The organism is Pannonibacter indicus (assembly GCF_001418225.1).
Lineage (GTDB): Bacteria > Pseudomonadota > Alphaproteobacteria > Rhizobiales > Stappiaceae > Pannonibacter > Pannonibacter indicus.
The window spans coordinates 1-56,791 of sequence record NZ_LIPT01000009.1; the positions used below are offsets into that span (position 1 = coordinate 1).

At 63.5% G+C, this 56,791-nt stretch carries 51 protein-coding genes and 1 pseudogene (1 of these 52 cut by a window edge); 22 read left to right on the top strand and 30 right to left on the bottom strand.

All coding sequences use genetic code 11. The features are described 5' to 3' along the window. Positions 1-64: 64 nt before the first annotated feature. From ASC48_RS13295 to ASC48_RS13320, 6 genes are all read right to left on the bottom strand, one after another. The gene (locus tag ASC48_RS13295) at positions 65-907 is read right to left on the bottom strand and encodes a TRAP transporter large permease (RefSeq protein ID WP_244270057.1); all 843 of its coding nucleotides are present in this window, start codon (positions 905-907) and stop codon (positions 65-67) included. Continuing rightward, entirely contained in the window at positions 904-1,524 is a 621-nt protein-coding gene (locus ASC48_RS13300) for a TRAP transporter small permease subunit (RefSeq protein WP_055456238.1), read from the bottom strand. The genes ASC48_RS13295 and ASC48_RS13300 overlap by 4 nt, the downstream gene beginning before the upstream one ends. 74 nt (positions 1,525-1,598) lie before the next feature. Next, complete coding sequence (locus tag ASC48_RS13305; protein ID WP_055456239.1) at positions 1,599-2,645, bottom strand: TRAP transporter substrate-binding protein; 1,047 nt, start codon at positions 2,643-2,645, stop codon at positions 1,599-1,601. 224 nt (positions 2,646-2,869) lie between these two features. Beyond that, a complete protein-coding gene (locus ASC48_RS13310) occupies positions 2,870-3,802 on the bottom strand; it encodes a LysR family transcriptional regulator (protein WP_055456240.1) in 933 nt (310 codons plus the stop codon). A 56-nt stretch (positions 3,803-3,858) separates the two neighbouring features. Then, positions 3,859-4,626, bottom strand: a complete 768-nt coding sequence (locus ASC48_RS13315) for a response regulator transcription factor (RefSeq protein ID WP_055456241.1) — start codon at positions 4,624-4,626, stop codon at positions 3,859-3,861. Next, entirely contained in the window at positions 4,607-5,890 is a 1,284-nt protein-coding gene (locus tag ASC48_RS13320; RefSeq protein WP_055456342.1) for a GAF domain-containing sensor histidine kinase, read from the bottom strand. The genes ASC48_RS13315 and ASC48_RS13320 overlap by 20 nt, the downstream gene beginning before the upstream one ends. Before the next feature lie 254 nt (positions 5,891-6,144). On the opposite strand from ASC48_RS13320, the gene ASC48_RS13325 reads away from it, so the two are divergent. The 6 genes and pseudogenes from ASC48_RS13325 (at position 6,145) to ASC48_RS13350 (ending at position 13,012) form a co-directional block, all read left to right on the top strand. Beyond that, positions 6,145-7,161: an ABC transporter substrate-binding protein gene (locus tag ASC48_RS13325; protein WP_055456242.1), complete on the top strand. Its 1,017-nt coding sequence runs from the start codon at positions 6,145-6,147 to the stop codon at positions 7,159-7,161. A 147-nt stretch (positions 7,162-7,308) separates the two neighbouring features. Beyond that, the gene (locus ASC48_RS13330; RefSeq protein WP_055456243.1) at positions 7,309-8,757 is read left to right on the top strand and encodes an ATP-binding cassette domain-containing protein; all 1,449 of its coding nucleotides are present in this window, start codon (positions 7,309-7,311) and stop codon (positions 8,755-8,757) included. Continuing rightward, a pseudogene (locus tag ASC48_RS13335) lies at positions 8,754-9,697 on the top strand (ABC transporter permease); the annotation flags it as partial. The gene ASC48_RS13330 and the pseudogene ASC48_RS13335, both read left to right, overlap by 4 nt. Positions 9,698-9,706: 9 nt before the next feature. After that, positions 9,707-10,684, top strand: coding sequence for an ABC transporter permease (locus tag ASC48_RS13340; protein WP_055456245.1), 978 nt, complete (start codon positions 9,707-9,709; stop codon positions 10,682-10,684). 29 nt (positions 10,685-10,713) lie between these two features. Further along, complete coding sequence (locus ASC48_RS13345; RefSeq protein WP_055456246.1) at positions 10,714-11,658, top strand: SMP-30/gluconolactonase/LRE family protein; 945 nt, start codon at positions 10,714-10,716, stop codon at positions 11,656-11,658. 439 nt (positions 11,659-12,097) lie between these two features. Then, positions 12,098-13,012, top strand: coding sequence for a DMT family transporter (locus ASC48_RS13350; RefSeq protein WP_055456247.1), 915 nt, complete (start codon positions 12,098-12,100; stop codon positions 13,010-13,012). Between the two features lie 241 nt (positions 13,013-13,253). Here the strand turns inward: ASC48_RS13350 and ASC48_RS13355 are convergent, their stop codons facing one another. The 6 genes from ASC48_RS13355 to ASC48_RS13380 form a co-directional block, all read right to left on the bottom strand. Then, positions 13,254-14,258 (bottom strand): TRAP transporter substrate-binding protein, encoded by a 1,005-nt coding sequence (locus ASC48_RS13355; protein WP_055456248.1) that lies wholly within the window; start codon positions 14,256-14,258, stop codon positions 13,254-13,256. A 79-nt stretch (positions 14,259-14,337) separates the two neighbouring features. After that, positions 14,338-15,615, bottom strand: a complete 1,278-nt coding sequence (locus ASC48_RS13360; protein WP_055456249.1) for a TRAP transporter large permease — start codon at positions 15,613-15,615, stop codon at positions 14,338-14,340. Positions 15,616-15,618: 3 nt separating this feature from the next. Beyond that, positions 15,619-16,152 (bottom strand): TRAP transporter small permease, encoded by a 534-nt coding sequence (locus ASC48_RS13365; protein WP_055456250.1) that lies wholly within the window; start codon positions 16,150-16,152, stop codon positions 15,619-15,621. Positions 16,153-16,159: 7 nt separating this feature from the next. Further along, on the bottom strand, positions 16,160-17,326 hold the full coding sequence (locus tag ASC48_RS13370) for a fumarylacetoacetate hydrolase family protein (protein ID WP_082440127.1): 1,167 nt from the start codon (positions 17,324-17,326) through the stop codon (positions 16,160-16,162). Positions 17,327-17,858: 532 nt separating this feature from the next. Continuing rightward, complete coding sequence (locus ASC48_RS13375) at positions 17,859-18,572, bottom strand: FadR/GntR family transcriptional regulator (protein ID WP_055456251.1); 714 nt, start codon at positions 18,570-18,572, stop codon at positions 17,859-17,861. Between the two features lie 32 nt (positions 18,573-18,604). Then, positions 18,605-20,077: an FAD-binding oxidoreductase gene (locus tag ASC48_RS13380; protein ID WP_055456252.1), complete on the bottom strand. Its 1,473-nt coding sequence runs from the start codon at positions 20,075-20,077 to the stop codon at positions 18,605-18,607. 220 nt (positions 20,078-20,297) lie between these two features. On the opposite strand from ASC48_RS13380, the gene denD reads away from it, so the two are divergent. Then, a complete protein-coding gene (denD, locus tag ASC48_RS13385; RefSeq protein WP_055456253.1) occupies positions 20,298-21,284 on the top strand; it encodes a D-erythronate dehydrogenase in 987 nt (328 codons plus the stop codon). Further along, on the top strand, positions 21,281-23,065 hold the full coding sequence (locus tag ASC48_RS13390; RefSeq protein WP_055456254.1) for an IlvD/Edd family dehydratase: 1,785 nt from the start codon (positions 21,281-21,283) through the stop codon (positions 23,063-23,065). The genes denD and ASC48_RS13390 overlap by 4 nt, the downstream gene beginning before the upstream one ends. Positions 23,066-23,280: 215 nt before the next feature. Here the strand turns inward: ASC48_RS13390 and ASC48_RS13395 are convergent, their stop codons facing one another. The 5 genes from ASC48_RS13395 to ASC48_RS13415 form a co-directional block, all read right to left on the bottom strand. Next, positions 23,281-24,078, bottom strand: a complete 798-nt coding sequence (locus tag ASC48_RS13395) for a metallophosphoesterase (protein ID WP_055456255.1) — start codon at positions 24,076-24,078, stop codon at positions 23,281-23,283. Between the two features lie 19 nt (positions 24,079-24,097). After that, positions 24,098-24,925 carry an ABC transporter permease gene (locus ASC48_RS13400; protein WP_055456256.1) on the bottom strand — a complete coding sequence of 276 codons (828 nt, stop codon included), beginning with the start codon at positions 24,923-24,925 and terminating at the stop codon, positions 24,098-24,100. Beyond that, positions 24,922-25,743: an ABC transporter permease gene (locus tag ASC48_RS13405; protein WP_055456344.1), complete on the bottom strand. Its 822-nt coding sequence runs from the start codon at positions 25,741-25,743 to the stop codon at positions 24,922-24,924. The genes ASC48_RS13400 and ASC48_RS13405 overlap by 4 nt, the downstream gene beginning before the upstream one ends. Before the next feature lie 329 nt (positions 25,744-26,072). Continuing rightward, positions 26,073-27,218, bottom strand: coding sequence for an ABC transporter substrate-binding protein (locus tag ASC48_RS13410; protein ID WP_055456257.1), 1,146 nt, complete (start codon positions 27,216-27,218; stop codon positions 26,073-26,075). A gap of 33 nt (positions 27,219-27,251) precedes the next feature. Beyond that, positions 27,252-28,310: an ABC transporter ATP-binding protein gene (locus tag ASC48_RS13415; protein WP_055456258.1), complete on the bottom strand. Its 1,059-nt coding sequence runs from the start codon at positions 28,308-28,310 to the stop codon at positions 27,252-27,254. Positions 28,311-28,444: 134 nt separating this feature from the next. On the opposite strand from ASC48_RS13415, the gene ASC48_RS13420 reads away from it, so the two are divergent. The 6 genes from ASC48_RS13420 (at position 28,445) to ASC48_RS13445 (ending at position 34,933) form a co-directional block, all read left to right on the top strand. Further along, complete coding sequence (locus ASC48_RS13420) at positions 28,445-29,434, top strand: LacI family DNA-binding transcriptional regulator (RefSeq protein ID WP_055456259.1); 990 nt, start codon at positions 28,445-28,447, stop codon at positions 29,432-29,434. Between the two features lie 175 nt (positions 29,435-29,609). Beyond that, entirely contained in the window at positions 29,610-30,911 is a 1,302-nt protein-coding gene (locus ASC48_RS13425) for an NAD(P)/FAD-dependent oxidoreductase (RefSeq protein ID WP_055456260.1), read from the top strand. A gap of 13 nt (positions 30,912-30,924) precedes the next feature. After that, positions 30,925-31,815: a DUF1365 domain-containing protein gene (locus ASC48_RS13430; RefSeq protein ID WP_055456261.1), complete on the top strand. Its 891-nt coding sequence runs from the start codon at positions 30,925-30,927 to the stop codon at positions 31,813-31,815. A gap of 11 nt (positions 31,816-31,826) precedes the next feature. Continuing rightward, positions 31,827-33,098, top strand: coding sequence for an SAM-dependent methyltransferase (locus tag ASC48_RS13435; protein ID WP_055456345.1), 1,272 nt, complete (start codon positions 31,827-31,829; stop codon positions 33,096-33,098). Positions 33,099-33,227: 129 nt separating this feature from the next. After that, complete coding sequence (locus ASC48_RS13440; RefSeq protein ID WP_050471766.1) at positions 33,228-34,037, top strand: transporter substrate-binding domain-containing protein; 810 nt, start codon at positions 33,228-33,230, stop codon at positions 34,035-34,037. 119 nt (positions 34,038-34,156) lie between these two features. After that, on the top strand, positions 34,157-34,933 hold the full coding sequence (locus ASC48_RS13445) for an amino acid ABC transporter permease (RefSeq protein ID WP_055456262.1): 777 nt from the start codon (positions 34,157-34,159) through the stop codon (positions 34,931-34,933). A 183-nt stretch (positions 34,934-35,116) separates the two neighbouring features. Here the strand turns inward: ASC48_RS13445 and ASC48_RS13450 are convergent, their stop codons facing one another. Next, the gene (locus ASC48_RS13450; protein ID WP_055456263.1) at positions 35,117-35,926 is read right to left on the bottom strand and encodes an SDR family NAD(P)-dependent oxidoreductase; all 810 of its coding nucleotides are present in this window, start codon (positions 35,924-35,926) and stop codon (positions 35,117-35,119) included. A 320-nt stretch (positions 35,927-36,246) separates the two neighbouring features. Next, a complete protein-coding gene (locus ASC48_RS13455; RefSeq protein WP_055456264.1) occupies positions 36,247-36,894 on the bottom strand; it encodes a ChrR family anti-sigma-E factor in 648 nt (215 codons plus the stop codon). Between the two features lie 295 nt (positions 36,895-37,189). Between ASC48_RS13455 and ASC48_RS13460 the strand changes: the two genes are divergently transcribed. From ASC48_RS13460 to sseA, 4 genes are all read left to right on the top strand, one after another. Then, positions 37,190-38,224, top strand: coding sequence for a cysteine synthase A (locus ASC48_RS13460; protein WP_055456265.1), 1,035 nt, complete (start codon positions 37,190-37,192; stop codon positions 38,222-38,224). A gap of 16 nt (positions 38,225-38,240) precedes the next feature. Continuing rightward, a complete protein-coding gene (gene cls, locus ASC48_RS13465) occupies positions 38,241-39,725 on the top strand; it encodes a cardiolipin synthase (protein WP_055456266.1) in 1,485 nt (494 codons plus the stop codon). 93 nt (positions 39,726-39,818) lie between these two features. Continuing rightward, positions 39,819-40,532, top strand: a complete 714-nt coding sequence (locus tag ASC48_RS13470; protein ID WP_055456267.1) for an alanyl-tRNA editing protein — start codon at positions 39,819-39,821, stop codon at positions 40,530-40,532. 57 nt (positions 40,533-40,589) lie between these two features. Next, complete coding sequence (sseA, locus tag ASC48_RS13475) at positions 40,590-41,432, top strand: 3-mercaptopyruvate sulfurtransferase (protein WP_055456268.1); 843 nt, start codon at positions 40,590-40,592, stop codon at positions 41,430-41,432. Between the two features lie 82 nt (positions 41,433-41,514). On the opposite strand, the gene ASC48_RS13480 is transcribed toward sseA, so the two are convergent. The 5 genes from ASC48_RS13480 to ASC48_RS13500 all read right to left on the bottom strand — a co-directional run bounded on the left by ASC48_RS13480 (position 41,515) and on the right by ASC48_RS13500 (position 46,869). Continuing rightward, positions 41,515-41,958 carry an META domain-containing protein gene (locus ASC48_RS13480; RefSeq protein ID WP_055456269.1) on the bottom strand — a complete coding sequence of 148 codons (444 nt, stop codon included), beginning with the start codon at positions 41,956-41,958 and terminating at the stop codon, positions 41,515-41,517. A 435-nt stretch (positions 41,959-42,393) separates the two neighbouring features. Beyond that, a complete protein-coding gene (locus tag ASC48_RS13485; RefSeq protein ID WP_050471773.1) occupies positions 42,394-43,197 on the bottom strand; it encodes an amino acid ABC transporter ATP-binding protein in 804 nt (267 codons plus the stop codon). A 69-nt stretch (positions 43,198-43,266) separates the two neighbouring features. Further along, on the bottom strand, positions 43,267-44,436 hold the full coding sequence (locus ASC48_RS13490; RefSeq protein ID WP_141658958.1) for an amino acid ABC transporter permease: 1,170 nt from the start codon (positions 44,434-44,436) through the stop codon (positions 43,267-43,269). A gap of 2 nt (positions 44,437-44,438) precedes the next feature. After that, complete coding sequence (locus ASC48_RS13495) at positions 44,439-45,650, bottom strand: amino acid ABC transporter permease (protein WP_055456270.1); 1,212 nt, start codon at positions 45,648-45,650, stop codon at positions 44,439-44,441. Between the two features lie 220 nt (positions 45,651-45,870). After that, positions 45,871-46,869 (bottom strand): amino acid ABC transporter substrate-binding protein, encoded by a 999-nt coding sequence (locus tag ASC48_RS13500; protein ID WP_409844234.1) that lies wholly within the window; start codon positions 46,867-46,869, stop codon positions 45,871-45,873. Positions 46,870-47,179: 310 nt separating this feature from the next. On the opposite strand from ASC48_RS13500, the gene metC reads away from it, so the two are divergent. Next, positions 47,180-48,346, top strand: a complete 1,167-nt coding sequence (gene metC / locus ASC48_RS13505; protein WP_055456272.1) for a cystathionine beta-lyase — start codon at positions 47,180-47,182, stop codon at positions 48,344-48,346. An 86-nt stretch (positions 48,347-48,432) separates the two neighbouring features. Here metC and ASC48_RS13510 read toward each other — a convergent pair whose 3' ends face one another. The 5 genes from ASC48_RS13510 to ASC48_RS13530 are packed head-to-tail and all read right to left on the bottom strand — an operon-like array spanning position 48,433 to position 53,058. Continuing rightward, the gene (locus tag ASC48_RS13510) at positions 48,433-48,741 is read right to left on the bottom strand and encodes a DUF4387 family protein (protein WP_055456273.1); all 309 of its coding nucleotides are present in this window, start codon (positions 48,739-48,741) and stop codon (positions 48,433-48,435) included. Position 48,742: 1 nt separating this feature from the next. Continuing rightward, positions 48,743-50,095: an acyclic terpene utilization AtuA family protein gene (locus tag ASC48_RS13515; RefSeq protein ID WP_055456274.1), complete on the bottom strand. Its 1,353-nt coding sequence runs from the start codon at positions 50,093-50,095 to the stop codon at positions 48,743-48,745. Positions 50,096-50,098: 3 nt separating this feature from the next. Next, positions 50,099-51,640, bottom strand: a complete 1,542-nt coding sequence (locus ASC48_RS13520) for a tripartite tricarboxylate transporter permease (RefSeq protein ID WP_055456275.1) — start codon at positions 51,638-51,640, stop codon at positions 50,099-50,101. 12 nt (positions 51,641-51,652) lie between these two features. Next, positions 51,653-52,093 carry a tripartite tricarboxylate transporter TctB family protein gene (locus ASC48_RS13525; RefSeq protein WP_055456276.1) on the bottom strand — a complete coding sequence of 147 codons (441 nt, stop codon included), beginning with the start codon at positions 52,091-52,093 and terminating at the stop codon, positions 51,653-51,655. Next, positions 52,093-53,058: a Bug family tripartite tricarboxylate transporter substrate binding protein gene (locus tag ASC48_RS13530; RefSeq protein WP_055456277.1), complete on the bottom strand. Its 966-nt coding sequence runs from the start codon at positions 53,056-53,058 to the stop codon at positions 52,093-52,095. The genes ASC48_RS13525 and ASC48_RS13530 overlap by 1 nt, the downstream gene beginning before the upstream one ends. Before the next feature lie 126 nt (positions 53,059-53,184). On the opposite strand from ASC48_RS13530, the gene ASC48_RS13535 reads away from it, so the two are divergent. From ASC48_RS13535 to ASC48_RS13545, 3 genes are all read left to right on the top strand, one after another. Then, positions 53,185-53,850, top strand: a complete 666-nt coding sequence (locus ASC48_RS13535; RefSeq protein WP_055456278.1) for a response regulator transcription factor — start codon at positions 53,185-53,187, stop codon at positions 53,848-53,850. Further along, entirely contained in the window at positions 53,847-55,286 is a 1,440-nt protein-coding gene (locus ASC48_RS13540) for a sensor histidine kinase (RefSeq protein WP_072242613.1), read from the top strand. Before ASC48_RS13535 ends, ASC48_RS13540 begins: the two co-directional genes overlap by 4 nt. Before the next feature lie 116 nt (positions 55,287-55,402). Further along, the gene (locus tag ASC48_RS13545; protein ID WP_055456280.1) at positions 55,403-56,377 is read left to right on the top strand and encodes an ABC transporter substrate-binding protein; all 975 of its coding nucleotides are present in this window, start codon (positions 55,403-55,405) and stop codon (positions 56,375-56,377) included. A gap of 7 nt (positions 56,378-56,384) precedes the next feature. Here ASC48_RS13545 and ASC48_RS13550 read toward each other — a convergent pair whose 3' ends face one another. Further along, positions 56,385-56,791 carry the 3' portion of a hypothetical protein gene (locus tag ASC48_RS13550; RefSeq protein WP_055456281.1) on the bottom strand. 4 nt of this gene lie beyond the right edge of the window, so only the last 407 of its 411 coding nucleotides appear in the window; its start codon lies beyond the right edge, outside the window; it ends in the stop codon at positions 56,385-56,387.

A 56,791-nucleotide genomic window follows, 5' to 3' on the forward strand; every position in this document is an offset into this window, starting at 1 on the left:
GGCCCTGCAACCCCAACCAGCAATGCCGCCCGCGCTGGCGCCACGACCATCATTGCACTAACAATCAAATTGGACCCGTCCGTGGGGGCCGATCACCCTCGATGGCGGTGGCCAGCATCGAGAGGGTCAGCCGGCGGAAGCATGCGGCAAGGATCAGCGCTCCCAGCACGCCCAGCGCGGCGGCTTCCGTCGGGGTGGCGATGCCGGCATAGATGGAGCCGACCACCAGCACGAAGATGGCCAAGGGCGGTGCCAGATGCACGAGGCTGGCAAAGCGTGCGCCCCAGGCGCCCCTCACCCGCTCCCCGCCCCAGCGGGGAACGAGGACGCAACCGATGATGATCGTCAGCATGAACAGGCCGGTGAGGAGGAGGCCCGGCAGAATGCCCGCGAGATAGAGCTTGGGCACGGACGTATTCGTCAGCACGCCGTAGAGCACCATGTTGATCGACGGCGGAATGAGAATGCCCAGCGTGCCACCAGCCGCAATGCTGCCGAGGAACAGCGGCTCGTTGTAGCCATAGCGGCGAATCTGCGGGATGGCGACGGTGCCGACCGTAGCAGCGGTGGCGACGCTGGAGCCAGAGGTCGCGGCGAACAGGGCCGAAGCGCCGATGTTGGCATGCATCAGGCCACCCGGCAGCCATGAGAGCCACAGGCTCATGGCGCTGTACATGCGCTCGGCAAAACCGGCACGCAGCAGGATTTCCCCCAGCAGGATGAACAGCGGAATGGCGACGAGCAGGAACTCGTTGTTGGTGCTCCAGGCCATCTCGCCCATCGCCCGCGTCAGCGGCAGCATGGAATAGAGCGGGTCCAGAATGAGACCCAGCACGCCCAGCGCCGCAGCGACAGGAACGGACAGGCCGATGAGGACCAGAAGAATGATGAGCGTTGTGGCGATCACTTGCGCTCTCCCTGAATGAGGCGTTCGCCCTGAGCCGCTTCTTCTTCGGCCTCCTCCTTGGTGGAGCGCATGCCGGCCACCAGCTTCACCGTCTCGATATCACCGGTGACGAGTGCGACGGAGGAGCGGATCAGCATCAGCGCGAGGATGAGGCACATGAAAACAAGACCGCCGAACCACAGGCCCTGCGGCAGGGCAAGCGGCGTTCCAAGCGGGGTGTTGGCGCGCGAGCCGTAGATCCACGACTGGGCCACCACGTCATAGGCGTAGAAGGTGAGGTAACCGATGAAGATGCCCATGCAGACCAGTGACAGCCAGTCGAGCAGCGCCGAAACGCGCACCGGCAGATGCTGGTAGAGCACATCCACCCGCACATTCGCCCGCTGCAGAACGCCATAGGCGAGCGACCAGGAGGTGCTGATGGCAAAGGCATAGCTGGACAGTTCGTCCGAACCGCCGATGGTGATGCCGAACAGCTTGCGGACGATCACGTCATAGGAGATCAGCAGGACGCTGGCGATGGTCAGCGCACCGCTCGCCAGAACGGCACGGCGTGCCGCGGTGTTGGCGAAGCGGTAGGCACCCGCAAGAACGGGAAGAGATCCGGAAAGGCCCATGTCTCACGGCTCCAATCAAAAAGGGACAGGGCGGAACCCCGGCTGCAGTGAGGCCCCGCCCTGTCAGTCTGACATTACTTGGCTGCGGTCAGGTTCATTTCCTTGCCAATGGTGGCATTGAAATCAGCAACGCACTCGTCCGAGCAGCGGGCCGCCCACTGCGGCAGGATCTTGGTCTTCAGCGTCTCGGCCAGAAGCGCCTTGTCCTCATCGGACGGCACCACCAGCGTCATCTTGCCCTTCACCTCAAGGGTGCAGGCATCAGCGCCGGTGTTGCAGTCGAAGCCCTGCTGGGTCTGCTCATCGGCAGCGGCCCAGATGTCATCCATCAGGGTGTTCATGTTTTCCTGGATGAAGGCCTGCACCTTCGGGTCCAGCTTGTCCCAGGCGCCCTGGTTGACCGCATGGATCTGCTGGTTCCAGTTGATCGGCAGCGCCAGAAGGTGGGTGGAGACTTCATACCACTTGGCCGAATAGCCGGAGAGCGAACCGGTGATGGCGCAGTCCACGACCTTGTTCTGCAGGGCCGGAACCACTTCGCCGAAAGCCATGGTCACGCTGGCGCCGCCAAAGGCTTCCACGAACTCGGCCTGGGTGCGGCTGGAGGTGCGCACCTTCTTGCCAGCCAGATCCTTCAGGCTGTTGATCTCAGCGTTGCAGAACAGCACCTGCGCCGGATAGGTGGAGATGCCCAGCAGCTTCACGCGCGAGCCTTCGCCGTAGAATTTTTCATAGACCGGCTGGAAGGCGGCGGTCACCTTGCGGGCGGTTGCCACGTCAGGCGCCAGCCCCGGCAGGTCGATGGCTTCGTTGATCGGGTTGTCCGAGGCGAAATAGGACAGGGTCGCGGTGCCGAACTCAATGGCGCCCTGAGACATCAGGCGCATCAGTTCCGGGCCCTTCACGCCCATTTCGTTGAAGCCCTTGATGGTGGCCGTCACCTGGCCGCCGGACTTCTCCGGGATCGTCTTTTCCCAGAACGGCTGCTCGAACTGCTGATAGGCCGTCAGGTTGCTGAGGCCGCCGACGACATGCAGCTCCGTCTTCGGCAGGTCCTGCGCGAAAGCGGAGAGCGAGGTGGAAGCGGCAAGGAATGCGGTCGTGAGGGTGAGGAGTTTCATGCTGCGGTCCCTTCTGCTGGATTTCGTCACAGCGCCGCACACAAGAAACAGCTGGCTTCACCGGAGATATAAAAACAGGGCACGCCTGTTCCGCTTTACCGGGTGTTTTATACGTCCAGTCTGTTCCCTTGCATGCAGCTTATAGCGCTGTCTTGTCCGCTATAGAACGATGACGGAAACCCGGCTGTCCAATCGTATGTTTGGAAGAGTGATATAAATTTTATTTATTCCTCAGCTTCGATTCCAGGCACCTGCACAGTTTCTGTGCCTGCCTCCCCCGCAGCCACCTGCTGCGCCATGCGGGCAATCACCCGGGCGGCATAACTGTCCGGCCCGTCGATCCAGGTGGCGGTGAAATTCAGGTCCTGCAGCGGGTCCGCGACCACATCGAGGATTTCCAGCTCTCCCCGCTCCAGTTCGGCGCCAAGGAAGATGGGCGTGATCACCGCCGTGCCGATCCCGTCCTGAACCATGCGCACGATCATGGACAGAGACGCGCAGCCATACATGCGCGGCGAAGGCACTCCTTCCCGCCGCAGCATGTCCCGCACCTGCCTGTAGGGCGCGCTGTTGGAAGCATAGGTGATGACCGGCAGGCGGGTAACCTGCTCCAGCGTCAGAGGCCGGGGCCCGAGATCCAGCCCGGCTTTGGCCACCCAGGACAACGGATAGGTGCAGAGCGGCCGGTTCTCCATCCGCGCTTCCAGCACCGGCCCCATCATGAAGGCGAGGTTGAGGCGGCGGCTTGTCAGATGCGCCTTCAGCATCTCGCTGCTGTCCACCTCGATTTCCAGTGTCAGCGCCGGATAGGCGCTGTGCACCTCGGCAATGAGACGCGGCAGCCAGGTCTGGACGATGGTTTCGGCCACGCCGATGTGGAAGCTGCCGCTCATGGTGGTCTGGTCGCGGGCGGCCTGGATGATGTCGTTGCGCGCCTGCATCATCCGCTCGGCATGGGCGAGCAGCTCATGCCCCTTGGCGGTGAGGCGCACACCGCGTGCGGCGCGCTCGAACAGCCGCACCCCCAGCGCCCCTTCCAGCGAGGCGATGCGCTGCGAGACGGCAGGCTGGGTGGTGCCCAGCTTCTCGGACGCCGCCCGCAGGCTGCCGAGAGCCGCAGCCCAGAAGAAGGTTTCAATATTGCGCAGATCAATCACGGCACGGTCCAGGACGGAGAGGAGTACGGCATGATACTCCCTGCGCCCGTGCGATCCTACTGTGGATCGGGCAATTCCACCGTATGCGCCTGCCGCTCCAGCCGCTGCAGCCAGTGCGAGAGATCGGCCTCAGCCCGTTCCAGCGCCGTATGGTTGAGCAGCTTGCGCAGGAACGCCATGGTCACGGCACGTGCGCGCAGGTTGAAGGCGGCCTCCCCGCCTCCCGCACCATCCGGTGCGCTCTGGTAGACATCCAGCTTCTCGTAGATGCTCTGCAGCCGGTTCTGCACGCTGCGCAGGGACAGGCGCCTGCGCCGGGCGATCATCCTGTCCGTCAGGCCAAGGGCGATATCGACCAGCACCTCGTATTCAGATTCGCTCAGGCCCTGCGCTGCGCTGCTGCCACGCTGCTGCAGGCCCCAGACCTCCCGGTCGATGACGATCTGCGCCTCGATGAAGATCGACCGCAGCGCGAGGCGCAACCGCTCCTCGGAGGCTGATTTGAGCACATAGCCATAAACCGCGCCTTTGGGCACGATCCGCGCAATGCCGCGCACATTGGCCTCATCCGCATAATTGGACCAGAACAGGATGCTGGTGCCGGGCCGTTCCTGCCAGATGGCCCGCGCCGCCTCGATGCCGTTGCGCGGGCTCATCTGCAGATCCATGACGATCCGCTCCACCTTGTGCTCGCGGGCCAGCTGCTCGCCGGCCTGGCCATCACCCGCCTCGATCACCTGCCCGCATTCCGGCAGGGCCGAAAGCACGGCCTCATGCAGATAGGCCCGGTGCAGGGCGTCATCCTCAACGATCAGCAGCTTCATGATGCTCCCCTTCGTGATCGCCCATCTCTGCGGTCTCCCCGCTGCTGACTTGCGGCACCGGCGGCAAGGGCAGAATGACCCGCACATAACTGCCCCTGCTGCCCGACCCGCAACTGAAACTGGCTGCGATCAGGCTCGCTCGTGTCTGCATGTTGCCGATGCCTGTGCCCTTGTTCAGGCGCCCCGTCTTGAGGCCAATCCCGGTGTCGGACACTTCCAGATAAAGCTGTGCCTTCTCCTGCCAGATCCGGACCGTGATACGGCTTGCCTGCGAGTGGCGCACCGCATTGTTGATGGCCTCCTGCGCGATCCGGTAGAGCGCAAGGCTGACAGGCGGCGGCAGCGAGGCCAATGCGCCGCCCGTTGCATCCTCCATGGCCCAGCGGATCGACAGGCCGCTGTCACACACGGCCCGGCCGAGATGGGTTTCGATCGCTTCCGCCAGACCAAACAGCTGCAGCACCGAGGGCCGTGCCTGCTCGATGATCTGCCGCAGCTCCTGCATCGACTGCTGCAGGCTCAGGCACAGTGGCTCCAGCATCGCTCCGGACACCGGTCCCGACAGGCTGAGCCGCTCAAGCCGCCGGGCAATGCGGGTGAGATCGGCCAGCGTCTGATCATGCAGTTCCATGCCGATGCGCTGGCGCTCGGCGTCCAGCTCTTCGGTCAGCTGCCTTGCCCCCTGCCGCAGCGTCTCTTCCCGTACACGGGCCTCTGCCTCGATGATGGCAAGCTTGCGCGCCTCTTCGGAAGCCCGCAGGGCATAGAAATAGGGGGCGATCAGATCCGCGATCAGGCAGGCGCGGTCGAGATCCTCCTGCGTGTAGACATCCGCCTCCAGCCGCGAGCAGGACAGAACGCCGATGGTCTCGCCATGCACCTTCAGCGCCGCATGCAGACGCGCCCGCAGCCGGTGCTCAAGGATGGGCCCGGCAAACGCGCCCTCAAAATGAAAGCGCGGATCGGTGCAGGCATCGCCCGTCAGCATGGTGTCGCAGGCCCCCTCCAGCATGTCGCGCAAGGGGCTGAAGCGGATGCTCGCCGGGGGCCTGCGGCTCCAGTCGGTCGCAAGGCCGCTTTCATAGGCAATGTGGAATGTACTGCCCGGCGAAATGATGCAGACATCCATATGGTCGTGCGGGATGACGGCCTTGATTTCCTTGGCCACCGCATCTATCGCTGACTGGAAGTCCAGCCGTCCGGCCAGAAGCCGTGAAATGCGCACATACTGCGCCAGCTGGGCTGCCGATTGAAGATCCGGCATCTTGTCCTCCCGGCGGCCCTCCCCGGCCTGCCCGTCTCCCACCATAGCCATGCAGGCCCCCGGTTCGTCCTGCGGATTCCCGCAAATGATATGCGGTTTCCCGCAAGTCCGCTTCACCCATCCGCCTGTACAGCCATTTTCATTTCCGGCATCCTTCTTGCCGCTGGACAGGTTTTCCAGAAACAAAATTTCCGGCACGGGCTGTTGAGGAGCGGCCCCGGAAATTGCCTGATACGGCTCCAGGGAGTGAGACAATGACATTCAGGACATTCATCATGGCCTCTGTGGCCGTGACATGCGCGGCCATGCCCATGGCGTCACACGCGGACACCTCGGACAAGAAGATCGCCCTGTCGAACAACTACGCCGGCAACTCCTGGCGTCAGGCGATGCTGACGAGCTGGGAAAAGGTCACCTCAGAAGCCGTGAAGGCCGGTATTGTTGCCGCTGCCGATCCTTTCACCACCGCCGAGAACCAGGCAACCGAACAGGCCGCGCAGATCCAGAACATGATCCTGCAGGGCTATGATGCCATCGTCCTCAATGCTGCCTCCCCGACCGCCCTTAACGGTGCGGTGAAGGAAGCCTGCGATGCCGGCATCATCGTTGTTTCCTTCGATGGCATTGTCACCGAGCCCTGCGCCTGGCGCATCGCCGTCGACTTCAAGGAAATGGGCCGCGGTCAGGTGGAATATCTGTCCAAGCGCATGCCCGATGGCGGCAACCTGCTGGAGATCCGCGGCCTTGCCGGTGTCTTCGTCGATGACGAGATCTCGGCGGGCATTCATGAGGGCGTGAAGCAGTTCCCGCAGTTCAAGATTGCCGGCTCCGTGCATGGCGACTGGGCGCAGGACGTGGCGCAGCGCGCCGTTGCAGGCATTCTGCCGAGCCTGCCGGAAATCGCCGCCGTCGTCACTCAGGGCGGAGACGGCTATGGCGCAGCTCAGGCCTTCGAGGCCGCAGGCCGCCCGACGCCGGTGATCATCATGGGCAACCGCGAAGACGAGCTGCAGTGGTGGAAGAAGCAGAAGGACGCCTCCGGCTACGAGACCATGTCCGTCTCCATCGCCCCCGGCGTCTCCACCCTCGCCTTCTGGGTCGCCCAGCAGATCCTCGACGGCAAGGACGTGAAGAAGGATCTCGTCGTGCCCTTCCTCAGCATCAGCCAGGACACGCTGGAAGAGAACCTTGCAACCACCCAGAAGGGCGGCGTTGCCAACGTGGAATATTCGCTGGAAGACGCGCAGGCCGTGATCGCGGCCGCTCAGTGACGCCAAGGCTTTGAGATGCTGATGCATCGAGTGAACTGCTCGTGCGCCGCATGGGCTTGAGCAGGCTTTCCCTGCCGCCGCCCGCTCTGCAAGGGCCTTGCGCGGCAGGGCTGTCTCTTTCCGAAATTCAGGACGGTTCAAGCAAGCATGACCGGAAACAGCCTGGTGGCGCGCGTAAGCGGCGTAAGGGTCCAGTTTGGAGCCGTCACGGCACTGGATGGTGCCGGCCTCGACATCTGCGCAGGTGAGGCCATCGGCCTCGTCGGCCACAATGGTGCGGGCAAATCCACCATCGTCAACGTGATCAACGGCTCGTTGACACCGCAGGAAGGCACGGTGGAACGGGGCGGCACGGCTCTGGAAGGCGTCGCAGGCGCGCGCGAGGCGGGGATCCGCTGCGTTTTTCAGGAACTCTCCCTCTGCCCCAACCTGACCATCGCCGAAAACGCCCGGCTGATGCATGCCGGGCTGAAGGGCATGGGCTGGCGGCGGCGCGCCGAGGAACTGATGCGGCGCCAGCTGGATGCCATCTTCCCCGGCAACCGCATCCCCACCGGGGCCACGGTCAGCAGCCTGTCCATCGCCGAGCGGCAGATGGTGGAAATCGCCCTGAACTTTCTTGCCGTGACGGGCAAGCCAAGGCTCGTCATCCTCGACGAGCCCACGTCCTCGCTCGACGCCGGACTTGCCGAACAGCTTCTGGCCTATCTGAAAACCTACGTTACAGAAGGTGGATCCATTCTTTTCATTTCACATATTCTGGGCGAGATCCTGTCCCTGTCGAGCCGCATCGTGGTGATGAAGGATGGCCGCGTGACCGCATCCCGGCCTGCGGAGCAGTTTACCGCGCGCAGCCTTGTGGAGGCCATGGGCAGCGTGGTGCGCGACAGCCATGCCGCAGGCCCCGCACCCCGCAAAGGTGATGCGCCCATCGTGCTCAGCCACCGCCCGAAGGATGGCAGCCCCGCTTTCGAGGCGCGCAAGGGCGAGATCATCGGCCTTGCCGGCCTCGCCGGCCACGGCCAGACACGGATGCTGCTGGCGCTTTATGAGGCGCAGCGCAGCAACTGGCTGCCGTCGTTCCGGGACAGGATCGCCTTCGTCGCAGGCGACCGCTCGCTCAATGGCACGTTTCCGCTGTGGAGCATCCTGCGCAATCTCACCATCAGCAGCCTGCCCGGCCTCTCCCGCCTCACCGCCATCAGTGCCACCCGCGAGGCCGCGCTCGGGTCCGAGTGGAAGCAGCATATGGCGGTGCGCACGCCGGACATGGGCAACCCCATCCTGTCACTCTCCGGCGGCAACCAGCAGAAGGTGTTGTTTGCGCGGGCACTCAGCACCGCGGCTGAGGTGGTGCTGATGGATGACCCGATGCGCGGCGTCGATATCGGTACCAAGCAGGATGTCTATGCCATCCTGCGCCGGGAAGCCGAAGCCGGGCGCACCTTCGTCTGGTATTCGACCGAGATGGACGAAATCTGCCTGTGCGACCGGGTCTATGTGTTCCGCGACGGGGTGATTGCGGCCGTCCTTGAGGGCAGCAGCATCTCGGAAGACCATGTGCTTGCCGCGTCCTTCTCCGGAGAAACCGCATGAAGATCTCCTCCGCCGAAGCCCTGCGGCTGCTCATTCCGGCCGTCTCACTGGCCGTGCTGCTGGCCGCCGTCTTCTACCTGCAGCCGCGTGCCATGAGCTACACGGGCCTCAACCTGCTGTTCAATCTGGCGGTGCCGATCGCCCTTGCCACCATTGCGCAGATGATCATCATGGCGGTGAACGACCTCGATCTGTCGATCGGCACCTTCGTCAGCTTCGCCGCCTGCGTCACCGCCGCCTTCATGCCCGAAGCGCCGCTGACCGCAGGCCTGATCCTTGGCGGCGCGGTCTGTGTCTATGCGCTGACGGGCTTCATCATCACCCTGCGGGATCTGCCCTCCATCGTCGTCACGCTCGGCATGAGTTTCGTCTGGGGCGGGCTTGCGGTGCTGATCCTGCCCGCACCGGGCGGCTCCGCGCCGGAGTGGCTGCGCGGGCTGATGACGGCCAAGCCGCCCTTCGTACCCATGGCCATCATTGCAAGCCTGGCCGTCGCGGCTCTGGCGCATGTCATCGTCATGCGCTCCACCTTCGGCGTCGCCATCCGGGGTGTTGGCGGCAACAGCCGGTCCGTCGCCCGGGCCGGATGGTCGGTGCTGCGGCTGAAGGCCGGGGCCTATGCGCTTGCCGCGGTCTTCGCCATTCTCGCGGGCATGGCGCTTGTCGGCCTTACAACTTCAGCCGACGCCAATGTCGCCCTGCGCTATACGCTGCTGTCCATCGCCGGGGTGATCCTGGGCGGCGGCGAATTCACCGGCGGACGCGTATCGCCCATCGGCGCGGTCATCGGCGCGCTGACGCTGACGCTCGCAGGATCGTTCCTCTCCTTCCTGCGCATCTCGCCCGACTGGCAGATCGGCGCACAGGGCGCGATCCTGATCATCGTGCTGGGACTGCGCCTCCTCTTCAATGCCCGCCAGAACGGCGGCAAAACCGGAGGAGCCCGGGCATGAGCAAGCACACCAGCCCCGCCACCCGCACCGCATGGACGCAGGCCAGCCTCCTGCGCCCATGGATCTGGTCCTTCGCCGCCGCCTTCCTGACCTGGGCCACCACCCTAGCCTTCACCGGCGGCGCGGGCGTGGGCGGGCTCAGTCAGGCAGCCCTTACCTTCGCGGCCTTCTCGGTGATTGCCGGTCTCGGGCAGATGTTCGTCATCACCCTTGGGCCGGGCAATGTGGACCTTTCCGTCCCTGCCACCATCACGCTCGCCGGAACCGTGTCCATGAAGATCATGGACGGACAGGATTCCCTGATTTTAGCCGGTCTTCTGGCCGCAATCCTTGTTGGCATCGCCATCGGCATTGCCAACTACGCCCTGATCAAGCTGCTGCGCATTCCCCCGATCATCGCCACCTTGTCGATGAGCTTCATCGCCCAGTCGGCGGCCATCTGGTACAATCGCGGCATCCGCATCAAGCCGCCGGAACTGCTGGCACAATTTGCCACCGGCACCACATCCGGCATTCCCAACATGGCACTGGCGGCGCTGGCGCTCACCCTGCCGGCCTGGTGGCTGCTGGAACGCACGCTCTACGGCCGCTGGATCTCGGCCATCGGCCAGAGTTCCTTTGCCGCGCGCATGGCCGGAATTCCCGTCGATGGCACCCGTTTCGTCACCTATGTGCTCTGTGCGGTGCTGGCCTCGGTCTGCGGCTATCTGCTGGCAAGCTTTTCCGGCGGGGCGGCGCTCAACATGGGCGCGGAATATCTGCTGGCCTCCATTGCCGTGGTGGTGATCGGCGGCTCGGCCGTGGCAGGCGGCAACTCCAATGTGCCGGGCATCTGGGGCGCATCGCTCTTCATGTTCCTGGTGGTGTCGATGCTCAACACCTACGGCTTTGGCGCAGGCCCGCGCCTTGTCCTCACCGGCCTCATCATCATCGCCGTCATCATTGCCGCCAGCCGCCCTGCGGCGGGGCGCTGACAGGTCCCTTGCAACGGAAGATCCAGACCATGACCTCTCCTTACGAGATCATCGACCCGCGGTTCCGCAACCTGATCATCCCCAGCGCCGCGCTTGAAGAGCTTTTCAGCGGCTGCCGCTGGGCGGAGGGACCGGTCTGGTTTGCCGATCTCGGCTGCCTCCTGTTCAGCGACATCCCGAACGAGCGGATGCTGCGCTATGTGCCCGAACCGGGCGCGCAGGCCGGAACAGGCTCAAACCCGGGCGCCGCAATTTCCGTCTTCCGGGCTCCTTCCGGTTTTGCCAATGGCAACACCCGCGACCGCGAAGGCCGGCTGGTGACCTGTGAACATGGGGAGCGCCGCGTCACCCGCACCGAAGCCGATGGCAGCCTCACAGTTCTGGCCAGCCATTTCGAGGGCAAGCGGCTGAACTCGCCCAATGATGTGGTGGTGAAATCGGACGGAACCATCTGGTTCTCAGATCCCACCTACGGCATCCTGTCCGACTATGAGGGCTACAAGGCCGAGCCCGAACAGGCGGCGCGGCGGGTGTACCGGATAGATCCGCAGACCGGCACGGTGAGCGCCGTGGTGGATGATTTCACCCAGCCCAATGGCCTGGCCTTTTCACCGGACGAACGGCGGCTCTACATCGCCGAATCCGGGGCAAGCCACGATGCCTCCGTGCCGAGCCAGATCCGCGTCTTTGACGTGGTGGACGGGCGCAGGCTGAAGAATGGCCGCGTTTTCTGCGAGCTGGATTGCGGCCTGCCGGACGGTTTCCGCCTCGATACGGATGGCAATCTCTGGACCAGCGCCGGAGACGGCGTGCACTGTTTTGCCCCCGATGGCACTTTGCTGGGCAAGATCCGGGTGCCGCAGACGGTTGCCAATCTCACCTTCGGTGGGCCGCGCCGGAACCGGCTGTTCATCACGGCCACCCGCTCGCTTTATGCCGTCCATGTCACGGCGACCGGGGTGCAGATGCCCTGACGCAGGCTGTGCCCGCCCCTTCTCCCGGTTCATGAAAAACCGCATTGCAGGGGAAGATGCGGTTCTGGAGGTTGTGGGACACGCTGTGAAGCCGCGTGCCCCTCTGCTGCAAGTTACTTCGTCAACTTGCCGGTAATCTGCTTGAACAGAGCCAGATTGGGTTCGTCATGGCCAACCGGACCGGGCGAAGCGGTCGCTTTCATTCAAGTGCTCTGAACGGAACAAGGACCTGTCTCTTCGCAAAAAACAGCGGCAAGCTGTGGACCAAGGGCGGAGATTGCGTGCACTTTTTTGCGGCAGATGGCATTCTCAGAGACAGGTTCCGTGACTGGTCAACAGCCGCCCGCCTCACTTCTGGCGGCCTCGCGCGGACCCTGCTTTCACCACATCATACCGGCCGCTTCAGGCAGCCAGAATCCCGGCCACAAGGACCCTCAACATGACTTCCACGAGCGCGGCCGTTCATCGTCTTGGCGGGATTGCAGGACCTGCCATCATGCTGCTCGGCATGTTCCTCTTTGCGCTGAACGACGCCATGGGCAAATGGCTCGTTGCCAGCTACAGCGTTGGCCAGGTAGTGCTGATCCGCAGCATCGCGGCGCTGCTGATCCTCGCCCCATTTCTCTGGATGTCTGGCCTCAAGCCGCTGCTCAAGCCGGAGCGGCCGGGCATGCAGGCGGCCCGTGTGGCCTTTTCCACCTTCGAGCTTTTCTGCTTCTATTATGCGGTCACCTATCTGCCGCTTGCGGACGTGATGACCTATTGGCTGGCGGCGCCGATCTATGTGGCCGCGCTCTCCCCCTTCCTTCTGGGTGAGAAGGTGGGCTGGCGGCGATGGAGTGCCATTGCGGTGGGCTTCATCGGCGTCATCATCGCGCTCAATCCGTCGAGCGCCATGTTCACCCCGCCCGCAATCCTCTCCATCGCCGGAGCTGCCGCCTTTGCCTTCATGATGCTGTCCGGCCGCAGCCTGCGCGGCACGCCGGACAAGACGCTGGTCTTCTTCCAGACGGCAGGCGCAGGGCTTGCCGGGCTTGTCATGGCCCCGTTCGACTGGCGGCCCATCGCCTCGATGGAAGATGCGCTGCTGCTGTCCCTGCTCGGCATCGTCGCCATGAGCGCCCATATCATGGTCAACCGCGCCCTGAAGATCTCGGATGCGGCCACGGTTGCGCCGCTGCAATATACGCTGCTGCTGTGGGCTGTCGTCTTCGGCTGGTATTTCTTCGGCGACCTGCCCAAGCCCAGCATGATGCTTGGTGCAGCGCTCATCACCGGCGCCGGACTGTTCATCTTCTTCCGCGAGCAGCAGCTGAAGAAGCGCGATCAGGTGCTGCCTGCCATTCCGGAGTGAGGGGCCAGAGCGATACCAATGCTCGATGAGCTTTTCTCATCGAGCATTGGTCAAGCCCGTGCGGCGCTTGAGCATTTTCAAGGCCTGATGCGTCAGCCTCGATATAAGCAGCCCGAATGAGCGGCAAAACAAGCGGAAAAGACCCGCAACGTTGCCGCCGCGGGTCTCTGCGCTGAACTGCGGCGGATGGGGCACCGCAGTCCGGGGGATGGGTCGGGAGGGGCGCGCCCCTCCTCCAGGATCAGCCGCGAATTTTCGCCAGTTCCTGCTGCACGCGCTCGATCACATCGGCACCGATGGTGTCCTTGTGCTTCTCGTAGACCACCTGAGACTTTTCGAGCATGCGCTTCTGCTCTTCCGGGCTGAGGGTATTGAACTTGACGCCTTCGGCCTGGATCTTTTCCAGCGACTTCTGGTTCAGCTCACGGATCACCTTGCGCTCCTCGTCACGGCCCACGATGGCGCATTCCTTCAGGGCTGCCTGCTCTTCCGGTGTGTAGGTGTCAAAGATCGGCTTGGAGAACAGGAACAGGAACGGCGTGTAGGCGTGGCGCGTCTCGCTGACATATTCCTGCACCTCGTAGAACTTCGAGGTATCGATGGTGACATAGGGGTTTTCCTGCGCATCGATGGTCTTGGTTTCGAGCGCGGAGAAGACCTCGCCAAAGGCCATCGGCGTGGCATTGGCGCCGAAGTTCTGGAAGGTGTCGAGGAAAACGTTGTTCTGCATCACGCGCACCTTCATGCCCTGCAGATCCTCCCACTTGGTGACGGGACGGCTGGAGTTGGACAGGTTGCGGAAGCCGTTCTCCCAATAGGCGAGATTGACGAGCCCGGCCTCGGCCAGCTTGCCATTGAGGAACTCGCCGAACTCACCGTCCATCACGGCATCGGCCTCCTCGTTGCTGGCAAAGAGGAACGGCAGGTCGAAGACGCCGAGCGCCGGAACGATGCCGGCCAGCGGCGAGGACGAGGTGACGACAGCTTCCTGAACGCCGGCGCGCAGGGCCTGGGTTGCCTGCAGGTCGCCGCCGAGCGCGCCGCCCCAGAAGGCGGTCAGCTTCAGCTTGCCGCCGGACTTTTCGTCAAGGCAGGCCTGCATGGCATTGATGCCGTTGCCGACCGGATGGTCCGCATTGATGCCATTGGACACCCTTATGTTGCGGTCATTGAATTGCGCCGATGCCGGAACAGCGGCGGTGGCGGCAAACACCACGGCCGTGGTGGCAAGAAGCAGTTTCTTCATTGTCTCTTCCTCCCTTTTCATCAAGTCTTTCCGGCGGGCAGCCACTCCTCTGGCCTGCCGCCGTATGGGTACAGGGCACCTAGTGCAGCCAGGACAGCGGCACCAGCACCAGTTGCGGGAACAGGATCAGCAGCAGCAGCACTGCGATCTGTGACAGCAGGAAAGGCATGACGCCTGTCACCACCTTGCCGAGCGGCACCTTGGACACGCCGCTGACCACGTTGAGCACCACGCCAACCGGCGGCGTGATGAGGCCAATGCAGGTGTTCATGACGAAGAGAACACCGAAATAGACCGGATCAATGCCAGCCTGCTTGACGATCGGCATCAGCACCGGCGACAGGATCAGGATGGTGGGTGCCAGATCCAGCGCCGTGCCCACCACAAGCACCAGCATCATCATCACCAGCATCAGCAGCTTGGGCTGCTCGATCAGCGGGGCAATGTGGCGGGTGATCTCTGCCGGAATATTCGCCGCCGTGATCAGCCAGGCTGACACCAGCGCCGCCGCGACGAGGAACATGACGATCGAAGTCGTCTTCGCCGCCCGCAGGATGACGAAGTAAAGATCGGCGACCTTCAGTTCCCGGTAGACGAACAGCCCGACCATCAGCGCATAGAAGGCGGCGATCACCGCCGCTTCCGTCGGCGTGACCACTCCCATGCGGATGCCGCCGAGAATGATCACCGGCATGCCCAGCGCCCAGGCGGCACGGCCCGTTGCCGCAAGGCGGACGGACATGGGCTGGCGCGGCAGGGTCTCGACCTTGGACTTGCGGACAAGGAAGGTCCAGGTCAGGGCAAGGGCGCAACCCATCATGATGCCGGGCACGATACCGCCCATGAACAGCTTGGTGATCGACACATTGGCGGCCACGCCGAAGATAATGAAGGCGAGCGACGGCGGAATGACCGGAGCGATGATGCCGCCTGCCGCCATGAGGCCGGCCGAGCGCGGCACATCGTAGCCTGCGCGGGCCATCATCGGCACCAGGATCGCGGCCAGAGCCGCCGTATCGGCTGCTGCCGAACCGGACAGGCTGGCCATGATGATCGCCGCCACGATGGCCACGAAGCCGAGACCGCCGCGGATATGCCCGGCCCAGGCCAGCGCAAAGTCGATGATGCGGCGGGACAGACCGCCGGAGTTCATCAGTTCACCGGCCAGAATGAAGAAGGGAATGGCCAGCAGCGTGAAGGTGTCTGCGCCGGAGATCATGTTCTGCGACACGATCTGCGTGTTGAACATGCCCATGTAGGACATGAGGATGACGCCGCAGAACATCAGCGCGAAGGCAACCGGCACGCCGATGGCCATGGAACCCAGCAGGGAGCCGATGAAGACGAGAAGCGTCATGTGTCAATGCTCCATCAGCTTGGCAGGGTCCGCGTGCTCACCGGCGAACATGGCGATTTCCTTGTCCGTGGCGCGGCCCAGCAGGATGCGGATAAAGCGTTCCAGCGAAATCAGGAACATGCCGCCACCGGTGAAGAAGCCGATGCCATAGACCCAGATCATCGGCATGCCGGTGACAGGGGCGGCCATGGAGGCATTGATGGGGAACTGCTTCCAGGTGCCCCAGAAGAAGATGGCGGAACAGGTCATGATGATGATGTTGACCAGCGCCATGCAGAAGAGGCGCCCGCGCCGGGAGAAATGCGCCACCAGCGTCTCGATGCCGAGATGGGAGTTTTCCCGGAAGGTCACGACCGCACCGATGAAGGTGAGCCAGACGAAGAAGTACCGCGCCAGCTCTTCCGAGACGACGAGGCCGGAATTCATGCCATAGCGCAGGACCACATTGACGAAGACCATGATGGCCATGGAGGCCAGCAGGAAAACGAGCACTACTTCCAGCGCGCGGTAGAAGAGACGGGTGAGGGTCGCGATCATGAGCCCCTCACACCTTGTCCGCCAGCCCGCGCCGGGCAAGGTTGCGGAAGAGTTCACGCAAGCCGAAGGTCCATTCCGGGCAGGCATCCGTGCGGTCGATCCAGTTGACCAGACGTCCCAGCTTCGGCGTGTGGATCTCCACCCGGTCGCCGATCTCATGGGTAAAGCCCTGCCCCATCCCGCGACGGTCCTTGACAGGGGCAAACATGGTGCCGAGGAACAGCACTACCCCATCCGGATACTGGTGATTGCGGTTGCGGAGCTGGCTGACCAGCTCTTCTGGCGAGCGGCTGATGGCTTCCATCGGGCTTTCACCCGTCATCACGAAGCCGTCCTCACCCTCCACCAGCAGCGACACCCGCACCTTGCGCAGGTCATCGATGGTGAAGGCCTCGTCGAACAGGCGGATGAAGGGGCCGATGGCGCAGGAGGCGTTGTTGTCCTTCGCCTTGCCAAGAAGCAGCGCGGAGCGGCCCTCCACATCACGCAGGTTCACGTCATTGCCGAGGGAAGCGCCGAGAATGGCACCGTCCGAGCGAACCGCCAGAACCACTTCCGGTTCCGGATTGTTCCACTCGGAAATGGGATGAATGCCCGCCTTTGCGCCGCAGCCGACCGGCGACATGGGCTGGGCCTTGGTGAAGATTTCCGCATCGGGCCCAATGCCCACTTCCAGATACTGGGACCACAGGCCCATGTCCTGCAGCAGCGCCTTGACCTTGCGGGCCTCTTTGGACCCGGCCTTGACGCCGCGCAGACTGCCGCCCAGCACCGGGGCCAGCCGCTCGCGGATCTCCAGCGCGCGGGAACTGTCGCCCTTGGCCTGTTCCTCGATCACCCGCTCCAGCATGCTGTCGGCAAAGGTGACGCCGGCCGCCTTGACCGATTGCAGATCGATGGGCGCCAGCAACTGACCGGCACTGCCATCGAGAAAGGCATCCAGCGGGCCCAGATCCGGCAGGCCAGACGCCTGCTTCAGCCGTGCGGCGATCTCCGGCATTTCAAAAAGGGAGGAAACGGTGGCGGCAATGCCTGTCAGGTTGAGCACCTGTCCATCGCGGATAAGCACCGGGCAAGGCCCGTCTTCCGCTTTCGACCAGACACGGCCAACGAGCACGGCGTCCTGCGCATCGGCAGGCAGAATTCCAGATGCAGTAACAACTTGACCGGCCACCAGAGCCCTCCTCCCCAATTCCCCGGACGGCAGGCCAGCGCCTCCACGCGCATTGCTCCTGCCACGCCCTGCCGGATTGTCTGGATGTCAGACAATCACATTAACGAGTCTTAGCAACATGACGCCGGGCTTGTCCAGCCTATGGCAGCGCCTGTCCGCAACAACAGCGAAGATATGCAAACACCCTGCGGGTTCCCGCAGGTGAGGCCTTTTCCCCCAGGGACATCGGGAGCTTGCCGAAGCGCAGTCCGTGTCGAAAGACTTGGTATCAGCGGCAGCCTGCAGCCTATTGCTCTGCGACTTGACACCGGCGGACCTTCGCAAGACCCAACCGTTTCGTCATGCCATGGCCCCGACCATGGCATCCATTCCATGACATCACCGCATCTGAGAAGCGGCGAATTTCCCACAAAAAAGCAAAAAACATTTGGATAGCAAGGGTATGGATGCCATGATCAAGTCATGGCATGACGAAACATTAAGCTCACGAACGCGAAATCTACCGCCTGAACTGCAGACAGAGAGATATAAGTCAGTAAATCTCGAGATTGAGGGCAATACGGCTTGCGGCGCCTGTCAGATGCTGGCGCATGGCGGCGCGGGCGGCCATTGCGTCGCGGCTGGCTATGGCGTCACGCACGGCCACGTGTTCGGCGATGGTGATTTCGACGATCTCTTCCAGCACTGCGCTGGCCCGTGCCGCATTGATGGCAAGGCTGATGCGCTCGGCGATGAAGCCGATAAACATGCCGAAATAAGCATTGCCGGTGGCATCGGCGACGGCCCGGTGGAAGGCAAGATCGGCAATGATGCCCTGCTCCGTCCATTTCTCCGCCCCGGTCATCTGCGCCAGCGCCTCGTCCAGCCGGGCGAGGTCTTCGGCTGTATGATGCAGGGCGGCAAGTCCGGCCGCTTCGATTTCCAGTGGCAGGCGCAACTGGAACAGGTCGCGGAAGCTCTCCCGGTCGTCCAGATCGTCCTGGGCAATGCGGATCGGCCGCGCCTGCGGCTCGGTCACGAAAGCACCGACGCCCTGCCGCGTTTCCACCAGCCCCTCGTTGCGCAGCTGGGCAATGGCCTCACGCACCACCGTGCGGCTGACGCCAAGGGTCTTGGCCAAAGCATGTTCCGTCGGCAACCGGTCACCGGGCTTGATCCGGCCCTCGCTGATGTCGCGGGCGATCTGGGCCGCAATGCGTGCGGGCAGATGTTCACTGCGCCGGATCTGTTCCATGCCGATGGCCATTCCCTGTCCTGTCTTCTGGGCGATCAGCGCCTTTACCCCGAAACTGCGGCCAAGTTCAATTGGCAGCCGGGATTCATGATGCCTTGCGGGTCGATTGCCGCCTTGATGGAGGTCAGAAGCTGGCGTTTGACAGGCTGCAGCCGCGCCTCGAAGTCAGGCTTCTTCAGCCGGCCAATGCCATGCTCGGCGCTGATCGAGCCGCCAAAGCCGTCCAGAACCGCGTTCAGCACGGTCTTGGCCTGATAGATCCGCGCATCCGCTTCCTCCCTTGAAAGCCCCGCCGGCGGCAGCACATTGAGATGCACGTTGCCATCCCCCACGTGGCCATAGGACACGCAGGTGCAATCGGGCAGCGCCGCATGAATGGCGGCTTCCGCTTCACGCACGAAATCCGGCACGCGCGACAGGGGCACGGAGACATCCGTGCGCAGGTGCCGCCCGCGCTTTGCCTGCCCCTCGTTCATGCCCTCGCGGAAAAGCCAGAGAGTGCGCGCCTGCGCCTGCGAGGCGGCAACCACCCCGTCCACCACCAGCCCTTCGGCCATGACGCCTTCGAGGAAACGGCTCATCAGATCGTCCACATCGACGAGCCCGGAGCCCGAAATCTCCATCAGCACATAGGCCGGATAATCTGCGGCCATGGGCATGGGCAGGTCCGGGATGGCCTCCTGCGCCAGGGTGAAAGCCAGCGGCGGCATGAATTCGAAAGCCGACATCAGGTCGCAGCAGTCGCGCCGCGCCCGGCGGTAAAGCCGGATGGCATCCTCCAGCGCATTGAGCCCCAGCAAGGCGGTGGCAACCTGATCCGGCTGCGGCAAGAGCTTGACGGCCACGGCGGTGACGATGCCCAGCGTGCCTTCTGCCCCGATGAAAAGCTGTTTCAGGTCGATGCCCCGGTTGTCCTTGCGAAGGGCGGAGAGGCCATCGAAAATGCTGCCGTCCGGCAGCACCACCTCCAGCCCCAGCACCAGTTCCCGCGTCATGCCATAGCGCAGAACGTTGATGCCGCCAGCATTGGTGGAAACATTTCCGCCGATGCGGCAGGAGCCTTGTGCCCCCAGCGCCAGCGGGAAGAACAGACCTGCCTCCGCCACCTTGTCCTTGAGCTCCGACAGCACCGCCCCGGCCTCGACCACGGCGGAAAAATCATCGGCATCAAGACGCCGGATGGCGGTCATCCGCTCAAGGCTCAGCACCACCTGCCCTGCCGGATCATCCGGCGTTGCGCCGAGCACCAGCCCGGTGTTGCCGCCCTGCGGCACGAGGGAAAGCCCCAGTGCGGCCACGGCCTTCACCGCCTGAGCCACATCTTGCGTGGAACGTGGCCGCAGCACGGCGACGGCGCCCGTTTCCACATCCCCGTGCCAGTCGCGGCAGTAGCGGGCCACATCAGCGCCCGCCAGCACCATATCCGCGCCAAGCGCATCCACCAGCCTTGCCGCCACGGCTGCGCTTGCGGTTTCAGGCAGGTCTGTTCCCTGCGGGTGTTCCATCACATCCGTCATTCTTCCGGTCCCATCTGACGCCATGGCGCGATGCCGGTCTTCACCACCGGGCGCCTGTGCAGACAATCACTCTGGCTGTTTTCAAATCCATCATATAAGGTTATCAGACAACCTTACAAATGGTTTCCACACGCTGCCGCACACCGGTCCGGCAACGCTGCGGATGAAGGAAAGGCAGCCTCCCAAAGGGCTGCGATTGAGGATCCGGAGGAGAGAGAGCATGCATGTTCTGATCATTGGTGCAGCTGGAATGGTGGGCCGCAAGCTGGCTGAGCGTCTGGCAAGGGATGGCCAGCTGGGCGGCAAGGCGGTGGACCGGATGACGCTGGCCGATGTGATCGAGCCCTCCGCTCCCGCAGGCTTTTCCGGTCAGGCAAAGCTGGAGACGGCAGACCTCTCCGTCCCCGGCACCCCGGAGCGGCTGATTGCGGACCGGCCGGACGTGATCTTCCACCTCGCAGCCATTGTATCGGGTGAAGCAGAGCTCGATTTCGACAAGGGCTACCGCATCAACCTTGACGGCACGCGCTATCTCTTCGACGCCATCCGCCTCGCCCACGGGTCAGACGGATATTATCCGCGCATGGTCTTCACCTCGTCGGTTGCCGTCTTCGGTGCGCCCCTGCCCTATCCCATCTCCGACGACTTCCACACCACGCCGCTGACAAGCTACGGCACGCAGAAGGCGATCTGCGAGCTGCTGCTGTCCGACTATTCCCGCCGCGGCTTCTTCGATGGCGTCGGCATCCGCCTGCCGACGATCTGCATCCGCCCCGGCAAGCCGAACAAGGCCGCCTCCGGCTTCTTCTCCAACATCCTGCGCGAGCCGCTCATCGGCGAAGAAGCCGTGCTGCCGGTGCCGGAGGACATCCGCCACTGGCACGCCTCGCCGCGCTCGGCCGTTGGCTTCCTGCTGCATGGCGCCACCATTGACACCGGCCTCGTCGGCCCACGCCGCAATCTCTCCATGCCCGGCGTCAGCGCCACGGTGGGCGAGCAGATCGAGGCTCTGCACCGCATTGCCGGCGAGAAGGCCGTGAAGCTGATCCGCCGCGAGCCGGACGAGATGATCATCCGCATGGTCTCTGGCTGGGCCCCCGGCTTCGAGGCCACCCGTGCCACGGCACTTGGCTTCACCGCCGAAACCTCCTTTGACGAAATCATCCGCGTCCACATCGAGGACGAGCTGGGAGGCAGCATCGCATGAGCGGTGACAGCAAACCCGCCCGCCGGCTGCGCTCGCAGGACTGGTTCGACAATCCGGACCATCTGGACCTGACGGCGCTCTATCTGGAACGTTTCATGAATTATGGAACGACACCGGAGGAGCTGCGCTCGGGCAAGCCCATTATCGGCATTGCCCAGTCCGGCAGCGATCTCAACCCCTGCAACCGGCATCACATGGATCTGGCCAAGCGCGTGCGCGACGGCATCCGGGATGCTGGCGGCATTCCCATCGAGTTTCCGACCCATCCGCTGTTCGAGAACTGCAAGCGCCCGACGGCGGCGCTGGACCGGAACCTTGCCTATCTCGGTCTGGTGGAAATCCTCTATGGCTATCCGCTGGACGGCGTTGTGCTGACCACCGGCTGCGACAAGACCACGCCCTCGGCCCTGATGGCCGCATCCACCGTGGATATTCCGGCCATCGTCCTGTCCGGCGGGCCGATGCTGGATGGCTGGCATGACGGGGAGCTGGTGGGGTCGGGCACCGTCATCTGGCGCTCGCGCCGCAAATATGGCGCGGGCGAAATCACCCGCGAGCAATTCCTGGAAGCGGCGCTGAGCAGCGCCCCTTCCATCGGCCATTGCAACACCATGGGCACGGCGCTGACCATGAATTCCATGGCCGAAGCGCTCGGCATGTCGCTGACCGGCTGTGCCGCAATTCCCGCCGCCTACCGGGAGCGCGGCCAGATGGCCTACCGCACCGGAAGGCGGGCGGTGGAACTGGTGCTGGAGGATATGCGCCCTTCGAAGATCCTGACGCGGGAGGCGTTCCTCAACGCCATACGGGTGAACTCCGCCCTCGGCGGCTCCACCAACGCCCAGCCGCATCTGATGGCCATGGCCAAGCATGCGGGCGTTGACCTGAGGCCCGAGGACTGGCAGCTGCATGGTTATGACATTCCGCTTCTGGCCAATGTGCAGCCGGCCGGTGCCTATCTCGGCGAGCGCTTCCACCGCGCGGGCGGCGTTCCGGCCATCATGTGGGAGCTGATGCAGGCGGGCAAGCTCGACACAGGCTGCCTCACCGTCACGGGCCGCAGCATGGGCGAAAACCTTCAAGGCTGCGAGGCCACCGACCGGGAGGTCATCCGCCCCTACACCGCTCCGATGAAGGAGCGCGCCGGGTTCCTCGTGCTGAAGGGCAATCTCTTCGACTTCGCCATCATGAAGATGAGCGTCGTCTCGGAGGATTTCCGCAAGCGCTATCTGAGCGAGCCGGGCCGCGAAGGCATCTATGAAGGCAAGGCCGTGGTCTTCGACGGGTCGGAGGATTACCACGCCCGCATCAACGATCCCGCGCTCGGCATCGACGAGCGCACCATCCTTGCCATCCGGGGCGCGGGCCCGCTGGGCTGGCCGGGCTCGGCGGAAGTGGTCAACATGCAGCCGCCCGATCATCTGCTGAAGCGCGGCATCACCAGCCTGCCGACCATCGGCGATGGCCGCCAGTCCGGCACCGCCGACAGCCCTTCGATCCTCAACGCTTCGCCCGAAAGCGCCGCTGGCGGCGGCCTTGCCTTCCTGCGCAGCGGCGACACCATCCGCATCGACTTCAACACCGGCCGCTGCGACATGCTGGTGGATGAGGCGGAGATCGAACGCCGCAAGGCCGAAGGCATCCCGCCGGTGCCGCCCTCGGCCACGCCCTGGCAGAAGATCTACCGCGAAACGGTCACCCAACTCGCCGATGGCGCCACCATCCGCGATGCCGAAACCTTCCGCGGCCTCGCCTCCACTCCACCGCGTCACAACCACTGACGCGGTGGGCGCACACGCACGGCGTCACCCCGGCCTTCGAGCCGGGGACCACTCACTTGCAGAGCAATGCCGCTGTCCGGAGCCTCGCGGCAGGCTCCGGCACCAGGCCTCACCTCACCGCCACAACTTTGCCGCTCCGGTTGCGAGTAGTCCCCGGATTTCCGCTTCGCTCTCGTCCGGGGCGACGCTGAGTTTTGGGCGCGGCTGCCCCCTCCTCACCCCAGATCAATCATCCGGGGGCTGGTGATTACGCCGCCGAAGCCGGTGATGTGGTGGAGCCAGTAGACATAGGGCTCTGCGGACAGCGGCGGTTCGCTGGTCCAGCCGAGGCCGGGGGCATATTGGAAGGCGGGGCTGCCGGCGATGGTGGCGAAATGGCCGGCAAAGCTGGTGATCAGCGGCCGGTGCACATGACCCGTCAGCAGGTGCAGGTGGCCGGAAAAACCGGCCAGAAGCGTGCGCAGCTCGTCTCTTCCCGCCGTCAGCGTCATCCAGTCCCAGGCCGGTGAGGCAAGGCCGAAGGGCGGGTGATGCAGCATGAAGAAGGTAACGCCGGAGGTGGTCTCTTCCCGTACCTTTTCGTCGGCCAGACGCTCGGCCAGCCATGAGAGACGTCCTACGCAAAGCTCTCCCTCAACCTTGCCCGGAATGATCGTATCAAGGCCAATGACACGGATGCCCTTGTGCACCATGTCGAAGTTGAGGAACGGCTCCGGCGTGAAGGGAATGGTGCCCGCGAAAGCTGCACGCATGGCGTCCCGCCGGTCGTGATTGCCCGGCACCACAAGCACGGGAGCGTCAAACCGGGCCAGCATCCGCCGGGCCAGCGCATAGTCTTCCGCGCTGCCGCAGTCGGCCAGATCGCCGGAGATCAGCACCAGATCCGGCTGCGGCGTCAGGCTGGCGGCATCGGCCAGCACCTTTTCCACTGCGGCCAGCGTATCGGGGCGCGGATGGGCGCTTTCCTTGTCTGCGGCAAAGAGATGGAAGTCGGAGAAATGTAGAATGTACATGCCCTGAAAGGTCTTTCGGTCAGCGGCCGATGCGCGAGAGCACATCCGCCTTCAGGAAGCGTTCGATGACCAGCATGAAGCCGACGGAGGGGATCAGGAGGATCAAGGCGGTGATGGCGGCGATCTGGTAATTGCCGCCCATGCTGGCGTTGAACATCAGGATCGGCAGGGTCGAGATATCCGGCGCACCGACGAAATAGGTGCCGGTGAACTCATCGATGCTGTCGAGGAAGACGAAGATCGACGCGGCCATCAGCCCCGGAAAGGCCTGCGGCAGGGTGATGTCACGGAAGGTGCGCAGGGGCCCTGCCCCGAGGTTGCGCGCGGCTTCCTCCATGCTGCGGTCCACGGCGCTGAAAGAGGCCGTGGCAATCCACACCGCATAGACAAGACCGGGCAGCGAATGCACCAGCACCACGCCGAAAAGCGTGCCGTTGAGCCCGAGGCCGTAAAAGATCGCGGCGATGTTGACGAAGATCGGCAGCGACGGGAAAGCCTGCGGCAGCAGGAAGATCAGCATGATGAAGCTGCGGGCCGGCAGCGCCAGCCGCGCCAGCGCGTAGCCGGCCGGAATGGACAGAGCCATCGAGAGGCCGACGGTCGCCGCCGCGATGGAAACGGAGTTCCACAGCGACTCCCACGCCCCCGCACGCGGCCGGAACACCCGGCCCCAGAACTCGAAGCCCCAGCGGGTGGGCCACTGGTTGGGATAGAACCACTGTTCGGCAAAGGCCCAGATGGCCAGATTGGTCAGCGGGCCGAAGACGATAAAGGCCACCAGTCCCATGGCAAGGGCAAGGCCGAGGGTGGCGCCCGCCTTGCGGGCGAAGAGTGAGAGAGTGGTCATTGGCCTGCCTTTGCCTTGAGCGTCATGCGCAGGTAAGCCCAGGCTGCCACTGCCGTCAGCAGATAGGAGAACAGGCCGAGCGCATTGGCAACCGCATAGTCGCCGTAATAGGTGACCCGGTGGGCCATCATCGCGGTCATCATGGTGGGATTGCCGGAGATCAGCATGGCGGGCACGGACAGCACCGACATGATGGTGACAAGCGACAGCACCAGCGCCACCAGCAGCTGCGGGCGCACCTGAGGCAGCACGATATCGAACAGGCAGCGCAGCCGCCCTGCCCCGAGATTGCGCGCCGCCTCGATGGTGGACCGGTCGAGCGAGGCCATCGCCCCGGCCAGCAGCAGCGTGACGAAGGGGATCTGCTTCCAGGCAAAGGTCAGGACAAGGCCGCGCCAGTCGAGCAGGCTTTGCGCCGCCGCCGCATCCAGCACCCCGGCATCCACCAGCAGCGTGTTCAGCATGCCGTTGCGGGCCAGGAACGAGCGCGCCGTCTGCCCGGCGACGATGAAGGGAATGAACAGCGGCCAGCGGTAGAGCCAGCGCAGCAGCGGCACAGCCCAGCGGCTTTCGCCCAGCGTCAGATAACCGGCGATGGCGATCGAGGCGGCTGCAATCAGCGCCAGCGAGGCAAGCGCGACAAGAATGGAGAAGATGATATCACCGCTGTAGAACTCCAGCGCCTTGGCGATATTGGCCGTCGAAAAGCTGCCATCGCCATCCTGAAAGGCGGTGACGAGCGAACGCAGCAGCGGCGCGGCATAAAGCAGGCCGATGGCCGTCAGCGCGGGCGCAACGAGCAGCAGCCCGGCGCCCATGCCCGCCCAGCGGCTGAACAGCCCGCGCGCGGCGGTCTGTCCGGTCCGCAGCGTGTCAGCGGCAGAATGTGCAGTCATGAGGCATTTCCTCTGAGCCGGATTGTCCGCACTGCGGCCCCGGCCTGTTCCCTGAAAGGCAGATGCCCGGCCCGGCGGGGAGCCGGGCCAGACGGGATTGGAAGAGTGGCTGCGGGGGGGGGGGGGCAGGTCAGACTGACGGCAAGCTTCAGCCTCCCCTTCGTCATCCGGCCAAGCGCAGCGCGAGCCGGGATGACGCCGGTCAGGAAACCCTTTGATCCGAACCGCCGGTGCCCCCCGCAAGTCACCCCTTACTTGGCGACGTACTTCTCGTAGGCTTCCAGAATGGCCGCGAAGTACTTGGCCTGCGGCATGGACCAGCCGCGCTCGGCCAGCGTTTCCGGCGTCACGTCGGCAAACAGGCGGTTCCATTCGGCATCCGTCAGCTCGCTCTTGACGTTCTGCGGATCGATGCCGGGGAACCAGTTGAAACGGCGCACGATGCCGTCAGCCTGCACAGCCGGGCTGGTGGCGAAGGCGATGAACTCCTTGGCGAGTTCCGGCTGCGCCGCCTTGGCCGGCACCGTGTAATACATCGGCTGGCCCGGCATGCCCGGCGACAGGATCATCAGCTTCAGGTTCGGGTTCAGTCGGCCATCGGCAACCCAGGTGTAGAACATGTCCATCCACACCGGGCCCATGGCGATTTCGCCGCGGTTCATGGCATCCAGCGTGCCGGCGTTGCCGGGGGTCATGACAACGCTCTGGTTGAAGTCGCGCAGCGAGGTGAGTGCCGGCTCCCACTTGGCAGCCACATCGTCAGCCCACGGCCCGTTGCGGATTTCGTCGGCCGTGCCGGAGAAGGCATACATCCAGCCGAAGACAAAGCCGACGCCGGCCATGCCGCCGGTGATGCCGTTGTAGCCGAACTTGCCCGGGTTTTCCTTCACCCACTTGGCCAGTTCCTCATAGGACTGCGGCGGGTTGGCGATCACGTCCGGATTGTAGGCGATGGCGATCTGGCTGTGGAACATCGGCATGACATAGCCGGAGACATTCACGCCAAGCGAGTTTTCTGCCGTTTCGCGGGTGACGAGCTTGGCGGTGGCGAGACCATCACGGTAGCTCGACAGCAGCTTTTCCTCGACCATCTTGCCGGCCATGCGCTGATGCACGACGGCAACGTCCACATCCCACACGTCCTTGCCCTTCTGGGCGTCGATCTTTTCATAGATCGCCTGGCTGCCGCCATCGCCCGGGCCGGTGCCGACCGCGCGCACGGTCACGCCCGGATGGGTCTCCTCGAACTTCGGTCCAAGATAGTCGTTGATGTAATCCACCATGTTGGTGTCACCGGCGGTGATCACCGTCAGGGTCTGGGCCGACACGCTGGTCGCCAGAGCCGTCGTGAGGGTCGTGGCTGCCAGCATGCTGGCAAGGGCAATCCTGAGTTTCATGACTGTCTTCCCTGAGGTTCGTGAGTGGGAAAATTAGTGCCGTGTCTCCAGCACAGCCCCGTGGAGCGTGCCCTGAAGCAGGCGGTTTTCGGCATCGAAGCTCATCAGCATGGATGCCGGAACGGTGAGGGACGCATCAGCGCCCGCAGCGATGGGCACGGGCGAGCAGCCCGACAGGCTCTCCCCGGCAGAATCAATGGTGATCTGGTAGTTGCCGCCCGCATAGGCGCAGGCGCTGACCTGCCCCTTGCGCAGCAGCGCCGGGCCTTCGGGCAGAACCTCTGCCGAAGTGAACGCGCGTGCAACTTCAGTGCGGAACCCGGCAATCTTCGCAGACGCCGCAACCGGATCGCCATGGCGGGAGGCGGTGACATTGCCGACACCGAGAAACTCAGCCGCCTCAAGATCGGCCGGGGCGCTGTACAGCTCCTCGGGGCTCGCCACCTGCACGATCTGCCCCTTGCGCATCAGGACGATACGGTCGGCCATGGCCAGCGCCTCGTCCTGGTCGTGGGTGACCATGATGGTGGTGATGCCGACCTTCTGCTGCAGGCGGCGCAGCTCGCCGCGCAGGCTTCGGCGGATGGAGGCGTCGAGGTTCGACAGCGGCTCATCCAGCAGCAGCAGCGGCGGGTCGATGATCAGCGCCCGGCCCAGAGCCACGCGCTGGCGCTGGCCGCCAGACAGGCTGGTGACGGCGCGGCCGCCATAGCCCTCAAGGCCCAACAGCGCCAGAACCTCTTCGGCACGCCGCTCCCGTTCAGCCTTGCCAAGGCCGCGCAGCTTCAGCGGATAGGTCAGGTTTCCAGCCACAGACATATGCGGCCACAGGGCATAAGATTGGAACACCATGGCCGTCTGGCGCGCCTCGGGCGCAAGACCGGCGATGGAGCGTCCGCCCACGGTGATGTCTCCTGCGCTCAGCGGGGCGAACCCCGCGATGGAGCGCAGCAATGTTGTCTTGCCGCAGCCTGAAGGGCCAAGCAGGCAGGTAAAGGTGCCCGCAGGCACCTCCAGCGAGATGCCGTCGAGAATGAGAGACTGCCCAAGGCGAATGGACACCTCCTCCAGTGACAGCGCTTCAGTTCCCATGGGGACCCCTCCAATTGAAAGCGCGTTCAATCTATGTTCAGTGCATGACGGTTTTATGTCAACTCCATTTGCAAAGAGCCGTTTTTTGTGCGATGCAAAGTATGAACGCGTTTGCAAGTTGAGCCGGAGAAGGAATGCGCGTCACCGCCGATGATGTTGCCGAAGCCGCAGGCGTTTCCCGCGCCATGGTATCCCGCGCCTTTACCGAAGGGGCACCGATTGCCGCCCGCAAGCGCGCCCATGTGCTCGCGGTGGCAGAATCCCTCGGCTACCGCCCCAACCGCATCGCCCGCGGCCTCACCGGCAGCCACACCGGCCTCATCGCCCTTGTGGTCGGCGCCGTCTCCCGCCCCTATGAGGCCTGGCTCCTGGACACCATGAGCCGGGAAATCCGTGCCGCCCGCAACTGGCCGCTGCTGCTGCAGGTGCAGCCGGGCGATGAACTGGACAATGCGCTGGAAGACGCCCTCGCCTATCAGGTGGACGGAGCGATCGTTGCCGCCGGATCCGTCAGCCCGGCGCTGGCCGAACGCTGCCGCAACTCCGGCGCGCCGATTGTCATGGTCGGGCGCATCATGCCGGGCGGGGATACGGATGCCGTGTGCTGCGACAACCGGCTGGGGCTGGAGCTGCTGGTGGATCATCTGGCATCAAGCGGCCGCAAAAAGCTCGCATGGATCGGCGGCACGCCGGAAACCTTCTCCAACATCGAGCGGCATGACGGCCTGATGCAGGCGCTGGCCCGGCGCGGCATGAAGCTCTTGGCCGCACGTCAGGGCGACTATTCCGTCGACAGCGGCCTTGCGCAGGCCCTCACCCTGCTGACGGCGCCGGAAAAGCCCGATGCCATCCTCTGCGGCAATGATGCCATGGCCCTTGGTGCCATCGCCGCCGCCCGCCGCCTTGGCCTCAGCGTGCCCGGTGACGTGGCTATTGCCGGTTTTGATGATATCCCCGCCGCCGCGTGGGAGCCGTATCAGTTGACCACCGTGCGCAATCCGGTGCTGGAAACCACCCGCGAGGCGCTCCGCCTCCTGCGCCAGCGCATTGATGGCCACGGCGAAACCGGCAGCGCCGAAATCGTCCGCCTCGCCCCGGAACTGGTCATCCGCCAGAGCGCCTGAGGCGGAACGGCCCGCTTCGCTGCTCTGGCAAGACCGGTCTTCTCCCCTGCCTGCACAACAAAAATTCCCGTCCGTGATCCGCCCGGCTGGGCGCAGCGTAAGATCTCGCAATACAAGGCATTTCCCCGCTGCCCCCACCTTTGGGACACCCCGTCCCGCATGACAAGGAAACAGAATGCGGATTGCAGTCATCGGTTCCGGTATCTCGGGCAACAGCGCAGCCTGGGCCCTCAGCGGCCATCACGACATCACCGTTTACGAAAAGCGCCTGCGCCCCGGCGGGCACAGTGCCACCGTCGATATCGATTACGATGGCGCCGCCATTTCGGTGGACACGGGCTTCATCGTCTACAATGAGCTGAACTACCCGAATCTGACCGCACTCTTTGCCCATCTGGGCATTGCCACCGAGGCGAGCGACATGAGCTTTGCCCTATCGGTGGATGAAGGCCAGCGCGAATGGTCAGGCACCAACCTGCGCACCATCTTCGCCCAGCGGCGCAACATGGTCTCGCCGCGCTTCCTGTGGATGCTGCGCGAGATCCTGCGCTTCAACCGTCAGTGCGCCGCAGACCTCGCCTCGGGCTATCTGACGGGCATGAGCCTTGGCGATTACATGCGCGCCCGCAAGTTCTCCACCGCCTTCATTGAAGACTATCTGGTGCCGATGGGTGCGGCGATCTGGTCCACCCCGGCCTCCGAAATGCTGGCCTTCCCGGCCGCTTCCTTCGTCTCCTTCTTCGAGAATCACCGGCTGATCAACTTCGACCGGCCGCAGTGGCGCACGGTGTCCGGCGGCAGCCGCAACTATGTGCAGCGCCTGCTGGAGCCGCTGCGCGGCCACGTGCGCCTCGGCTCGCCCGTCACCAGCATACGCCGGGCAGACGGCAAGGTGCATGTGCGCGATGCCTCAGGCCACGAAGACATGTTCGATCACGTCATTCTCGCCAGCCACACGGACCAGACATTGGCCATGCTGGATGATGCGAGCGACGACGAGCGCTGCATTCTCTCGGCCATCCGCTACCGGCCCAACACGGTCTATCTGCACCGGGACGAAAGCCTGATGCCCAAGCGCAAGAGCGTGTGGGCGTCCTGGAACTATCTCGCCCGCACCGGCTCGGCGGAAGGAACGGATGTGGCCGTGTCCTACTGGATGAACCGGCTGCAGAACATCGACACCAGCCGCCCGCTGTTCGTCACCCTCAATCCCCCGCATGAGCCGCGCGAGGATCTGACCTTCGCCCGCTTCACCTATGACCATCCGCAGTTCGACGCGGGCGCACTGGCGGCCCAGCAGCAACTCTCGCGGATACAGGGCGTGGCCAACACGTGGTATTGTGGAGCCTGGCAAGGGCACGGCTTCCATGAGGACGGTCTTGTTTCCGGCCTCAAGGTTGCCACTGCCCTTGGCGCGGAACTTCCATGGCGCTCTGCGGCGGCTGGCTCGTCCGGCCTCGCGGAAGCTGCCGAGTAAGACAGGACGCAGCATGGCGGCGCACAGAAAGACGGACGGGCACGCCCCGACCCGCGTGAGCGGCAACGGCCCGGCCCCGGCGGAGGCGGCAAGCCTCTATGCCGGACAGGTCATGCATGCGCGCATGAAGCCTGTGCCGCACCGCTTCAGCTATTCCGTCTTCAGCCTGCTGATCGATCTGGACAGGCTGAAGGACGCGGACCGGCAGAGCTGGTTCTTTTCCCATCGCCGCTTCAATCTTCTGTCCTTCCACGAGAAGGACCATGGCCCCCGTGACGGCTCGGATCTCAGGGCGCATGTGGACCGGTTGCTGGCGGAGAAGGGCGTGGCCCGCCCCGCACGTGTCCTGTTGCTGTGTTATCCGCGCATGCTGGGCTACGTGTTCAACCCGCTCAGCGTCTATTACGCCTATGACGGCGAAGGCACGCTGACCGGCATCGTCTATGAGGTGCGTAACACCTTCGGCGATCTGCACACCTATGTGGCGCCCGTGACAGCGGATCAGGTGAGCGAGGCGGGCATCCGGCAGACGCAGGACAAGCAGTTCTACGTCTCGCCCTTCCTCGACATGGTGCAGACCTATCACTTCCGCATGATGCCGCCGGGGGAGACCGTGCGCGTGCGGATTCTCGAGACTGACCCGGACGGCCCTTCGCTGGCCGCGACCTTCCACGGCCATCACAACAGTTTGACCGGCCGCGTCATCCTGCGCGAATGCCTGAGGATGCCTTTCATGACCCTCAAGGTCATGGGCGGCATTCATTGGGAGGCCTTGAAGCTTTGGCTCAAGGGGATACGTTTTCATTCAAAGACATCTGCCACCGCAGCTGCGGCAGGCAGCGGCGCGCAACAGGCCCAAAAGGCAAATGCGCCCGCAGATACTGAAATTTACGGGAAAGCCTGATGGAGACCGACATGCCTTTAGCCTCCTCTCTGCCCTCCCCGGCCAATGCCGGATCGCAGCAGGTCATTCATCTGACACAGGCGAACGCCCGCGAGGTGCTGTCGGGCCTGCCGCGCTTTGTCCGCATGGGCATGCGTATCGTGCTCGCCCTGCGCTATGGCGTGCTGACAATCACGACACCGGACGGTCAGGCCTTCCGCATCGAGGGCAAGGAACCGGGGCCGGTGGCGGATCTCTTCGTGCATGACTGGCGCTTCGTGCGCATGGCGGCAGAAGGCGGCGATGTGGGCGTGGGCGAAGCCTTCATGGCCGGGTACTGGTCCAGCTCGGACGTCACCACCTTCCTCGAACTCTTCTGCGTCAACCGGGATGCGACGGTGGAGAAGCTGCAGGGCAGCCCGCTGTTCCGCCTGGCCGTCACGCTGCGCCACTGGTTCAACCGCAACACCCGCAAAGGCTCGCAGAGGAACATCTCTGCACATTACGACCTTGGCAACGCTTTCTACCGGGAATGGCTCGACCCTTCGATGACCTATTCCTCGGCCCTGTTCGACGAGAGTACCGCCTCGCTGGAAGAGGCACAGCGCAAGAAATATATGGCGCTGGCGGAGGCCACCGGCATCAAGCCGGGCCACAAGGTGCTGGAAATCGGCTGCGGCTGGGGCGGCTTTGCCGAATTTGCGGCCGGCGAGATCGGGGCCAATGTACGCGCCCTGACCATTTCCCGCGAGCAGTATGACTATGCCCGCGAGCGCATGTTCAAGGCCGGCCTCAATGACAAGGTCGAAGTCGTCTTTCAGGATTACCGCGATGAAACCGGCGTTTACGACCGGATCGCCTCCATCGAAATGTTCGAGGCGGTCGGCAAGGAGTACTGGCCGGTCTATTTCAACAAGGTGTCGTCCTGCCTGAAGCCCGGCGGGCTTGCGGGCCTGCAGATCATCACGATCCAGGACACCATGTTCAAGGACTATGCCCGCCGCCCGGACTTCATCCAGCGCTACATCTTCCCCGGCGGCATGCTGCCGCCTCCCGGCAAGCTGCAGGAAATCGGCGGACGGCAGGGTCTGAAACTGTCGGCGGAGCGCATCTTCGGTCAGGACTATGCCCGCACCCTCGCCGAGTGGCGCGAGCGCTTCCGCGAGGCATGGCCGCGCATTTCCCCGCTCGGTTTCGACGAGCGCTTCAAGCGGCTCTGGGAGTTCTATTTCCATTACTGCGAGGCCGGCTTCCGCTCCGGCAACATCGACGTGCGCCAGATCGTCTACGCCAAAGCGGGCTAAGGCAGCCGCCTTCCGGGCAGAAGAGGTTTTCTGTCCGGATATATCCCCTCTGGCTGTATCGCGCTTGCCGCAGCCAGCCTTCACGGCTAACAGTCGGGAACACGTTTCACGTCAACGGGAGCCTGACCCATGACCGCCCTTCTGCCGCGTTTCGCCCGCCTTGCCGCCCTTGCCCTGTCGGTTCTGCCCTTCACCGGCGGCCTTGTCCAGGCCGCTGAACTGCCGGATCTGGGCGGCCGGGAAATCGCGGTGCTGACGGAAAATGCCTATCCGCCGCTGCAGTTCATGGACAGCAGCGGCAAGGCCGTGGGCTGGGAATATGACGCGGTGGCGGAGATCGCAAAGCGGCTCAACGCCAGGGTCACCTATCAGAACTCCAGCTGGGACGCGATGATCCCTGCCATCGCCGCCGGGGAATATGATTTTGCCATGAACGGCATCACCATCCGCGACGACCGCAAGGACAAGGTGGATTTCTCCGATCCCTACATGCGCTCGGAAATGGTGATGCTGGTGCGTGCCGATGAAGCCCGGTTCTCCGATGCCAAGGGCTTTGCCGCAGATGCCGGGCTGCTGATGGCCGCCCAGCCGGGCACCACACCTTTCTATGTCGGTGTCTACGAAGTGCTCGACGGCGACGAGGCGAACCCGCGCATCAAGAAGTTTGAGACCTTTGGCGCCGGCGTTGCCGCGCTCCGGGCCGGTGACGTGGATCTGGTTCTGACCGACAGCACGGCGGCGGAGGGCTATGTCTCCACCTCCAATGGCACGCTGAAGATTGTGGGTGAGAAACTGGGCACGGAGGACTTCGGCTTCATCTTCCCGAAGGGCTCGGATCTCGTTGCCCCGGTCAATGCCGCCATAGCATCGATGAAGGCAGATGGCACCATTGACGCGCTCGATAAGAAGTGGCTGCTCGACTACAAGATGGGCCAGTGAATCTGATGCCCGCCGGAGAGCCGTGAAGAATGGGACCCGCCCGCCCGAAGCCGCGCGCCAGACACATCCCCGGCGGCCGTTCACCCTCTTCTCCCGAGTTTCCATGGTGGCTCGCCGCCATGGGGCTGCTGATCGTCTATGCCTTTGCGCAGGCTCTGGCCGATGCCCAGCAGGCGCAGGTGCTGTCCACCCTGTCGCGCGGCATCGGCATCACGCTGATGGTCACGGCCACAGCCTTCACCGGCGCCTCGCTGCTGGGGCTGCTGCTGGCGCTCGGCACCCTGTCGCGCTTCACCGTGATCCGCCAGTTCGTCCGCTTCTATGTGGAACTGATCCGCGGTATCCCGGTCATCGTGCTGCTGCTCTACATCGCCTTTGCCGGTGTGCCGCTGCTGGTGGAGGGCTGGAACTGGCTCGCCGGGCACCTGGGCCTTGGCGAGGTCAGGACGCGTGATGTCTCCCTGCTCTGGCGTGCCGTTGCTGCGCTGATCCTTACCTATTCCGCCTTTCTGGCGGAGGTGTTCCGGGCCGGTATCGTCTCGATAGCCCCCGGTCAGGTGGAAGCGGCCAAGGCGCTTGGCCTTACCGGCTGGCAGCGTTTCCGGCTGGTCATCGCGCCGCAGGCCCTGCGCGTGGTGCTGCCGCCTTTCGGCAATGATTTCATCGCCATGCTGAAGGACAGTTCCCTCGTCTCGGTTCTGGGCGTCACCGATATCACCCAGCTCGGCAAGGTCGCAGCGGCGGGCAACTTCCGCTATTTCGAGACCTACAATCTCGTCGCGCTGATCTATCTGTCGATGACCGTCACCCTCTCCGTCGCCCTGCGTCAGCTGGAACACCGCCTGCGTTGGCGGGACAAGCCGGGCAGCGGCGAGGCACAGGGCGGGCAGATTTAGGTTATGGTGCCCATAATCCACCCATCTCTCCCTCGTCATCCGGCCAAGCTTAGCGCGAGCCGGGACCGGTGCGCCGGATTGCTAGTTGATTTAATGAAACACGGCCGAAAGGCTTCGGCTCACCGGTCCCGGATCTCCGCTTCGCTTTCGTCCGGGGTGACGATGGACAGATACGGGCTGGAGCTAGACATCCCCTCCCCGCCCCTTGCGGCTCCAGCCGGTGGCTTTGGCGACAAGCGGGAAATAGAGGCTGTAGGGCAGAAGCCGCAAAAACTTGAGCTGCCGCACGAAGGCTTTGGGAAAGGAAATCTCGAAGCCCTTGCGCGCCCGCAGCCCCGCCACAAAAGCCTTGGCCGCCTCTTCCACCGGCATCAGATGCGGCATGGGGAAAGGGTTTTCCTTGGTCGCAGGCGTATCGACAAAGCCGGGCGAAACCACCTGAATGCGGATGCCCACCCGGTCGAGATCGAACTTCAGGCTCTCGGCCAGATTGATCAGTCCGGCCTTGGTCGCCCCATAGGCGGCCGAGGTGGGCAGACCGCTGTAGCCCGCGACAGAGGCGACAATCGCGATCTGGCCGCGCCCCCGCCCCTTCATGGCGGCAATGGCTGGCAGCACCACATGTACGGTGCCCTTTAGATTGACATCGAAGGTCTGCGCGTAAGCCTCTGCAGAACCATTGAGACCATCGACCGGGATATAGACCCCCGCATTGGCGATGACGAGGGCAAGCGGCGCAAGCTCCGCCTCGATGCTGGCGGCAATAGCGGCCATGGCGGCCGCATCCGTGACGTCGCCCGGATAGGCGTGGATCGATCCGGCAAGGCCTGTAGCCTCCCCGGCAAGGCTCTCGAGCGCTTCAGCCGAACGGGCCGTCACCGCAACCTTGAAGCCCGCCTTCGCCAGCTCCAGCGCCACCGCCCGGCCGATGCCGGAACTGGCGCCCGTGATCCATGCCGAACCGTCCGAAGAGGTTGCCGTATAATCTGTCACCTGAAACTCCTGTGTCTGGAGTTTCTACGGACAAGGGCGGGCTGTGGATCTGGTGGGATGGTGCATCTGGCTTCGGACAGGAACCTGAAGCAGGGCTTGAGATAATCTCAGCTCTCTGGAAGCGGGCAAGCCGCGGCTCGCGCTGCGCCTGGCCGGATGACGATGGAGAGGCTGGAACGCTGGAGCCACCGCCCGGGAGGCATAGAGGCCATCACACAAAAGCATGTCCCCGCTCAAGGCGGGGACAGCGCCTAAGGACGATGACGCTCCGGCTTTCAGCAGCACCGCAGTGAAACAGGCATATCTAACCTGCCCCACCCTCACATCCGCATGAAGGGAGCAATCAGGCGGCCAAGCGGGCCAGTCAGCCTCAGGTGGCCTTCGGTGACGGCAAAGCAGATGCAGTCTTCATCGTCATCAGCAACGGGCTTGTGATCGACGTGATCATCGGCAAAGGCCAGATCGCCGCGCACATAATGACCGTCAGCGTCCGAGAAGCCGCCCTGTAGCACCAGCGTCAGTTCCTGGCCGTCATGGGTGTGCGATGGCACGGCGCGGCCGGCCTTGATCCACAGGAGGCTGGCGGTGCAGCCATCCATTTCGCCGAACTTGAATTCCTTCACGCCCGGCATCAGGCTGCGCCACTTCAGGCCGTCCAGCGTGTTGCGGCCCAGCAGGCCGCGCAGGCTGGACGGAAGACGCGGATCGAAGGACTCGCACGGCTGAATGCGCCGTTCAGGCATGGCCGGAAGGCCGAGAATGGCCTCAAGGCGGGCATCCCGGCTGGTCAGCTCCACCGGTGCGGTGGTGTCCAGTTCCGCTCCGGCCAGCGCCTCCAGCGAGCGGACATAGCCGCGGTGGCGGGGCGAGAGTTCCAGATGAGACGATACGAGGACGCGCGCGGGTTCTGCCAGCCTTCCGGCGACATATCCTGCCAGCAATTCGTCCAGACCAGTGGTGGTTTCCATTAAAGTGCCTGGTGCCATCTTTTGAGTGAGCAGCTTTTCCTGCTCTACGGCGGTCTTTGGTGCCCGGATCACGTCTTTCTGCGTGTTAGTAGGGAAACCTAGATAAACTGCCCCTTCCCGGCAAGATGCCACCGGGGCCAAGGCGGAGGTTTTCCGTTTCCATTTAAGCGAAGATGCAGAAAAACCTTCCACGCATGACAGGTCAGATTGCAGCCGCCTCACTTGATCCGGCGCCTTTGGACCATTAGCTTGCGCACAAGCCGTTTCAACCAGAAAACAGTAACACCGGATCACCATGACCCTTTATTCCTCTGCCGTCGAAGCCATCGGCAACACCCCGCTCATCCGCCTCAACCGGCTTTCTGACGAGACGGGCTGCGAGATTCTGGGCAAGGCGGAGTTCATGAACCCCGGCCAGTCGGTCAAGGACCGTGCCGGCAAGCAGATGATCCTGGAGGCTGAAGCGCGCGGTGATCTTAAGCCCGGCGGCCTGATTGTCGAAGGCACGGCCGGCAACACTGGTATCGGGCTTGCGCTTGTCGCCCGCGCCCGCGGCTACCGGACAGTCATCGTCATGCCGGACAGCCAGAGCCAGGAAAAGAAGGACATGCTGCGCCTTGCGGGCGCCGAACTCGTCGAAGTACCAGTAAAGCCCTTCTCCGACCCCAACAATTACCAGCATGTCGCCCGCCGGCTTGCCGAAGACCTGGCAAAGAGCGAGCCCAACGGCGTGCTCTTTGCCGACCAGTGGAACAACCTCGACAACCGCAAGGCCCATTTCGTCAGCACCGGCCCGGAAATCTGGCGCGACACGGACGGCAAGGTGGATGGCTTCATCTGCGCGGTCGGCACCGGCGGCACACTGGCAGGCACCTCCACCTATCTGCGCCAGCAGAAGGAGGACATCGTCATCGGCTGCGCGGATCCGCGCGGGGCGGCGATGTACTCGCTCTTCACCACCGGCAAGGCGGAATCCTCCCCCGGCGGCTCCGTGTCGGAGGGCATCGGCCTTGGCCGTGTCACGCCGATCATCGAGGACATCAAGGTGGACAAAGCCTATCTGGTGACCGATGAGGAAGCCATGCCGCTGCTGTTTGATCTGGCGGAGAATGAAGGTTTGCTGCTCGGCGGCTCCAGCGCCATCAACATCGCCGGTGCGGCCCGTCTTGCGCGGGATCTCGGCCGCGGCCACACGGTCGTGACCATCCTGTGCGACCACGGCTCGCGCTATCAGTCCAAGCTCTACAATCCGGACTTCCTGCGCTCCAAGTCCCTGCCGGTTCCGGCGTGGCTGGAGAGCCGGTCCGGGCTGAAGGCACCTTTCCTTTGAGATAAGGACCACGCCCATGGGGGGCGATGCCACGTCCATCGGCAGGGACGTCCTCACGGATGTCAGTCTCGCCGATACGATCCTGAACAATCTCGGCATAATCGCCGCGGTTACGGCAGCGCTTTACACCCTTGCAGCCATCTGCGCCGTGCGGGAAGTGATGAACAGCCGCACCGCGCAAGGCACCATCGCCTGGCTCTTGTCGCTGTTCTTCCTGCCCTTCCCCACCATCTTTCTCTATCTCGTCTTCGGCTGGAAGCAGTTTGACGACTATGCCGATGTGCAGCGCAAGATGGGCCGGGACGAGCGCAGCCGCCGCGCCCGGCAGATCGGCATCGCCGACAAGGCCGCGACCACGGACTGGCAGGTGCTGTCGCGCGTCGCCAACCTGCCCTTCATTTCGGGCAACCGCTGCGAATTGCTGATCGATGGCGATGCCACGTTCTCCTCGATCCTGCAGGGAATTTCCGAGGCCAGAACCGTGGTTCTGGTGCAGTTCTTCATCGTGCGCAGCGATGTGCTGGGCCGCACGCTGGCCGACCTGCTGATCGAGAAGGCCCGGCAAGGTGTCCGGGTCTATTTCCTTTATGACGAGATCGGCTCCAAGGGCCTGCCCAAGGCCTATATCCGGCGGCTGCGCCGGCAAGGCATCCATGTCTCGGGCTTCAACGAAACGCATCACTACCTGCGGATCCTCGGCCCCATGCGGATCAACTACCGCAACCACCGCAAGGTCGTCGTCGTGGACAACCGGCATGCCTGGGTTGGCGGGCACAATGTGGGCGATGAATATCTGGGCAAGGACCCGGATTTCGGCCACTGGCGCGACACCCATGTGAAGATCAGCGGCCCGGCAGCACTCGGCTGCACCCTCTCCTTTGCCGAGGACTGGCACTGGGCCTGCGGCGAGCCGCTGGATTTCTTCTCGCCCGGCCCCTACGAATCCCCCGGCGACGAAGCCGTTCTGGTGATGCCGACCGGCCCCGCCGATCCGCTGGAAGACTGCTCCATCGCCTTCACCGAGGCCATCTCCCGTGCCCGCCACCGGCTGTGGATCGTCAGCCCCTATTTCGTGCCTGGGCCGGACGTGCAGACGGCGCTTTATGCAGCGGCCATGCGGGGCGTCGATGTGCGGGTGCTGCTGCCGCAGAAGGCCGACCACCGGCTGGTCTGGCTGGCCAGCCACGCCTATGCGGATGACATGGTGAACCACGGCATCAAGGTCTACCGCTATCTCGAAGGCTTCCTGCATCAGAAGGTCATGCTCGTGGATGACGAGCTGGCGTCTGTCGGCACGGTGAATTTCGACAACCGTTCGTTCCGGATCAATTTCGAAATCACGCTCTGGTTCACCAGCCCCGGCTTCATCGCCCAGATTGCGGCCATGCTGGAGGAGGATTTTGGCCGCGCCAGACAGACCGGACCGGATGACCTCGACAAACGCTCCTTTGCCTTCCGGGTTCTTGCCCAGAGTGCCCGGCTGTTTTCGCCGATCCTCTAGGGTCCGGGTCATTTCAGGTCCTTTCAAGGCTTGCAGCAGCGGCAGAGCATGCTACCGTGCGGCCCCGCCTTGTCCGATACCGGAGCCTTTCAGATGACCGAGCCCCTTTTCCGCGATGATTCCTACCTGCGCAGCTGCGAAGCGCGGGTGCTGGAAATTACCGGAGATGGCGCCATCGTGCTGGACCGGACGGTGTTCTACGCCACCAGCGGCGGCCAGCCCGGCGACAGCGGCTATCTGGAACGCGCCGACGGCAGCCGGGTTGCCATCACCACCGCCCTTTATGCAGACGGCAAGACCGGCCACCGGCACATTCCTGCGGCCGGAGAGGCCCTGCCGGAGGCAGGCGAGGCCGTGAGCGTGCATGTGGACTGGGCACAGCGCTACCGTTTCATGCGCATGCACACCGCCCTGCACATCATCTGCGCCGTGCTGAAGACCAAGATCACCGGCTGTCAGATCGGCGCCGAGGAAAGCCGCATCGACCTCGACATGCCCGAACCGCCGGAACGCGAGACCATCGAGGCTGCGATCCGCGAAGCGGTGGACCGGGACATGGCGGTGAGCATGGAATGGATCACGGATGAAGAGCTGGATGCCAATCCGGGCCTCATCAAGTCCATGAGCGTCAGCCCGCCGCGCGGCAACGGCAAGGTGCGCCTCGTGCGCATCGGCGAGGATTTCGACCTGCAGCCCTGCGGCGGCACCCATGTGTCACGCACATCCGAAATCGGGCCCGTTGAGATCACGAAAATGGAAAAGAAGGGCAAGCTGAACCGGCGGATCCGCATCCGCCTTGCTGATTGATCCCTTTCCCAGAAACAGACCAGAAGCAGACCCGCCCCTGCAGCACCGGAGACCGGCATGAACCGCCCGCCCCTCGTCACTACCGAATGGCTCGCCAGCCGTCTTACAGCACCGGATGTTCTGGTGCTGGATGCCTCCATGCACCTGCCGGGCACGGGCCGCGATGCGAACGCGGAATATCTGGCGGAGCATATTCCCGGCGCCATCCGCTTTGACATCGACGCCATCGCCGACAAGGCAAGCCCCCTGCCCCACATGCTGCCGCAGCCGGCGGCTTTCTCGTCCATGATGCGCAAGCTGGGCGTGGGCGACGGCATGACGCTGGTGTTCTACGACACGGCCGGCATCTACTCCGCCCCGCGCGGCTGGTGGATGCTGAAGACCATGGGGGCAGAGCGTGTCTTCATTCTCGACGGCGGCCTGCCGAAGTGGAAAGCCGAAGGACGGCCGGTGGAAGACGGCAAGGTGACACGGCCGGAGCGCCACTTCACCGCCCGCCTTCACAATGGCGCCGTGACGGATATCGATGCCATGCGGGCGATCGTGGACAGCGGCAGCCGCCAGGTTCTGGACGCCCGCGCCGGCGCCCGCTTCCGCGCCGAAGTGAAGGAGCCGCGCGACGGCCTGCGCTCCGGCCATATGCCCGGCGCCTTCAGCACGCCCTTTACCGAGCTTCTAAATGCGGATGGCACGATGAAATCCAGCGAGGCCCTCAGCCAGGTATTCCTGGATGCGGGCGTGGATCTGTCGCGCCCGGTGACCACCTCCTGCGGCTCCGGCGTCACCGCCGCGGTTGTCACCCTCGCCCTCACCCTGCTCGGCCACAAGGATCTGAGCCTCTATGACGGCTCGTGGACTGAATGGGGCAGCCTGCCGGACACGCCTGTCGTCACCGGCTGACCCGCAGGGCTGGACCGCAAAAGGCAGAAGGCCCGCGTCAGAGACTGACGCGGGCCCTTGTTTTCAGGACCGGTTGCCGGGTTCACATCAGCGACAGGCGCAGCACCGGTTCGGAATTGGCGTTGAGCAGCGTCAGGGAGCCCCGCTCCCCCCGGTAATCGACAGCCGCATGGACGGCTTCGACGAATTTGCGCTCCTGATCCATGATGGCAGGAGCACAGGCCTTGCGGGTGACCGCCAGCGGGCCGATTTTCAAAACGCCGCCACTCTGGCGGACCTGCCCGAATATGGTGTTGCAGCCGCCGGAGCCCGCAACGGTTCCAGCCTCCTCGATCTGCAGGATACTGTCGGCGCCGCTCTGCGGCACCTCTCCTTGAATTTCCTCCACCTTCCATTTGCCCACCAGATCGAAGGGCAGTCCGTGATCCTGTGCGGCGGCAGGCTGAAAAGCCATCAGCGCCAGCGCGGTGGCAGCGCAGGCACCGGTTTTGGCAGCAAGGTGGTGAAGAGTTCCAAGAACAGTCATGCGTCGAACAACCCTCTCATACCAAGGCCCCGGATGCTGGCGCATCACGCCTTGAGAATGCTCAAACTCCGCAGGAGCTTGAGCAGATCCAGATGAGGCAAGCTCACCGGGATCTCGTATAAGGCATGCAATAACAAGCGGCCGTTGATTTCCGCACTCCAGAATGCCCCAAGCCCGATAACGCAAAGTAAACCGGCCGGCATTTCCGCAAGACATGACTTATAGGTTGTTTACGGCAAATTCTTGAAAACGGATTTCGCTAGATAGCGAAAGGCACAGCGCTTTCGTAATGCTCCTTATTGCAAAAATACACAATCGTCTTTTTTTCAGGGAGGCATTCACCGTCACATAAAAACAAGGCTCCGGGCCTTCCGGTCCGGGGCCTGATTTTAACCTGCGAGCTGCGGCCGGAAAACCGGTCCGCGCTATTGCGGATCAGTGATGCAGGATCTGGCTCAGGAACAGCTTGGTACGCTCGTGCTGCGGATTGAGGAAGAACTGCTCCGGCTCGTTCTGCTCCACGATCTGGCCGGCATCCATGAAGATGACCCGGTTGGCGACCTTGCGGGCGAAGCCCATTTCGTGGGTGACGCAGAGCATGGTCATGCCTTCTTCGGCAAGGCTGACCATCACATCCAGCACTTCCTTGATCATCTCCGGGTCGAGCGCCGAGGTCGGCTCATCGAACAGCATGATCTTGGGGTTCATGCAGAGCGAGCGGGCAATGGCCACGCGCTGCTGCTGACCGCCGGAGAGTTGGCCCGGGTACTTGTGCGCCTGCTCGGGGATCTTCACCCGGGTCAGGTAGTGCATGGCGATTTCCTCGGCCTGCTTCTTCGGCATCTTGCGCACCCAGATCGGCGCCAGCGTGCAGTTCTCAAGGATCGTCAGATGCGGAAACAGGTTGAAGTGCTGGAAGCACATGCCAACCTCACGGCGGATCTCGTCGATCTTCTTCAGGTCATCGGTCAGTTCGATGCCATCAACGATGATCTGGCCTTTCTGATGCTCTTCCAGACGGTTGATGCAGCGGATCATCGTCGACTTGCCGGACCCGGAAGGGCCGCAGATGACGATGCGCTCGCCGCGCATGACCTTCAGGTTGATGTCGCGTAGCACGTGGAAATCCCCGTACCACTTGTTCATGCCGATGATCTCGACCGCCACATCCGTGTCGGACACGGTCATCTTGCTGCGGTCAACGGCGATTTCGACTTCGGAGACTGCGTTCTCACTCATGGGTTTACTCCAGAATATCCAGGGATCGGAGGCGGCGCGGGGATCCGCGCCAGCCTGTCAACGGTCGCTCTATCGTTTGTGGCCCGTGTTCAGCCGCCGCTCCATGTAGATGGAGTAGCGCGACATGCCAAAACAGAAGGCAAAGAAGATCACGGCAGCAAACAGATAGCCTGTACGGCTGGTGACCGGCGTTGCCCAGGTCGGGTCTGTGAACGAGGACTGAATCTGGCCCAGAAGGTCGAACATACCGACGATCAGCACCAGGGTCGTGTCCTTGAACAGGCCGATGAACGTGTTCACGATGCCCGGAATGACAAGCTTGAGCGCCTGCGGCAGGATGATGAGACGCATCATCTGCCAGTAGCCCAGGCCAAGTGCCATCGCCCCCTCATACTGCCCTTTCGGGATCGCCTGCAGGCCCCCGCGCACCACCTCTGCCATATAGGCGGCGGAGAACAGCGTCACACCGATCAGGACGCGCAGAAGCCGGTCGAAGGTGATGCCTTCAGGCAGGAACAGCGGCAGCATCACGGAGGACATGAACAGCACCGTGATGAGCGGCACACCACGCCAGAACTCGATGAACATCACCGAGAGCAGCTTGACGACCGGCATCTTCGAGCGCCGCCCCAGGGCCAGCAGAATGCCGATGGGAAGCGATGCGGCAATACCGGTCACCGCAATCACCAGCGTCACCAGCAGCCCGCCCCACAGGGAGGTCGAGACCACCGGCAGGATGACATTGCCGCCGATGGAGAGCCCTGTCAGCAGATAGTAGGCCGCGATGGGAAGCCCGACGATGAACAGCACCGCGTTGATCCGCTTGCAGGGCACCGAAGGGATCGCCAGCGGAATGAGCAGCGCCGCGAAGAGCACAAAGACAATATCCACCCGCCAGGTCTGGTCAGCCGGATACCGGCCATAGATGAACTGCGGGAAATACGCCTTCACATAGGCCCAGCAGGCCCCGACAACCTCGCCCGAGCCCTCCGGCACCAGACAGGCATTGCGGTTTTCACCGGTCCAGACTGCAGTGATGAAGGCGAACTCGATCAGCGGCTTGATCAGGGAATAGGCGATCAGAATGCCGATGAGGGTGAGAATGGTATTGCCGATGGAGGAGAACAGATTCGTTCTCACCCAGCCGATGGCACCGGAGGTCGATACCGGAGCCGGAAGGCGCGGTGCCTCCTCGGTCCGGATCTGGAATGCAGATTTGGTTTCAGCCATGGTGTTCATCCTTACCGCTCCACCAAAGCCATCTTCTGGTTATACCAGTTCATGAAGGCCGATGTGATCAGGCTGAGCGAAAGATAGACCGCCATCCAGATCGCAATAACCTCGATCGCCTGGCCGGTCTGGTTCAGCACCGTTCCGCCAAGGGACACGAGGTCGGGAAAGCCGATCGCAACCGCGAGCGAAGAGTTCTTCGTCAGATTGAGATACTGGCTGGTGAGCGGCGGAATGATCACGCGCATGGCCTGCGGGATGATCACCAGCCGGAGGGTCGGCCCATTGCGCAGGCCCAGGGCATTGGCTGCCTCGGTCTGGCCGTGGCTGACCGCCTGAATGCCGGCACGCACGATTTCTGCAATGAAGGCCGACGTATAGATCGACAGCGCCACCGTGAGGGCCAGGAACTCCGGGATCAGCGTCATGCCGGTGCCGAGCGTGAAGCCCCGCTGCAACAGCGGCCCTGTGTCGTTGAAGACCGGATGGCTGAACGAAACGGGCATGCCCGATGCCAGATAAGCCACCAGCGGCAGGGCGATGATCAGGCCGAGAGCCGTGAGGAACACCGGAAACTGCTGCCCCGTCGCCTCCTGGCGCTTGCGGGCCCATGTCTTGATCACTGCAACGGCGGCAATGGCAATCAGCAGGGCAATGCCGATCGCCGAGGAGCCCGGCTCGAACACCGGCTTGGGCAGCCAGAGCCCTGCGATGTTCAGATGGATTGTATCAAACAGCGACCATCTGTCCCGCTTGTCCGGAACGGAGCGCAGAACGGCGAAGTACCAGAAGAAGATCTGCAGCAGCAGCGGTATGTTGCGCAGAACTTCCACATACCAGTAGGCCAGCTTCGAAATCACCCAGTTCTTAGACAGGCGGGCGACACCGATCATGAAGCCAAGGATGGTCGCGCAGAGAATGCCGATGACGGCAACGAGCAGCGTGTTCAGGAAGCCCACCAGCAGGGCGTCCCCGAAAGTGGAGGTCTCAGAATAGTTGATCAGGCTCTGGGATGTGCCAAATCCTGCAATCCGGTCAAGAAATCCGAAGCCCGATGCGATTTTCTGGCGCTGGAGATTGGCGATCGTGTTCGTCACGATCACATAGCCAACGGTCACGATGACCGAGACCAGCAGCAACTGAAAGAAAATACCTCGAACATGCGGGTCGTTGACCAGCGACCCTCTTGAAGAGGATGCTGCGCCGTTATCCCGTGTTGTCATATTGCCTCGCCAACCAAAGACGCACCGGTGCTCTTGTAGCGGCACCTGTGATGCGTTGCCGTTCTCCAGACCCCGTCGACAGAGAAACGGCCGTTTTCCCCTGATGCCGGCCGCTGCATTTTGCAGTCTTTGCCAGCACCGTCATTACGCAAGTCCCGGCCAGCTTGCACCGGCCGGGACGCATTTGCGGAACCTTAAAAGGCCCCATCAAGTCTTGCGCTTAGCGGACCGGCGGAGCGTACTGCAGTCCCCCCTTCGACCACAGGGCGTTCAGGCCGCGGGCGATGCCCAACGGGGTATCCGGGCCGACGTTGCGGTCGAAGGCCTCACCGTAGTTGCCCACGCCCTTGACGATCTTGACGACCCAGTCGTTCTCGACGCCCAGCTGCTTGCCGTAATCGCCTTCAACGCCAAGCAGACGCTTGATTTCCGGGTTGTCGGAGGACTTCATCTCTTCGACGTTGGCCGAGGTGATGCCCAGCTCTTCCGCGTTGATCATGGCATAGAGGCTCCACTTCACCAGATCGAACCACTGGTCGTCGCCGTGACGGACCACCGGGCCAAGCGGCTCCTTGGAGATGATTTCCGGCAGCACGATGTGGTCGGCCGGGTTGGCGAGCTTCAGGCGCTCGGCGTAGAGACCGGAAGCGTCGGTGCTGAACACGTCGCAGCGGCCGGCGTCATAGGCCATGATCACTTCGTCGGCCTTTTCGAAGGCCACGACTTCATACGGCATGTTGTTGGAGCGGAAGTAGTCGGCGATGTTCAGCTCGGTCGTGGTGCCGGTCTGGGTGCAGACCGAAGCGCCGGACAGTTCCAGAGCGGAGGTCACGCCGAGCGACTTGCGCACCAGGAAGCCCTGACCGTCATAATAGGTCACGCCGGTGAAGTTCAGGCCGAGCGAGGTGTCGCGCGAAGAGGTCCAGGTGGTGTTGCGCGACAGGATATCGATTTCGCCGGACTGCAGGGCGGTGAAACGCTCCTTGGCGCTCAGCGGGGAATACTTGACCTTGTCAGCGTCGCCGAAAATGGCGGCTGCAACGGCGCGGCAGATGTCGACGTCGAGGCCGCTCCAGTTGCCCTGTGCATCCGGATTGGAGAAGCCCGGCAGACCTTGGCTCACACCGCACTGGACAAAACCCTTGGCCTTGACGTCGTCAAGCGTCGCTGCAGACGCAGAGGTCGCAGCAGCCGCAGCGACGGTCGCGCCGAGCATCATGGGAATGAATTTCGCTTTCATGGATTTGCAGCCTTTTTTGTTACCCATCTGTGTTTTGCATCAGGACCCGGATGTTCCGCATGCGCTTTTTCCAGCTGCTGGACCCCCTGCCCGGCCGTGCCGGGCTCCAGTCCTCCCTCACGCAAAACGCGAAGTCGGAATAGCGCCGCTACCCGAGCCCCAATGTGGCCATTCGATGGCATTTGACGCGACGGGTCAAGAGGCCGCAGAGTGGTAAAACGATTATTTCATCGTGATACCCGCCCCTCTTCCACCTCCCGCTGCATAGAAGGTCAACACGAGTAACAAAATGGCAGAGATTGATCAGAAACTGGACACCGTGCTCGTTCACGCAGGCCGGCATCCGGATGACTTTCAAGGATTCGTGAACCCGCCGGTGGTCCATGCCTCCACCGTCCTTTTTCCCAATGTCGAGGCGATGGCACCGGGTGCGCAGAAATATTCCTATGGCCGCCGCGGTACACCCACGACCGAGGCCCTGGAAGAGGCCATCGCCGCCATCGAGGGGGCAGCCGGCGCCAAGCTTGCCACATCCGGTCTCAATGCGATTTCCCTTGCCTGCCTCTCCTGCCTGAAGGCTGGCGACCACTTCCTTGTGGCAGACACGGTCTATGGTCCCACGCGGCATTTCTGCGACGCCATCCTGCCGCGCTACGGCATCGAGGTGGAGTATTTCGAACCCTGGGCCGGCGAGGGAATCAAGAAGCGGTTCAAGGCCAATACGAAGGCGGTCTTTCTTGAAGCCCCCGGCTCACTCACCTTCGAGATGCAGGACGTGCCGGCCCTTGCCGCTGCTGCGCGCGAAATTGATGCTTTCGTGCTCATGGACAACACCTGGGCGACGCCGGTGTTCTTCCAGCCGCTGGCCCATGGAGTCGACCTGTCTATCCAGGCAGGCACCAAATATATCGTTGGCCACTCGGACGTGATGATCGGCACGGTGGCAGCAAGCGCAAGGGCCTGGCCGGGCCTCCTAAACTTGCACGGTAACCTTGGCCTGCATGTGGGACCGGATGATGTCTATCTCGCCCTGCGCGGCCTCAGGACCATGTCGGTTCGTCTTGAACGGCACATGCGCAACGCGCTGGAGGTGGCGAACTGGCTGGCGGAGCAGAGCTGCGTGGCCGCGATCCGCTACCCAGCTCTGCCGCAGGATCCCGGCCATGCCCTGTGGAAGCGGGATTTCAAGGGCGCCTGCGGGCTCTTCGCCTTTGATTTTACGCCGGACGTCACGGAGAAGCAGGCGGTCACTTTCCTCAATGCGCTGAAGCTGTTCGGCCTTGGCTATTCCTGGGGCGGCTTTGAAAGCCTGGCCATCCCGGTGAAGCTCAAAGGCCTGCGCACGGCTGGAACGCCGGTGCCGCTCAGCCAGTGCGTGCGCCTGCATATCGGCCTTGAAGACACGCGTGACCTGATTGCCGACCTGGCGCAGGCCATGGCGGCGATGAAGGCCTGATTCAGAATCGAGCGGTTGCCGCGATCTGGCGGCAACCGCTCCTTCTTGCAGCAAATGGAGGTGGACCGGCCGGCAGGAAGCCCCGCTCAGGCGATCTTCACATCCGCCTCTTCCAGCAGCACCGCCCATTGCGCGCCGTGCATGTCGCGGTCATTCGCGCTGCCCTGCACCACCGGGCGCGGGAAGCTGAACTTGATGACCGACAGATCCTCGATATCGAAGCGCTTCAGCAGCTGGGGTTCGGTGTGAAACAGCGCCGCCACATCCGCCGTCTTCAACGACGGCACAATCCGCTTGAACACCTCGCCGGAGCCGCAGAACACGTCGACGGTCACCCAGAAGGGACCGGCATTCTTGGAACGGACCTTCAGGACAGTATCACCCAGACGCGCCATCTCAGATCTCCGTCACGTCAATGCGGAAAGCGGACATGGGGTCGTCCAGTTCCAGCACATGGTTGAGGGCAAACTCGTAGAGCGCGCCGCGGTCCGACTGGGCCGGAGAATAGGGAAACGCAAACGTCGGCAGTTCCTCGTTGTCCGTCAGCGGATAATGCAGCACGAAGGGATTGATGAGCTTGCCGATTTCAGAGGCAACCGCCTGCGTTTCAGCGGTCACGATACCCAGAACGCCGATCTCGACCGGATCGCCCTTGCGGTTTTCCATGGCCCCCAGCGCGCTGTCCACGCCGATGAGGCGGAACTGCAGGTCATAGGCGCCCGGCTCCAGCCCCATGCGCGAGCGGATTTCGCGGGTGAGGAAACCGGTCAGCCGCTCCACCCAGGCACGGGCCTCGCGCACATAACGGTCATTGCGCAAAATGGCCATGATGGTGGTCTGGTAGCCAGCCACACGGGCTCCCTCCAGCTTCACCGTATATTGCCCCTCGACCCAGCGCGACCCCTCGACCCGCACCCTCCGCTCATCCAGCGCTGTGTAGCGCGAACCGCGCACATCGAGATAGCCGCCCGGCTCATAGAGCTGATAAGGATCGGAATTCTCGTAAAGCATATGGGCGGAAACGGAATGGGGCGTGCAGGCGGCATTGTCCGCCAGCGGCTCAACCGTAAAACCATCCTTGTCGAAGTCCACCATGATCACGCCGGAGGTGGGATTGGTGGAGCAGAGCGCGCCGCATTCGGCGATCTTTGCCCCATGCCAGGCCCCGCCCGGATGTTCACCGCGGGCAAGCGGCAGCGCGCAGATGGTCGCCGTGTCGGTGGTGCGCCCTGCGATGACGATATCGGCACCGGTCTCAAGCGCGGCCTGGATCTGCTCGGCACCGGCCAGCGCCACGATGTTGGAGAGCGATCCGATCAGATCCGCGGAAATCTCCGGCGCCGGGGTCAGCGGCTGGATGCGGCCCTCTGCCAGCGCCTTGAGGATGCGCTCTTTCGGCTGGGAGGAATAGACCCGTGCGATCTTGAGGCTCTGACCAAGTTCGGCCGCCAGTTCGCAGGTGATCTCATACATCCAGTCCACGGTTGCATCGGCACCGCAGGTGCCGGCCGTGCCGATGACGAGAGGAACGCCCGCCTCGGCGCGGGCCTTCATCAGCTCGCGCCATTCGGCCTTGGTGGCGGCGCGGGAGTATTTTGAGACCCCCGCCCCGAGTGAAAAGGGGCCACTGTCGGTGGAACCGCCATCAATGCAGATGATGTCGGGGCGGAGACGCACGCCGCGAGCCAGCGCCTCCCGGTCAAACCCCAGTCCGAGGACGCCTGAAGGCACCAGCACGCGGGTGGTCATGTCTTAGTCCTTGTCTGCCGCTGCTGCGTCAGCAACGGCCGTTTCACTGTCCGGCAGCGGCTTCTTGAGGAAGCGGCGCAGGAAGATGGGGGCAACGAAGCCCAGCACGGCCGCAGTCCAGAGGCCAATGGCAATGCCCGAAGAGAACAGGTAAGTCCAGTCCCCATCCGACAGCACCATGGCGCGGCGCAGGTTGTCTTCCATCTGGTTGCCCAGCAGGATGCCCAGGATCACCGGCACGGTGGGGATGTCCAGCTTGCGCAGTATGTAGCCCAGGGCACCGAAGGCAACCATCATCAGCATGTCGAAGGACGAGCCGGTCAGCGAGAAGATGCCGACGAAGGCAATCATCGTCACGCCGGGCAGCAGGATGTAGCTCGGCACCGACAGGATCCGCACGAAGATCTTCACCATCGGGATGTTGAGGACCAGGAGCACGAAGTTGCCGATGAAGAGCGAGGCGATCAGGCCCCAGACGATTTCCGGACGATCCGTGAAGAGCAGCGGCCCCGGCGTGATGTTGAGCGTCAGCAGCAGGGCCAGCAGCACCGCCGTGGTGCCGGAGCCCGGAACGCCGAGGGTCAGCATCGGAATCAGCGCGCCACCGGCAGCGGCGTTGTTGCCCGCTTCGGGTGCGGCGATGCCCTTCGGATTGCCGGTGCCGAAGGTGTGCTTGTCCTTGGCAATGGCCTTTTCGCCGGCATAGGCAAGGAAAGAGCCAAGGGAGGCACCCGCGCCCGGCAGCACGCCGGCCATGAAGCCGATGACAGTCGACCGCAGCATGGTCCAGCGGGTCAGCCAGATATCCGCCCACGGAATCCGGGTGGACCCGAGCTTCACACCGATGGCGCTGTTCTTGCCGTGGCTCTCGATGAAGAAGAAGATTTCCGAGACGGCAAAGAGCCCGACGATGGCGACTAGGAAATCGATACCATCCATCAGATGCAGCTCACCAAAGGTGAAGCGCGGCATGCCCGTGGTCTTGTCCAGGCCGATCATGGCGATGCCCAGCCCCATGGCAGCGGCAAGGGCTGCCTTGGCCTGGTTGTTCGACCCCAGACCGCCGAGCGTGCAGAACGCCAGCAGATAGAGGGCGAAATACTCCGCCGGACCAAACTGGAAGGCCACGCGTGCAAGCAGCGGCGACATGACCATCAGGCCAACGGTGGCGAGGAAAGCGCCCACGAAGGAGGCCACGGCCGAAATCACCAGCGCATCCCCTGCCCGGCCCTTGCGGGCCATGGGGTAGCCGTCCAGCGTGGTCATCATCGCCGGCTCGTCACCGGGGATATTGAGCAGGATCGACGAAATGCGCCCGCCATACATGCAGCCGTAATAGACCGAGGTCAGCAGCACCAGCGCCGGCATGGCGTCAAGGCCGAGCGTGAAGGAGATCGGGATCAGCAGCGCGACGCCGTTTGAGGGGCCAAGGCCCGGCAGCGCACCAATGATGGTGCCGAGGAAGCAGCCGACGATCGCCAGAAACAGCGTGGTCGGCGTCAGCGCCACGGAGAATCCGAGCGCCAGATTAGACAGGATATCCATGATGTTGTCCCCTCACCCAAGCAACCCGCGCGGAAACGCCACGAGGCCGAGACCGAGCACGAACTTGAAGAGTGTAAAGAGGCCAATGGAAAGCCCTGCGCCGGTCAGGAGTGCCGGGACCGGCCGGGGCTCGATCTGATAGCTGATGATGCCGGCAACGATGACGGTCGGAATGATGAAACCGAGCGGGCGGATCATCATTGCATAGCCAATCAGCAGAAGCAGCGTGAAACCCAGCTTTGCGAGCATCAGGCCATAGGGCCACTCGACGTCCGGGTCCGGACGCAGCATCATCGTAAGGGAGGCGAGAATGGTCACGCCGCCGATCATATAGGGAAAAATCCGCGGACCGATCGGGTCCGAGATGAAGCTGGTCTCAATCTGTGTGGCACTGGAGAGATACCCCAGCGCCACGAGGATCATGACCAGACCAAAGATCCGGTCACCCTTCATTACTTGATGATCCCGATCTCACGGGAAATCTCCTGGATTTCCGCGATGTTGTTGGCAACCCAGCCTTCGAACTCGGCGCCGATCAGGGCGTAGGGAGCAAGCCCGTTGTCAGCCATGACCTTCTTCCACTGCTCGGACTCGGCGACCTTCTGCAGGCGGCCGGCCCAGACGTTGAACTCTTCGTCGGAGATGCCCTTCGGGACATAGAAGCCGCGCCAGTTCATGGCCACGAGGTCCAGGCCCTGCTCCTTGGCCGTCGGAACGTCCGGGAACGCCTCGACCCGCTCCTCGGCAAAGACGGCCAGCGCACGCACATCACCGGACTTGATAAAACCGGAGATCTCCGAGATATCGCCGGTCATCGCAGCGGTAAAGCCGCCCACGGTCTGAGTAATGGCATCAGCGCCGCCATCCACACCGATGTACTTGATGGCGCGTGCGTCGGTGAAGCCGGCACGTTCCATCATCATCAGCACCTTGAGATGGTCGAAGCCGCCCACGGCCGAGCCGCCTGCGAAAGCGTTCTTGGCGGGATTGGCCTTCACAGCCTCGATCAGATCATTGAGGGTCTGATAGGGGCTGTCCTTTGCCACGACGATGACACCGGCATCGCCGCCAAGGGTGCCGAGCCAGCGGACCTGATCAGCCGTCATGCCTGCAAAGGCGTTCTGGGCAAGACGGGTGGTCGTTGCCGAGGAAGCGGCCACGAGGAGGTCGGCATCCGTGTCACGCTGCCCCACGACATGGGTGTAGGCCACACCGCCACCGGCACCGGCCATGTTGGTGACCTGGATGGGGTTCGGCACAACGCCGATCTCATACATGATCTGGGAGACCTGACGGCAGGTGAAGTCCCAGCCGCCGCCGGGGTTTGCCGGTGCAATGCATTCCGTCGCCGCAGCAACGGTGGACATGCCAGCACCGATCATGACGCTGAGTGCGAGCGCCTTAAGCGTAGTTTTCATCCCTGGTTCTCCTCCCTGGGGCATTGGTATCAGTCCGCAAGGCCGATCCGGACCTCTTGCGCCCGGCCATAGTTTCGTCCAAACCTGACACAAACCTGTCACAGGTGTAAATTCTGGGGGAAGGCCTTGCGGTTCCTGCTCATTGAGGACAATGGCGACCTTGCGCGTTCTGTTCGCGAGCGCCTGACGCTGGAGGGCCATGCCGTCGATCACGCCCCGGATCTCGAAACCGCGAGGTCCTGTCTGGCGTCAGCCGATTACGATCTCATCCTTCTCGATATCATGCTGCCTGATGGAGATGGCCGGGCATTTCTCGCAGCACAGCGCCAGAAAGGCGATTCGACACCGGTGATTGTGATGACGGCACGGTCCGCCGTTTCCGACCGCGTGGGCACGCTCGACATGGGCGCCGATGACTACATCACCAAGCCTTTCGACTTCACAGAACTGGAAGCCCGGTGCCGGGCGGTTCTGCGCCGCCGCGGCGGTACGCCCAATGCGCAGCAGCGCTTTGCCGATGTGGTGTTCGATCCGATGGCCGGCCAGGTGATCGTTGCGGGCGAGAGCCGGGAACTGCGCAGCCGCGAACTGCGGCTTTTCGAGGTTTTCCTGGCCGCGCCCGGGCGCATCCTGTCAAAGGACCATCTGTGTGACCGGCTGTTCTCCTATTCCGAACCGGTCACGGACAATGCCATCGAGGTCTATGTGGGCCGTCTTCGTAAAAAACTTCAGGGCAGCACAGTGCGCATAGAGACCCTGCGCGGCCTTGGCTACCGGCTTACAGGCACATGAGCACACACGCGGATGGGCGGCACACCGGCGATGCGCCCCGACCGCCCTATTCCCCATCCCTGCGGCGCCGGCTGATCACACAATTGCTGGGCCTTTCCGCATTTTTGGCCATTTCCCTGTTCTTTGCCGTCCGCATCAGTTCCGAACAGGCCTCGGAAGCAACTCTTGACGGCATTCTGGGCGCAGCGACCACGGCCATTGCCGAGGAAGTGCGCAGCGTCGATGGCGGCCCGCAGGTGGAACTGCCCTCCGGCACTTTCTCCATCCTCTCGGCCATGGGCGAGGAACGGATCTTCTACCGGATCATGATCGGCGGGCGCGATCTGACGGGCTACGAGGATCTGCCTGCTCCCGCAAAGGCCCCCTCTTCGCTGGAGCCGGTGTTCTATACCGCCCTCTACCGCGATGCCGAGCTGCGTATCGCGGCTGTCGCTCGCAATCTGGTGATTGACGAGGGGCCGGTCCGGCTGCTGGTCATGATCGGGCAGACACGGGAAGCGCAGAATGCCATTGCCGCGCGGCTTGCCAACCGGGCAGCCGCGCTTGGCCTTGCCGTGTTTCTCGCCGCCATTCCCCTGTCGCTGCTGGCAGCCTCGCGCCTGCTGCGGCCCATCGAAAAGCTCGCCGCAGCCATGGAGCGTCGCGGCCCGCGTGACCTGCGTCCAGTGCGCCACCCTGCCCCGGCCGAGCTTGTGCCGCTGATCTCTGCACTCAACAGCTTCATCACGCGCCTGCGCGGCACGCTGGCACAGACGGAAACCTTCATTGCCGAGGCCGCCCATCACATCCGCACACCGCTGGCCACCATCCGCAGCGAAGCGGAACTGGCCTTGCGCCTTGCTTCCGATGAAGCCATGCGCCAGCGCATGCGCGGCCTCATCCGTGCCGTTGACGAGGGCTCCCGCTCGACCGGCCAGTTGCTGGACCATGCGACCGTCGCCTACCGCGCCGGCCAGCAGAGCTTCAGCGAGATCGACCTCGGCCGGGTGACCGCTGCACTGGCCGAGCGCTACCGGACGGCGGCGGATCTCAAGGATATTCACATCCGGCTGTCTTGTCCGGAAGAACCGCTGATCACCTTTGGCGACGCAGTGCTGCTGGAGGCCGCCATCCGCAATCTCATCGATAATGCCATCAAGTATTCTCCGCCGGACACGGACATTCACCTGACGCTGCAACGGAAGAACGAGAGGGCCGAACTGACCTGCCGCGACCACGGGCGGGGCCTTGACGGCCAGAGCGGCGGCACTCTCTCCGGCCGTTTCCAGCGCGGCACCAATGTCGATGACGTGATAGGCTCGGGCCTCGGCCTGACCATTGTCAGCGAGGCGGCGGCTGTCATGGAGGGCCAGTTCAGCCTGGAGGCCGCCGAGGGAGGCGGCGCGATCGCAACGCTGCAGCTGCCGCTTCTGGCGCAGCAGGAGGAAAGATCATGACAGCTGTCCCTGATGCTGCGGCTTCCCGCGATGAGCTCAAGCGCCTTATGAGAACAGGACTGCAACTCCTTGCGGTGGCAACAATCTTTCTAATGCCGCCTAATCAGGCTCAGGCGATGACCATCGAAGCGGAGCGCAGGTTCGGACCGGCCTCGGCGCCCAATGAAATCCGCATCGTCTCAAGCACGGACATCGAGGTGTTCCAGCCGGTGATCGAGGGCTATGTCCGTGCGCACCCCGCTGTGGCGATCCACTATATCGTCTCGCCCAGCCAGGGGCTTTACGATGCGGTGGCGACGGAACAGGAGAGGTTTGATCTGGTCATCTCTTCCGCGATGGATCTGCAGATGAAACTGGCAAATGATGGCCTCGCGCAGCCGCTGCACGAGGAGATCATAGCCGCCCGTCCGCCCTGGGCGCGCTGGCAGGACCGGCTGGTTGGCGTGGCGCAGGAGCCGGCCGTCGTGCTCCTGGCTGACGAAGCCCTGGCGGGCGGTCTGCCCCTGCCGGGCACCCGGCGGGACCTGATCAACCTGCTGCGCGACAATCCGGAGCGCTTCCGCGGGCGCATCGGAACCTATGATCCGGCCGTTGCGGGCGTCGGCTATATGTTCGCGGCTCAGGACGCCCGCATGAGCGACACCTTCTGGCGCCTTGCCGAGGTGATGGGCCGGCTCGACGCAAAGCTCTATTGCTGTTCGGGCGAGATGATCACGGATGTGCAGACGGAAAAGATTCTCATGGCCTACAATGTGCTGGGCAGCTACCTGCCGCGTGACAAGATGGAACGCGAAGGCTTCGAGGTGATCGAACTGCAGGATTTCACCATCACTCTGCTGCGCACGGCGCTGGTGCCTGCCAACGCGCGCCAGCCGGGCCTCGCGCAGGACTTCCTCGCCTTTCTCGTCTCGCCCGAAGGCCAGAGCCTGCTGACCGAGCGGACCGGGCTGCCGCCGATTGATCCCGGCGTCTATGCCGAGCGCCCGCATCTGCGCCCCATCCGCCTGGATCCCGGCCTGCTGGCCCAGCTCGACAAGCTGACGCGCGCCCGCTTTCTGGAGGAATGGAACGCGGCCATGGAACAGCCCTGAGGCTGCCTCAGCCCCCGAAGAGCGAGGCAATCGTCAGATAGGCCGGGATGAAGAGCGGCGGCAGGCCGAAGAAGGCATCGCCGAACAGCACGATTTTCAGGAAGAAGAACAGAAACGCCGCATAGAGCGCCGCGGCAAAGGGCATCAGAAAGCCCGGCGTGATCGGAGCCACCAGAGCCAGAAACGGATTGGTGACCTTTCGCAGCACCACGAAGAAGGTGATCTCGCGCTCGCCGAATACAAACTCCAGCAGCCCCCTGGCAAACAGGAATGCGGCAATCGCCGACAGGGCGTAGGTGCCCCCGAGATAGACGGCAACGATGCCGGGCGCCCCGCCGGCCAGAAAGGTGAAGACCGCCAGAAGATAGGTGCCGGTCAGATAGAGGACGCCGTTAAGGGCGGTTGCCTGCTGCT

Bases quoted from the DNA above. Each gene is read 5' to 3' on its own strand.
- ASC48_RS13300 (WP_055456238.1), bottom strand. From the start codon at position 1,524: ATGGGCCTTTCCGGATCTCTTCCCGTTCTTGCGGGTGCCTACCGCTTC.
- ASC48_RS13305 (WP_055456239.1), bottom strand. From the start codon at position 2,645: ATGAAACTCCTCACCCTCACGACCGCATTCCTTGCCGCTTCCACCTCG.
- ASC48_RS13315 (WP_055456241.1), bottom strand. From the start codon at position 4,626: ATGAAGCTGCTGATCGTTGAGGATGACGCCCTGCACCGGGCCTATCTG.
- ASC48_RS13320 (WP_055456342.1), bottom strand. From the start codon at position 5,890: ATGCCGGATCTTCAATCGGCAGCCCAGCTGGCGCAGTATGTGCGCATT.
- ASC48_RS13325 (WP_055456242.1), top strand. From the start codon at position 6,145: ATGACATTCAGGACATTCATCATGGCCTCTGTGGCCGTGACATGCGCG.
- ASC48_RS13330 (WP_055456243.1), top strand. From the start codon at position 7,309: ATGACCGGAAACAGCCTGGTGGCGCGCGTAAGCGGCGTAAGGGTCCAG.
- ASC48_RS13340 (WP_055456245.1), top strand. From the start codon at position 9,707: ATGAGCAAGCACACCAGCCCCGCCACCCGCACCGCATGGACGCAGGCC.
- ASC48_RS13345 (WP_055456246.1), top strand. From the start codon at position 10,714: ATGACCTCTCCTTACGAGATCATCGACCCGCGGTTCCGCAACCTGATC.
- ASC48_RS13350 (WP_055456247.1), top strand. From the start codon at position 12,098: ATGACTTCCACGAGCGCGGCCGTTCATCGTCTTGGCGGGATTGCAGGA.
- ASC48_RS13355 (WP_055456248.1), bottom strand. From the start codon at position 14,258: ATGAAGAAACTGCTTCTTGCCACCACGGCCGTGGTGTTTGCCGCCACC.
- ASC48_RS13360 (WP_055456249.1), bottom strand. From the start codon at position 15,615: ATGACGCTTCTCGTCTTCATCGGCTCCCTGCTGGGTTCCATGGCCATC.
- ASC48_RS13365 (WP_055456250.1), bottom strand. From the start codon at position 16,152: ATGATCGCGACCCTCACCCGTCTCTTCTACCGCGCGCTGGAAGTAGTG.
- ASC48_RS13375 (WP_055456251.1), bottom strand. From the start codon at position 18,572: ATGGCCATCGGCATGGAACAGATCCGGCGCAGTGAACATCTGCCCGCA.
- ASC48_RS13380 (WP_055456252.1), bottom strand. From the start codon at position 20,077: ATGACGGATGTGATGGAACACCCGCAGGGAACAGACCTGCCTGAAACC.
- denD (WP_055456253.1), top strand. From the start codon at position 20,298: ATGCATGTTCTGATCATTGGTGCAGCTGGAATGGTGGGCCGCAAGCTG.
- ASC48_RS13390 (WP_055456254.1), top strand. From the start codon at position 21,281: ATGAGCGGTGACAGCAAACCCGCCCGCCGGCTGCGCTCGCAGGACTGG.
- ASC48_RS13395 (WP_055456255.1), bottom strand. From the start codon at position 24,078: ATGTACATTCTACATTTCTCCGACTTCCATCTCTTTGCCGCAGACAAG.
- ASC48_RS13400 (WP_055456256.1), bottom strand. From the start codon at position 24,925: ATGACCACTCTCTCACTCTTCGCCCGCAAGGCGGGCGCCACCCTCGGC.
- ASC48_RS13405 (WP_055456344.1), bottom strand. From the start codon at position 25,743: ATGGGCGCCGGGCTGCTGCTCGTTGCGCCCGCGCTGACGGCCATCGGC.
- ASC48_RS13410 (WP_055456257.1), bottom strand. From the start codon at position 27,218: ATGAAACTCAGGATTGCCCTTGCCAGCATGCTGGCAGCCACGACCCTC.
- ASC48_RS13415 (WP_055456258.1), bottom strand. From the start codon at position 28,310: ATGGGAACTGAAGCGCTGTCACTGGAGGAGGTGTCCATTCGCCTTGGG.
- ASC48_RS13420 (WP_055456259.1), top strand. From the start codon at position 28,445: ATGCGCGTCACCGCCGATGATGTTGCCGAAGCCGCAGGCGTTTCCCGC.
- ASC48_RS13425 (WP_055456260.1), top strand. From the start codon at position 29,610: ATGCGGATTGCAGTCATCGGTTCCGGTATCTCGGGCAACAGCGCAGCC.
- ASC48_RS13430 (WP_055456261.1), top strand. From the start codon at position 30,925: ATGGCGGCGCACAGAAAGACGGACGGGCACGCCCCGACCCGCGTGAGC.
- ASC48_RS13435 (WP_055456345.1), top strand. From the start codon at position 31,827: ATGCCTTTAGCCTCCTCTCTGCCCTCCCCGGCCAATGCCGGATCGCAG.
- ASC48_RS13440 (WP_050471766.1), top strand. From the start codon at position 33,228: ATGACCGCCCTTCTGCCGCGTTTCGCCCGCCTTGCCGCCCTTGCCCTG.
- ASC48_RS13445 (WP_055456262.1), top strand. From the start codon at position 34,157: ATGGGGCTGCTGATCGTCTATGCCTTTGCGCAGGCTCTGGCCGATGCC.
- ASC48_RS13455 (WP_055456264.1), bottom strand. From the start codon at position 36,894: ATGGAAACCACCACTGGTCTGGACGAATTGCTGGCAGGATATGTCGCC.
- ASC48_RS13460 (WP_055456265.1), top strand. From the start codon at position 37,190: ATGACCCTTTATTCCTCTGCCGTCGAAGCCATCGGCAACACCCCGCTC.
- cls (WP_055456266.1), top strand. From the start codon at position 38,241: ATGGGGGGCGATGCCACGTCCATCGGCAGGGACGTCCTCACGGATGTC.
- ASC48_RS13470 (WP_055456267.1), top strand. From the start codon at position 39,819: ATGACCGAGCCCCTTTTCCGCGATGATTCCTACCTGCGCAGCTGCGAA.
- sseA (WP_055456268.1), top strand. From the start codon at position 40,590: ATGAACCGCCCGCCCCTCGTCACTACCGAATGGCTCGCCAGCCGTCTT.
- ASC48_RS13480 (WP_055456269.1), bottom strand. From the start codon at position 41,958: ATGACTGTTCTTGGAACTCTTCACCACCTTGCTGCCAAAACCGGTGCC.
- ASC48_RS13485 (WP_050471773.1), bottom strand. From the start codon at position 43,197: ATGAGTGAGAACGCAGTCTCCGAAGTCGAAATCGCCGTTGACCGCAGC.
- ASC48_RS13490 (WP_141658958.1), bottom strand. From the start codon at position 44,436: ATGAACACCATGGCTGAAACCAAATCTGCATTCCAGATCCGGACCGAG.
- ASC48_RS13495 (WP_055456270.1), bottom strand. From the start codon at position 45,650: ATGACAACACGGGATAACGGCGCAGCATCCTCTTCAAGAGGGTCGCTG.
- ASC48_RS13500 (WP_409844234.1), bottom strand. From the start codon at position 46,869: ATGATGCTCGGCGCGACCGTCGCTGCGGCTGCTGCGACCTCTGCGTCT.
- metC (WP_055456272.1), top strand. From the start codon at position 47,180: ATGGCAGAGATTGATCAGAAACTGGACACCGTGCTCGTTCACGCAGGC.
- ASC48_RS13510 (WP_055456273.1), bottom strand. From the start codon at position 48,741: ATGGCGCGTCTGGGTGATACTGTCCTGAAGGTCCGTTCCAAGAATGCC.
- ASC48_RS13515 (WP_055456274.1), bottom strand. From the start codon at position 50,095: ATGACCACCCGCGTGCTGGTGCCTTCAGGCGTCCTCGGACTGGGGTTT.
- ASC48_RS13520 (WP_055456275.1), bottom strand. From the start codon at position 51,640: ATGGATATCCTGTCTAATCTGGCGCTCGGATTCTCCGTGGCGCTGACG.
- ASC48_RS13525 (WP_055456276.1), bottom strand. From the start codon at position 52,093: ATGAAGGGTGACCGGATCTTTGGTCTGGTCATGATCCTCGTGGCGCTG.
- ASC48_RS13530 (WP_055456277.1), bottom strand. From the start codon at position 53,058: ATGAAAACTACGCTTAAGGCGCTCGCACTCAGCGTCATGATCGGTGCT.
- ASC48_RS13540 (WP_072242613.1), top strand. From the start codon at position 53,847: ATGAGCACACACGCGGATGGGCGGCACACCGGCGATGCGCCCCGACCG.
- ASC48_RS13545 (WP_055456280.1), top strand. From the start codon at position 55,403: ATGACCATCGAAGCGGAGCGCAGGTTCGGACCGGCCTCGGCGCCCAAT.